Source organism: Bacteroides sp. A1C1 (genome assembly GCF_004328515.1).
Taxonomy (GTDB): Bacteria; Bacteroidota; Bacteroidia; order Bacteroidales; family Bacteroidaceae; genus Bacteroides; species Bacteroides uniformis.
In genome coordinates this window covers 1,903,157-1,960,827 of record NZ_CP036491.1, presented here as the reverse complement: position 1 = coordinate 1,960,827, position 57,671 = coordinate 1,903,157, and the positions used below count along the sequence as shown (strand labels likewise).

General features: G+C 47.7%; 42 protein-coding genes and 1 tRNA gene (2 of these 43 running past the window's edge). 13 read left to right on the top strand and 30 right to left on the bottom strand.

The features are described 5' to 3' along the window. The 4 genes from EYA81_RS08030 to metG all read right to left on the bottom strand — a co-directional run. Window positions 1–796: the 5' portion of a phosphorylcholine transferase LicD gene (locus tag EYA81_RS08030; protein ID WP_005834345.1), read on the bottom strand. It extends 74 nt beyond the left edge of the window; 796 of the gene's 870 nt are visible here — the first part of the coding sequence; the start codon lies at window positions 794–796; its stop codon lies beyond the left edge, outside the window. A gap of 64 nt (window positions 797–860) precedes the next feature. After that, window positions 861–1,772: a beta-1,6-N-acetylglucosaminyltransferase gene (locus EYA81_RS08025; RefSeq protein WP_087333210.1), complete on the bottom strand. Its 912-nt coding sequence runs from the start codon at window positions 1,770–1,772 to the stop codon at window positions 861–863. Beyond that, window positions 1,769–3,214, bottom strand: coding sequence for a lipopolysaccharide biosynthesis protein (locus EYA81_RS08020; RefSeq protein ID WP_117713744.1), 1,446 nt, complete (start codon window positions 3,212–3,214; stop codon window positions 1,769–1,771). Before EYA81_RS08020 ends, EYA81_RS08025 begins: the two co-directional genes overlap by 4 nt. Before the next feature lie 92 nt (window positions 3,215–3,306). Continuing rightward, window positions 3,307–5,349, bottom strand: coding sequence for a methionine--tRNA ligase (metG, locus tag EYA81_RS08015; RefSeq protein ID WP_131225603.1), 2,043 nt, complete (start codon window positions 5,347–5,349; stop codon window positions 3,307–3,309). Between the two features lie 165 nt (window positions 5,350–5,514). Between metG and EYA81_RS08010 the strand changes: the two genes are divergently transcribed. The 3 genes from EYA81_RS08010 (at window position 5,515) to EYA81_RS08000 (ending at window position 8,787) form a co-directional block, all read left to right on the top strand. Then, the gene (locus tag EYA81_RS08010) at window positions 5,515–6,366 is read left to right on the top strand and encodes a PepSY-like domain-containing protein (RefSeq protein ID WP_165491368.1); all 852 of its coding nucleotides are present in this window, start codon (window positions 5,515–5,517) and stop codon (window positions 6,364–6,366) included. Window positions 6,367–6,523: 157 nt separating this feature from the next. Then, window positions 6,524–8,179, top strand: a complete 1,656-nt coding sequence (locus EYA81_RS08005; protein ID WP_118434923.1) for an IS1182 family transposase — start codon at window positions 6,524–6,526, stop codon at window positions 8,177–8,179. A 179-nt stretch (window positions 8,180–8,358) separates the two neighbouring features. Next, on the top strand, window positions 8,359–8,787 hold the full coding sequence (locus tag EYA81_RS08000; protein WP_117713745.1) for a hypothetical protein: 429 nt from the start codon (window positions 8,359–8,361) through the stop codon (window positions 8,785–8,787). Between the two features lie 235 nt (window positions 8,788–9,022). On the opposite strand, the gene EYA81_RS07995 is transcribed toward EYA81_RS08000, so the two are convergent. Continuing rightward, the gene (locus tag EYA81_RS07995; protein WP_117601403.1) at window positions 9,023–9,955 is read right to left on the bottom strand and encodes an acyltransferase; all 933 of its coding nucleotides are present in this window, start codon (window positions 9,953–9,955) and stop codon (window positions 9,023–9,025) included. Between the two features lie 168 nt (window positions 9,956–10,123). On the opposite strand from EYA81_RS07995, the gene EYA81_RS07990 reads away from it, so the two are divergent. Next, window positions 10,124–12,184, top strand: coding sequence for an acetate--CoA ligase family protein (locus EYA81_RS07990; RefSeq protein ID WP_131225602.1), 2,061 nt, complete (start codon window positions 10,124–10,126; stop codon window positions 12,182–12,184). A 73-nt stretch (window positions 12,185–12,257) separates the two neighbouring features. Here EYA81_RS07990 and EYA81_RS07985 read toward each other — a convergent pair whose 3' ends face one another. The 4 genes from EYA81_RS07985 to xerD all read right to left on the bottom strand — a co-directional run bounded on the left by EYA81_RS07985 (window position 12,258) and on the right by xerD (window position 17,802). After that, window positions 12,258–13,796: a YifB family Mg chelatase-like AAA ATPase gene (locus EYA81_RS07985; RefSeq protein ID WP_117713747.1), complete on the bottom strand. Its 1,539-nt coding sequence runs from the start codon at window positions 13,794–13,796 to the stop codon at window positions 12,258–12,260. A gap of 36 nt (window positions 13,797–13,832) precedes the next feature. After that, on the bottom strand, window positions 13,833–14,906 hold the full coding sequence (locus EYA81_RS07980) for a TlpA disulfide reductase family protein (protein ID WP_117713748.1): 1,074 nt from the start codon (window positions 14,904–14,906) through the stop codon (window positions 13,833–13,835). 111 nt (window positions 14,907–15,017) lie between these two features. Further along, on the bottom strand, window positions 15,018–16,712 hold the full coding sequence (locus EYA81_RS07975; protein ID WP_117601399.1) for a tetratricopeptide repeat protein: 1,695 nt from the start codon (window positions 16,710–16,712) through the stop codon (window positions 15,018–15,020). A 136-nt stretch (window positions 16,713–16,848) separates the two neighbouring features. After that, entirely contained in the window at window positions 16,849–17,802 is a 954-nt protein-coding gene (gene xerD, locus EYA81_RS07970; protein ID WP_117601398.1) for a site-specific tyrosine recombinase XerD, read from the bottom strand. Between the two features lie 118 nt (window positions 17,803–17,920). Between xerD and aroQ the strand changes: the two genes are divergently transcribed. From aroQ to EYA81_RS07955, 3 genes are all read left to right on the top strand, one after another. Continuing rightward, on the top strand, window positions 17,921–18,340 hold the full coding sequence (gene aroQ, locus EYA81_RS07965) for a type II 3-dehydroquinate dehydratase (protein WP_005834372.1): 420 nt from the start codon (window positions 17,921–17,923) through the stop codon (window positions 18,338–18,340). Window positions 18,341–18,360: 20 nt separating this feature from the next. Further along, the gene (gene pyk, locus EYA81_RS07960; RefSeq protein WP_005834375.1) at window positions 18,361–19,818 is read left to right on the top strand and encodes a pyruvate kinase; all 1,458 of its coding nucleotides are present in this window, start codon (window positions 18,361–18,363) and stop codon (window positions 19,816–19,818) included. A 118-nt stretch (window positions 19,819–19,936) separates the two neighbouring features. Continuing rightward, complete coding sequence (locus EYA81_RS07955; RefSeq protein ID WP_005834376.1) at window positions 19,937–20,566, top strand: O-methyltransferase; 630 nt, start codon at window positions 19,937–19,939, stop codon at window positions 20,564–20,566. An 8-nt stretch (window positions 20,567–20,574) separates the two neighbouring features. Here the strand turns inward: EYA81_RS07955 and EYA81_RS07950 are convergent, their stop codons facing one another. The 3 genes from EYA81_RS07950 to EYA81_RS07940 all read right to left on the bottom strand — a co-directional run bounded on the left by EYA81_RS07950 (window position 20,575) and on the right by EYA81_RS07940 (window position 25,326). Then, window positions 20,575–21,810 (bottom strand): FtsX-like permease family protein, encoded by a 1,236-nt coding sequence (locus EYA81_RS07950; protein WP_117601397.1) that lies wholly within the window; start codon window positions 21,808–21,810, stop codon window positions 20,575–20,577. Next, on the bottom strand, window positions 21,810–22,142 hold the full coding sequence (rbfA, locus tag EYA81_RS07945) for a 30S ribosome-binding factor RbfA (RefSeq protein WP_005834378.1): 333 nt from the start codon (window positions 22,140–22,142) through the stop codon (window positions 21,810–21,812). Before rbfA ends, EYA81_RS07950 begins: the two co-directional genes overlap by 1 nt. A 673-nt stretch (window positions 22,143–22,815) precedes the next feature. Further along, window positions 22,816–25,326 (bottom strand): YfhO family protein, encoded by a 2,511-nt coding sequence (locus EYA81_RS07940; RefSeq protein ID WP_117964635.1) that lies wholly within the window; start codon window positions 25,324–25,326, stop codon window positions 22,816–22,818. Window positions 25,327–25,570: 244 nt separating this feature from the next. Here EYA81_RS07940 and EYA81_RS07935 point away from each other — a divergent pair, with 244 nt between their 5' ends. Together EYA81_RS07935 and EYA81_RS07930 are read left to right on the top strand one after the other, a co-directional pair. After that, window positions 25,571–26,275 (top strand): 5'-methylthioadenosine/adenosylhomocysteine nucleosidase, encoded by a 705-nt coding sequence (locus tag EYA81_RS07935; protein WP_117964636.1) that lies wholly within the window; start codon window positions 25,571–25,573, stop codon window positions 26,273–26,275. Window positions 26,276–26,299: 24 nt separating this feature from the next. After that, a complete protein-coding gene (locus tag EYA81_RS07930) occupies window positions 26,300–26,791 on the top strand; it encodes an S-ribosylhomocysteine lyase (RefSeq protein ID WP_117964637.1) in 492 nt (163 codons plus the stop codon). Between the two features lie 102 nt (window positions 26,792–26,893). Here EYA81_RS07930 and EYA81_RS07925 read toward each other — a convergent pair whose 3' ends face one another. The 6 genes from EYA81_RS07925 to rpsO all read right to left on the bottom strand — a co-directional run bounded on the left by EYA81_RS07925 (window position 26,894) and on the right by rpsO (window position 33,598). Continuing rightward, entirely contained in the window at window positions 26,894–28,540 is a 1,647-nt protein-coding gene (locus EYA81_RS07925) for an AMP-binding protein (RefSeq protein WP_008662551.1), read from the bottom strand. Window positions 28,541–28,620: 80 nt separating this feature from the next. Further along, window positions 28,621–29,196, bottom strand: a complete 576-nt coding sequence (locus EYA81_RS07920) for a helix-turn-helix domain-containing protein (protein ID WP_005830747.1) — start codon at window positions 29,194–29,196, stop codon at window positions 28,621–28,623. Between the two features lie 176 nt (window positions 29,197–29,372). Beyond that, window positions 29,373–31,697 (bottom strand): outer membrane beta-barrel family protein, encoded by a 2,325-nt coding sequence (locus EYA81_RS07915; protein ID WP_131225601.1) that lies wholly within the window; start codon window positions 31,695–31,697, stop codon window positions 29,373–29,375. Window positions 31,698–31,840: 143 nt separating this feature from the next. Next, window positions 31,841–32,329, bottom strand: coding sequence for a DUF4251 domain-containing protein (locus EYA81_RS07910; protein ID WP_131225600.1), 489 nt, complete (start codon window positions 32,327–32,329; stop codon window positions 31,841–31,843). 13 nt (window positions 32,330–32,342) lie between these two features. Beyond that, the gene (locus EYA81_RS07905; protein ID WP_087332377.1) at window positions 32,343–33,236 is read right to left on the bottom strand and encodes a helix-turn-helix domain-containing protein; all 894 of its coding nucleotides are present in this window, start codon (window positions 33,234–33,236) and stop codon (window positions 32,343–32,345) included. Window positions 33,237–33,328: 92 nt separating this feature from the next. Then, the gene (gene rpsO / locus EYA81_RS07900) at window positions 33,329–33,598 is read right to left on the bottom strand and encodes a 30S ribosomal protein S15 (protein WP_005830737.1); all 270 of its coding nucleotides are present in this window, start codon (window positions 33,596–33,598) and stop codon (window positions 33,329–33,331) included. 158 nt (window positions 33,599–33,756) lie between these two features. On the opposite strand from rpsO, the gene typA reads away from it, so the two are divergent. Continuing rightward, the gene (gene typA / locus EYA81_RS07895; protein ID WP_117964638.1) at window positions 33,757–35,556 is read left to right on the top strand and encodes a translational GTPase TypA; all 1,800 of its coding nucleotides are present in this window, start codon (window positions 33,757–33,759) and stop codon (window positions 35,554–35,556) included. Between the two features lie 91 nt (window positions 35,557–35,647). Here typA and EYA81_RS07890 read toward each other — a convergent pair whose 3' ends face one another. Then, entirely contained in the window at window positions 35,648–36,295 is a 648-nt protein-coding gene (locus EYA81_RS07890; RefSeq protein WP_117964639.1) for a nitroreductase, read from the bottom strand. Between the two features lie 137 nt (window positions 36,296–36,432). Next, complete coding sequence (pckA, locus tag EYA81_RS07885; RefSeq protein WP_008662559.1) at window positions 36,433–38,040, bottom strand: phosphoenolpyruvate carboxykinase (ATP); 1,608 nt, start codon at window positions 38,038–38,040, stop codon at window positions 36,433–36,435. 384 nt (window positions 38,041–38,424) lie between these two features. Between pckA and upp the strand changes: the two genes are divergently transcribed. After that, complete coding sequence (upp, locus tag EYA81_RS07880) at window positions 38,425–39,084, top strand: uracil phosphoribosyltransferase (RefSeq protein ID WP_005830723.1); 660 nt, start codon at window positions 38,425–38,427, stop codon at window positions 39,082–39,084. Here the strand turns inward: upp and EYA81_RS07875 are convergent. The 8 genes from EYA81_RS07875 to EYA81_RS07835 all read right to left on the bottom strand — a co-directional run bounded on the left by EYA81_RS07875 (window position 39,027) and on the right by EYA81_RS07835 (window position 52,272). Then, the gene (locus tag EYA81_RS07875) at window positions 39,027–40,115 is read right to left on the bottom strand and encodes a histidine kinase (RefSeq protein ID WP_117600083.1); all 1,089 of its coding nucleotides are present in this window, start codon (window positions 40,113–40,115) and stop codon (window positions 39,027–39,029) included. The genes upp and EYA81_RS07875 overlap by 58 nt on opposite strands. Window positions 40,116–40,127: 12 nt before the next feature. Continuing rightward, a complete protein-coding gene (locus tag EYA81_RS07870; protein WP_131225599.1) occupies window positions 40,128–41,513 on the bottom strand; it encodes an MBOAT family protein in 1,386 nt (461 codons plus the stop codon). Between the two features lie 3 nt (window positions 41,514–41,516). Further along, complete coding sequence (locus EYA81_RS07865) at window positions 41,517–41,759, bottom strand: acyl carrier protein (RefSeq protein ID WP_005830717.1); 243 nt, start codon at window positions 41,757–41,759, stop codon at window positions 41,517–41,519. An 8-nt stretch (window positions 41,760–41,767) separates the two neighbouring features. Then, window positions 41,768–43,276: an amino acid adenylation domain-containing protein gene (locus EYA81_RS07860; RefSeq protein ID WP_117964643.1), complete on the bottom strand. Its 1,509-nt coding sequence runs from the start codon at window positions 43,274–43,276 to the stop codon at window positions 41,768–41,770. A 300-nt stretch (window positions 43,277–43,576) separates the two neighbouring features. After that, window positions 43,577–45,259 carry a SusD/RagB family nutrient-binding outer membrane lipoprotein gene (locus EYA81_RS07855; protein WP_117964645.1) on the bottom strand — a complete coding sequence of 561 codons (1,683 nt, stop codon included), beginning with the start codon at window positions 45,257–45,259 and terminating at the stop codon, window positions 43,577–43,579. Between the two features lie 31 nt (window positions 45,260–45,290). Beyond that, the gene (locus tag EYA81_RS07850; RefSeq protein WP_370293396.1) at window positions 45,291–48,671 is read right to left on the bottom strand and encodes a SusC/RagA family TonB-linked outer membrane protein; all 3,381 of its coding nucleotides are present in this window, start codon (window positions 48,669–48,671) and stop codon (window positions 45,291–45,293) included. Between the two features lie 649 nt (window positions 48,672–49,320). Then, window positions 49,321–50,325: a 2-oxoacid:ferredoxin oxidoreductase subunit beta gene (locus tag EYA81_RS07840; RefSeq protein ID WP_131225597.1), complete on the bottom strand. Its 1,005-nt coding sequence runs from the start codon at window positions 50,323–50,325 to the stop codon at window positions 49,321–49,323. 99 nt (window positions 50,326–50,424) lie between these two features. Continuing rightward, the gene (locus tag EYA81_RS07835) at window positions 50,425–52,272 is read right to left on the bottom strand and encodes a 2-oxoacid:acceptor oxidoreductase subunit alpha (RefSeq protein ID WP_131225596.1); all 1,848 of its coding nucleotides are present in this window, start codon (window positions 52,270–52,272) and stop codon (window positions 50,425–50,427) included. 165 nt (window positions 52,273–52,437) lie between these two features. Between EYA81_RS07835 and EYA81_RS07825 the strand changes: the two genes are divergently transcribed. Together EYA81_RS07825 and EYA81_RS07820 are read left to right on the top strand one after the other, a co-directional pair. Next, window positions 52,438–52,509, top strand: a tRNA-Arg gene (locus tag EYA81_RS07825). Window positions 52,510–52,632: 123 nt separating this feature from the next. Continuing rightward, complete coding sequence (locus tag EYA81_RS07820; RefSeq protein ID WP_131225595.1) at window positions 52,633–54,294, top strand: IS1182 family transposase; 1,662 nt, start codon at window positions 52,633–52,635, stop codon at window positions 54,292–54,294. 95 nt (window positions 54,295–54,389) lie between these two features. Here the strand turns inward: EYA81_RS07820 and secDF are convergent, their stop codons facing one another. Beyond that, the gene (gene secDF, locus EYA81_RS07815) at window positions 54,390–57,389 is read right to left on the bottom strand and encodes a protein translocase subunit SecDF (RefSeq protein WP_129643589.1); all 3,000 of its coding nucleotides are present in this window, start codon (window positions 57,387–57,389) and stop codon (window positions 54,390–54,392) included. 83 nt (window positions 57,390–57,472) lie between these two features. Beyond that, window positions 57,473–57,671, bottom strand: partial view of a M3 family metallopeptidase gene (locus tag EYA81_RS07810; protein ID WP_131225594.1) — the end only. Its footprint extends 1,886 nt past the window's final position; the window shows 199 of its 2,085 coding nt (coding positions 1,887–2,085); its start codon lies off the right edge, out of view — the gene reads right to left on this strand; the stop codon is at window positions 57,473–57,475.

Genomic DNA, 57,671 nt, shown 5'->3' with positions numbered 1-57,671 from the left:
GCTCTTCTTCTGTATACCGGTGTAAAGTGGGATAGTTGTACCGTAGAAAGTTTTCCAATCCATCAGGTGCTTTCAGATAAAGTGGACCGAATTTGATTGGTTGTAAATGGTTGAGACTCGTCTCCAAAACATGGTCGGTAGTGGTAATCACATTGTTGTAATACAAAGTTTTCCATGAGTTGAAACAACTTTGCATTATCACCATCAAACGGTAGATTGTCTTTTTAGAGAGTGTCATATCAACTATCCGGTTCAGAAGGCAGGCAACAGCTCCACGATTGGTAGGGTTGGATATTTGACATTTTCCGAAGTGTTTCCATAGCCATACCTCTTTTCCCATCAGGCAGCATTTCAGAAAGTTGACGGCTTCATATTGTATCTTCCTTAATAGCTTATTGTTTGGAATACGGTCAAAAGGGAATATATCGACAAAGATTCCCTGATGCATAGGTACATCTTTAAACATCTCTTCGACAAACAAGGTGTTGTTTTTCTTGACTTTGGCAAAGTAATAAGGACTATGAGGGTCGGTATGTATCCATGAAAGAAAGTATGGTTCTCTCAGTTCTTGGGAGGCTATCTGGAGAAACTTATTGTAGTCTTCCCGTTTCATACCTATATCTATGTCGTCATCCCAAGGAAGAATCGCTTTGTCATAGAGTGCCCCTATTGCTGTTCCGCCGATTACAAAATAGGGAATATTGTGTTTGTCGCAGATGCGCACAATCTCTTCCAGTATTTCGTATAGCACCTGATGTAGTTGGGTCAGTTCTTCTGGGGTATATTGCTTCACCATGGATACCATTTTTGATTGATGTCTGCAAAAATAATGATAATAGTTGAAAGGAGCACTTTCCATTTCAATCTTCTTTTGCGAAATCGGACTTGAGTTTTTCTATCAGTGTGTCGGACTCCCCGCTTACCACTTTCCGGCAGAACATCTTTCCAGACTGCTGCAATACCGGCAGGTCCTCGAGTGTCATCACGCGGATGGATGCGCCGTAGTCTATGTAGTGCAAGGGGGTGAGACGGGTAAGTCCGGGGTATTCTCCCTCTAAAAGAAGCCCTTTTGAGGCAAAAGGGGAGTTGAATACGATGGTCTGTATGCACAGTTCGCTGGGTACAAAGCTGGTTCTGAAATACTTCACCAGCTTCTCCTCCGTGCACAACTTTTCATATACATATCGTGCGCAGGGCAACGTGATGGCCCAATAGTCGGAACCGAAATAGACATCTGCCTGCTTGCCTTCCAAGGGTGCAAAAGGGGCTTTCCGGATGGGGAGTATCTGTACCAGCTTGCGCGATGCTACGATGAGTTTGTTCTTCCACCATATACTCTTCCAAGGCAGGTCACGGAAAGGGTGGTAATGGGTTATCTTGTGCAACTGCTGTTTCACGGTGCAGTGTGTCAGGTTGAAACCGCCGATGAATTCAGTGTCTTGATGCTCCTCAAAATAGCGGTGGATGGCGTTGTTGCTCCATAATGGGTAGTCCTGCCCGCTCAGGCATACTACGCGGGTATAGGGGATACCGCTGTGCAATACGGCAGCAAGCAATTCTTTCTGGTATTCCACTTGTTCCCATCCTCCCCAGCTTATCCGGTGGCGGGGCACGAAAGTGACCTTGTCTCCCAAGGCTTCTTCAAAAGGGTGTATATCGGCATTGAGGTCGATGTGCACGTAGAAGTCTGCCCGGTCATCCAGTGCGGCAACCAGGCGTGCCAAGTGTGGGGCATCCTTGTAGGCGGATATGATGTAGGCTATGCGGCTCATGCTCTTTTTTTCTTTAAGAGGAATTCAATGCTTTCCCGGAAGATGGTAGATTGTAGTTTCCACAAAACCAGTGCATAAAGCCCAGCTACCATAATGATTTTGGCTGCCATATTTAAGTATAGGTTTTCTATGGGCTGAGTGGCATAGTGAGTTGATACTACGAGTACAATGGATAGGGAGAGATAAGGAGAGATGTCTTTCAGCATATCGCGCAGTCTTAATCCTATCTCCCTCTTGACAAAACGGAACCATACAAATAGCCAGCCGATATTGATAATGACGAAAATACGCAGCATCCACTCCAATCCGTATGGGTATATGGCACATACAGCTACTATTTGCAGCAGGCTCAAGCTGATGGTGCTCCACATATAGATAGAAGAATGCCCCCGGCTGATGAGCAGGTTGGAGAACAGATTGATGACGGGAATAAATGCTCCCCAAATACATAACAGTTGCAAGATATCGGCACTGGGCAGCCACTTCTCCGTGATAGTGATAACAATCAGTTCCTTCGAAACCAAACTCAATCCCAGCATGGCGGGGAAAGAGATAAAGGCGGTGAAGCGCAACAGCTTTCTGAATACGGCAAGTTGCCGTGCCTTGTCATCGGCAACACGGGTAAAGACGGGTTGTGCAATGCCGTTTATCATGCCCGTAATCGTGGTATGTCCCATGCCGTTCCACTTGTTTGCCTGCGTAAAGTTACCCACTTCCCGTTCCGAGTAGAACTTACCCAACAAGACGGAAAACAAATTGTTATTGATTATGGTGAAGATATTCGTAATGATTATCTTACTGCTGAACCCTATCATCTCCTTAATGGGTGTGAAGTCGAACCGGAAGTGGGGTCTCCAACGCGAGAAGTAGAAGTTAAGAATCGTCATTACGGTGATGAAAGAGATGCTTTGCAATGCAATCCCCCAATAGGCGAATCCGTTGGCAGCCAGTGTGATGCCCACAATGCCGGAGACTATCAGACTCGAAATGGAGATGATGGTAGTGTCCTTGATTCTGAGATTCTTGAACAGATACGCTCTCGGTGCGATGCTCATGCTTGAGATGACGAATCCGAGGAAAGAGAGACGGGACAGCGGTATCAGCTCGGGCGTATCGTAGAAGTCGGCAATCAGCGGTGCGGCAAAGAAGAGTAATATATATATAGTAGTGCTGCACATCAGGCTGAACCAGAACACGGCGTTGTAATCCTTGTGCAAAGTCTCCTTCCGGTTGGTCAGTGCCGAAATGAACCCACCCTCCTGCAAGGCGGCGGCAATGGCGGAGAAAATGGTAAGCATCCCTACCATACCATAATCCGAAGCATCCAGCAGACGGGCAAGGACTATTCCGAATCCCAGATTTAACAACTGCTGTATGCCGTTGCTGAATCCTCCCCAGAAGAGGCCTTTGGCTGTTTTTTCTTTGAGTGATGTATCGGACATAGTTTATTGGTTGATAAGCCAACGAGTTAACAAGGCCACGAGGCTTTTCCTTCCTCCCTGTAGCCTTGTTAACTCGTTACCTTGTTACTGCTTTATTTCACCTCGCTGCCCGGTTTCACCTCTTTCAGCAGTGAAGTCACCGCCAGCGAGCCGTCATAATTCTCGGCAGAGAGAATCATTCCTTCACTTACCAGCCCGTTCTTGAATTGGCGTGGAGCGAGGTTGGCGATGAACAGCACTTGCTTGCCTACCAGTTCTTCCGGTTTGTAGTGCTGGGCAATGCCGCTGACGATGGTGCGGTTTTCCAGCCCGTCGGCAATCTTGAACTTCAGCAGCTTCTTCATCTTGGGCACTGCCTCGCATTCAAGCACTGTACCTACGCGGATATCCAGCTTTTCAAAGTCTTCGAAGGCGATGGTCGGCTTGATGGGGTTTGCCTTGTAGGTGGCGGCTTCGTTTGCCTTCTTGGTGGCAAGCAGCTTGTCCACTTGTGCCTGGATGACGTCGTCCTCTATCTTTTCGAACAGCAGTTCGGGGGTGCCCAGCTGGTGTCCGGCAGGCAACAGGTCGGTGTGTCCCAGCTCTGCCCAGTCAAAGCTGTCCATGTTCAGCATCTTGCGAAGCTTCTCGCTGCTGAAGGGCAGGAACGGTTCGAAAGCAATGGCAAGGTTGGCGACCAACTGCAACGAGATGTGGAGAATGGTGGCTACGCGCTCCATGTCTGTCTTGGCAAGTTTCCACGGTTCGGTGTCGGCAAGGTATTTGTTTCCGATGCGGGCAAGGTTCATCGCTTCCTTTTGTGCGTCGCGGAACTTGAATACGTCCAGTAACTTCTCCACTTCTGCCTTGACGTCGGCAAATTCTTTCAGCGTCTCGCGGTCGTAGTCGTTCAGTTCGCCTGCGGCGGGTACTACGCTGTCGAAGTACTTCTTGGTGAGTTGCAGGGCGCGGTTCACGAAGTTGCCATAAACGGCAACCAGTTCGTTGTTATTGCGTGCCTGAAAGTCCTTCCAGGTGAAGTCGTTGTCTTTTGTCTCCGGTGCGTTGGCTGTCAGCACGTAGCGCAGCACATCCTGCTTACCGGGGAAGTCAACGAGATACTCGTGCAGCCATACTGCCCAGTTGCGTGAAGTGGAAATCTTGTCGCCCTCCAGGTTCAGGAACTCGTTGCTCGGCACGTTGTCCGGCAGGATGTAGCTACCCTCTGCCTTCAGCATGGCGGGGAACACGATGCAGTGGAACACGATATTGTCTTTTCCGATGAAGTGTACCAGACGCGTTTCGGGGTCTTTCCACCATTTCTCCCATGTGTCGGGCAGCAATTCTTTGGTGTTGCTGATGTAGCCGATAGGGGCGTCGAACCATACATAGAGCACTTTGCCCTCGGCACCCTCTACGGGAACGGGAATACCCCAATCCAGGTCGCGGCTCACGGCACGCGGCTGCAAGCCCATGTCGAGCCAGCTCTTGCATTGGCCATAAACATTGGGACGCCACTCCTTATGGTCTTCCAGAATCCATTGGCGAAGCCATTCCTCGTGCTTGTCCAGCGGCAGATACCAGTGCTTTGTCTCGCGCATTACGGGCTGGCTGCCACTGATGGCACTCTTCGGATTAATCAGGTCCATGGGGCTGAGGCTGGTGCCGCACTTCTCGCATTGGTCACCGTAAGCGCCTTCGGCATGGCAGTGGGGGCACTCGCCGGTGATGTAGCGGTCGGCAAGGAAGGTCTTGGCTTCTTCGTCGTAATACTGCATGCTGGTCTTTTCGATGAATTCTCCCTTATCGTACAGCTTGCGGAAGAAGTCGGAAGCCGTGTCGTGATGCGTCTTTGAAGTAGTACGGCTGTACACGTCGAAGGAGACGCCGAACTCTTCGAAAGACTTCTTTATAAGTGTATGATAGCGGTCCACCACGTCTTGCGGGGTGATGCCTTCCTTCTTGGCGCGGATGGTGATGGGCACTCCGTGTTCGTCGGAGCCGCCGATGAAGATTACATCTTCCTTTTTCAGTCTCAGGTAGCGGACGTAGATGTCGGCAGGAACATAAACGCCTGCCAGGTGTCCGATATGAACCGGGCCGTTGGCATACGGCAATGCCGAGGTCACGGTGGTACGTTTGAATTTCTTTTCCATTGTGTTATTATGTATCTCTTTTGTTATGAACGCTTTTAGTGGCACAAAGATAGCTGTTTTCTGCAAAATATGAGTATTCTTCCAGATTCTTTCCAGATTTAGGCCTCATCTTTGTCCTACGAAACGAACAAATTTGATATTGATAATGTAAAAAATGAAATGACTATGAAACTGGAAAAGTACTTCTTATTATTGGCGTTAGGCGTGTTTGCCTTTGCCTTGCAAAGCTGTGATGATGACGACAACGACGGAATCTCCGTGCCCGCGGAACTGAGTAATGCGTTGGCCAAGGAGCATCCCAATGCTCAGCGTATAGAATGGGAAACAAAAGGTGCATATTATGTGGCCGATTTCCATGAGGACAATTTCGAGAAGGAGGCTTGGTTCACCAAAGACGGTGTATGGCAGATGACCGAAACCGACCTCCGTTATGCGGACCTTCCCGCTCCGGTGAGAAGCTCTTACGAGAGTAGTACCTATTATAATGTATGGAAGGTGGAAGATGTAGACAAGCTGGAACGTAAGGAAATGGCTGTTGTCTACATCATCGAAGTGGAGAAAGGTAATCAGGAAATGGACCTCTATTATTCGGAAGACGGCATTCTGGTGAAAGAAGTGGCCGATGCGCACAACGGCGGTTCTCCCGAAGATTATCTCCCTTCTGATATTTCCACCGCCATCAAGGATTTTATAGCAGAGAAATATCCTAATGCCCGCATTGTGGATATTGAAAAAGAAAAGAGCGGTATGACAGAAGTCGAAATCGTGCATGGAAATATCAGCAAGGATGTGATGTTCACCGCTGAGGGTGCATGGGCCTATACTACCTGGGACATCAGCAAGAGGCATCTGGAGGATGTAGTGAAGAACGCTGTTATGGCTGCCCATCCTGGTTATGTCATTGATGATGCCGACTTTATTGAGACTCCCGATGGCAGTTACTTTTTGGTAGAGATGGAGCAAGGGGAAAGGGAAATCTACGTAAAGGTGACAGCGGAAGGTGAAATACTGCCATAGTCTTATACAGTGTATTTATCGATTGCTTACCTTCTAATGTAAGAAGGTGTGTCAAAATGCACACCTTCATTATTTTACGTACAAAGCCCCGACTTTCACAAGCTGGGGCTTTGTTATTACCTAAAGATTCTGTATCTTTAGGCATAAGAATTTCACTATGACAAAGATACATTTTCGTCCTTACATTCCCAACCAAACCGTTCTTTTTCCTCAAAGAATTGATGAGGATATTGCAGAAAACGATCCGGTGCGCATGGTTGACGCCCTGGTTGAGGGCTTGAATCTTGAAAGTTTCAGAAAGCTGTATAAGGAATGCGGCCGCAGCCCTTACCACCCCAAGATGATGCTCAAGGTCATTCTGTATGCCTATATGAACAACATCTACTCCTGCCGGAAAATTGAAAAGCTTCTTCACCGTGACATCCATTATATCTGGCTGGCCGGATATGAGAAACCGGATTTCATTACCATCAACCGTTTCCGCAACCGGGTGAAGAAGGAAATCAACGAGGTGTTTACGCAAACCGTACTTCTTCTCTCTTCCAAAGGCTTCATCAGCCTGAATGTGGAATACATTGACGGGACAAAGATCGAATCCAAAGCCAACAAGTACACTTTCGTCTGGCGAAAAACGGTTGAGCGGAACCGTGAACGCCTGATGAAGAAGATACATGTCCTGTTAGGGCAGATAGACGATGTCATTGCCCGGGAGAAGTCATCAGAGAACAATGAGGAGGTTGAGTTCACTCCGGCCATGCTGACTGAAATGGCAGGAGAATTGCGTCATGCATTGGAACAGGTTTCCGAGCCATCCGCGAAAGAGGAAAAGACTGAACTGAAAAAGAAACGCAAACAGCTGAAGGAACTGGAAGAACACAGGGACAAACTGCAGGAATACGACTGCCATCTGGAAACACTGCAAGAGAGGAATTCCTATTCCAAGACGGACAAGGACGCTACTTTTATGAGAATGAAGGAGGATGCCATGCGCAACGGACAGACGAAGCCCGGTTACAACCTTCAAATCGGCACCGAAAATCAGTTCATCACCGATTTTGCACTCTTCCCGAACCCTACGGATACACTGACCCTGATTCCTTTCCTGCAATCTTTTTCAAACAGGTATGACCGGATGGCCCATACGGTGGTTGCTGATTCCGGCTATGGCTCCGAAGAGAATTACCGCTTCATGTCCGAAAACGGCATGGAAGCCTACGTAAAGTACAACTATTTCCACATGGAGCAGCGGCCGAGATTCAAACCGGACCCGTTCAAGGCCGAAAACTTCTACTACAATGAAGAACATGACTTCTGCATCTGTCCTATGGGGCAAAGGATGCGGAGGATAGGCACCAGGAATGTGAAAACCGCATCCGGATATGTCAGCGAAAATGCACGGTACAGAGCTGTCAGGTGTGAAGGCTGTCCCCTGCGATGCCGCTGTTTTAAAGCAAAAGGAAACAGGACGATAGAACTGAATCATAGGCTTAGACAATACAAGCGGAGAGCCAAAGAACTGCTCTGCTCAGAGAAAGGACTGAAACACAGAGGGCAGAGATGCATAGAACCGGAAGCCGTGTTCGGACAAATTAAAAACAATATGAACTACAAACGTTTCCGACATTTTGGAAAGGACAAGGTCTTCATGGACTTTGCCTTCCTAGCCATTGCCTTCAATATAAAAAAGATGTGTGCAAAACTGACAAAAGAAGGTATGAACTGGCTGATAGGATGGTTTTATGAGCTTACTGTCGCTTTATTTAGATGCTGGAGACACATAAATCAAAGAAATCTTCGAATTATCGCAGCTTGAAGAAAATAAACCGATTTATATCGGTGATAAACAAGAAAGAAGGTGCATCGTGCATTACGACACACCTTCTTTATTCCATGAACGGTCGTTACCTTATAGTGTAAATGGAGTTACTGTTGGGGTAACTGGAGTTATCATATAAACATATTTTGCATTATGTAAAGTGTGTAACGCAAAACGTGGAATCATTAGGTGTGAAACAAGTCGGCTTAGAACTGAGAAATCCTTTTCTGATTTATGGCTATGCCTCTCTCCGATACTTTTGCGACCAAACGGAGGAAACGGAAAAGATGCTTTCTGCATTGGAGAATGGTAGAAACATTGCCTTGATTACTTTCCAGCGTATTGGAAAAACGGGGTTCATAAAGACGTGTTCTATAATATGCAGCAGCGTCAGGCGAAAGATGATGTTGCTTGTTTTTTATATGGACATATTTGCCACGCGGAATTTGCCTGCTTCTGTTTGCTTGCTGGCAAAAACAGTACTTGGACAGTTGGATACGCTTAGTGAAATGGTGTTGCACAAACTGTTTTTTTCCGTTCTTGCCATCCGATGGTTAGTACTGATGAGCTATACCTACCGTATCTTTGAATTTTGTACTGGATAAGTCCGAGCAGACTTTGAAGGAGAATTTCGATTATATGGCTGTATCGGCGTTTCGAAGGCTATGTCTGGTATATGCAGACATTGCTGAACTGGCTAGCAATATGAAACGGTGATCGAGGTAGGGCAGGCGGAGCGGGTATTGGCTGGGGTGCTGGAAGAGAATGCTCCAGTCTATCTATGGGGATTTGGCTGAAAAGTTTGCCTTGAATTACTGTTTATCATCTGATGATTTCGTCTCAGCACAATATACTCCTTTTCCCGAAGAAGAATTTGGAAACGTGCATCTTGTCCATAGCCCATGCCATACTCATGCAGCCGCTAAGAGTGAAGACGGTAGCAGTGACAAGGAACAGTATCCCCGTAGGGTCGAAGGCAAATACGGGTAGAAACGCTTTGGACAGAATGGTGAAAATGGGCGAGAAAAGGAGTATGACCAACGTATTGCGTCCTATAAAGAAGGAAAGCCGCTTGGCTTGTGCCGGCAGATAATTGTAGACTGCCAACAACAGGCTGATGGAAAGCCAGGTGATGGCGACTCCTGCCAGAGTACCCCTATCCAGATTGGCGGGAAAGCAGCATAGTATTACGAATGGAACAATGGCGAAGGTTGTGGCGCGAAAGACTTGTGTAAAACGAAGCCCGCTTTGGCTCACTGTCATGCCGATAAGGAAATAGAGGGCATTGGAGAAGTTCATCAATCCTCCCCAATGGGAAAGGGCAAACAGGCAGACACCGGCCACAACCAGCCGGGAGACAACCGACAGCCGTACATAGCGGAATGTGATATAATAGATGAGGCTGCACAGAATCAGTGTATGCAGATACCAGTAAGGCCCCATCGGATGGAGGAATATCTTGTCGAGTAATATAGCAGGAGTAATGGCATCTACACTTTCGCGTACGGGCAGGAAATGCGACATCACCGTATAGGCCGCCTCCATGCAGGCATACGGAATGAAAATCCATAGAAACTTGCGGAGAAAGCTTCGGGCATCCTTCCGGTTATTGGCCAGATAGCCCGAAATAATCAGGAAAGCGGACATGTGGAACGTATAGACGATTTGTTTCGCATACGGATACTTGTCACCTATATATACAAGGTGGAAGATAATCATCAGGGTGATGAAGATGCATTTCAGATAATCTATCTCTTTGACACGGCTTTCCATATGGGGTAGTTTTCTGCGTATTGTTATTGATGGCACAAATATATATACTTCCGTAAACTTATTTATATTTTGCAAAGGGATTAAGCTTATTTTCTCTTTTACCGATTGCTTTTATGTATGGAAAATGTATATTTGTGCATGAATCACTAACTTAATGTAAAAACAACTATGATAACAAGCCAATTGCTTCACCCGGCCAGTATTGTGGTAGTGGGAGCATCTAACAATGTACACAAACCCGGAGGAGCTATCCTGAAAAATCTGCTTAGCGGCGGATATACCGGTGAGCTTCGTGCCGTGAATCCGAAAGAGACTGAAGTGCAGGGTGTTGCTGCCTTTGCGGATGTGAAGGACATTCCCGATACGGACCTTGCCATCCTTGCCATACCTGCCGCGCTTTGTCCCGATGCGGTGGAGGTGCTTGCCGCGGAGAAGCAGGTGAAGGCGTTCATTATCCTTTCTGCCGGTTTTGGTGAGGAGACCCATGAGGGTGCTGTGCTGGAAGATCGCATACTGGAAACGGTGAACCGGTATGGAGCCTCTCTGATAGGCCCCAACTGTATCGGTTTTATGAACTCGTGGCATCACAGTGTATTCAGCCAGCCCATCCCGCAACTGCATCCGCAAGGGGTAGACTTGATTTCCAGCTCCGGTGCCACAGCGGTGTTCATATTGGAGAGCGCTGTGACCAAGGGCTTGCAGTTCAACTCTGTATGGTCTGTGGGCAATGCCAAGCAAATCGGTGTGGAGGATGTATTGCAATACATGGACGAACACTTCAATCCGGAAGCGGATTCCAGAATAAAACTTCTTTATATTGAGAGTATCGGTGATCCCGACCGTCTGCTGTTTCATGCATCCTCGCTCATCAAGAAGGGCTGCAAGATTGCGGCCATCAAGGCGGGCAGTAGCGAAAGCGGCAGCCGGGCGGCGAGTTCGCATACGGGGGCCATTGCCAGTAGCGATTCGGCGGTAGAGGCCTTGTTCCGTAAGGCGGGTATTGTGCGTTGCTATTCGCGCGAGGAGCTGACAACCGTAGGTTGTATCTTTACACTGCCGGAACTGAAAGGGAAAAACTTCGCCATCATTACCCATGCCGGCGGTCCGGGAGTGATGTTGACCGATGCGTTGAGTAAGGGCGGACTGAATGTCCCGAAACTGGAAGGACCGGTGGCGGAGGAACTTAAGGGCAAGCTTTTCCCCGGTGCGGCTGTGGGGAATCCCATTGATATTCTGGCTACGGGTACGCCGGAACATCTGCGCCTCTGTCTGGAGTATTGTGAGGAGAAGTTGGACAATATTGATGCTGTAATGGCTATTTTCGGTACTCCGGGACTGGTGACCATGTTTGAAATGTATGACGTGCTGCATGAGAAGATGCAGCATTGCAAGAAGCCGATTTTTCCGATTCTTCCTTCCATCAATACGGCAGGAGCCGAGGTTGCTGCTTTTCTGGCAAAAGGCCATGTGAACTTTGCCGATGAAGTGACTTTGGGCACGGCACTTTCTCGGATAATGAATGCCCCGAGGCCTGCCAATAATGAAATCGAGCTCTTTGGAGTGGATGTTCCCCGTATCCGCCGGATTATAGATTCCATTCCTGCGGACGGTTATATCGCACCGCACTATGTGCAGGCATTGCTCAGCTCTGCAGGTATTCCTATTGTGGAGGAGTTTGTTTCGGACAACAAGGAAGAAGTGCTTGCCTTTGCACGCCGCACGGGATTCCCGGTGGTGGCAAAGGTGGTGGGGCCGGTGCATAAGTCGGATGTAGGCGGTGTTGTGCTCAATATCAAAAGTGAACAGCATTTGGCATTGGAATTCGACCGTATGATGCAGATTCCCGAAGCCAGTGCTATTATGGTGCAGCCGATGCTGAAAGGGACGGAATTGTTTATCGGTGCCAAATATGAAGAGAAGTTCGGACATGTGGTACTCTGCGGCCTGGGCGGTATTTTTGTGGAGGTGCTGAAGGATATATCTTCCGGTCTTGCACCGTTGTCCTATGAGGAGGCTTACTCCATGATTCACTCGTTGCGTGCCTATAAGATTATCAAAGGTACGCGCGGGCAGAAGGGTGTGAATGAAGATAAATTTGCCGAAATTATTGTACGGCTTTCCACCTTGCTGCGCTTTGCAACGGAAATCAAGGAGATGGATATCAATCCATTGTTGGCGACTGAAAAGCAGGTGATAGCGGTGGATGCGCGCATTTGGATAGAGAAATAAGGGTTAGAGATTAGGGATTAGAGATTAAAGGGGCTGACTGTTAATCGCTCACCGCTAATCCCTAATCCCTTTTTCATCCTGCCCAGTCCTCCCTATCCAGATTCCTATATCCGATAGCTTCCGCCAAGTGTGCCGGCTGTATTGATTCGCAGTCTTCCAGGTCGGCGATGGTGCGTGATACTTTCAATATGCGGTCGTAGGCGCGGGCCGAAAGGTTCAGCCGGTTCATGGCAGTTTTGAGCATGGCAAGTCCTTTGTCATCCGGACGGGCGTAGCAGGCAAGCAGTTTACTGTTCATCTGGGCATTGCAATATACACCGGGAATGTCTGCATACCTTGTTTCCTGAATTTGTCGGGCATGTATCACACGCTCTCGTATTGTTGCGCTCGACTCACCCGGGCGAGTGTCTGCCATCTTTTCAAAAGGAAGTGGGGTAACTTCGATTTGCAGGTCTATGCGGTCGAGTAAAGGTCCGGATATGCGATTTAGATACTTCTGTACTTGCCCGGGACTGCAAACGCAGCCTTTGGTCGGGTGGTTGTAGTATCCGCATGGGCATGGGTTCATGGAGGCTACCAGCATAAAACTGGCAGGATATTCCACATTGCATCGAATGCGTGATACAGTAATTTTTCTATCTTCCAGCGGTTGGCGGAGAACCTCCAAAACGCTGCGGTTATACTCAGGCAATTCGTCGAGGTATAGGATTCCATTATGAGCCAGACTGATTTCACCGGGTTGGGGGAAACTGCCTCCACCAGTCATGGCTACTGTGGAAATGGAATTGTGCGGATCACGGAATGGCCGTTTTGAGATAAGTCCGCCACCTTTACCGAGTTTTCCGGCAACAGAATGAATCTTGGTCGTTTCCAGGCTTTCTCCCAATGATAAAGGAGGAAGTATGGAGGGAAGACGTTTTGCCAGCATAGACTTTCCGCTACCCGGGGCCCCAATGAGAAGAATATTGTGGCTGCCTGCGGCGGCTACTTCCAGCGCTCGCTTTACATTTTCCTGCCCTTTCACTTCTGCAAAGTCCAGTTCAAAAGAGCTTTGTTGGGAGTAAAACTCTTCGCGGGTATTGACTTGTGTCGGGGATAATTTTTGTTTTCCGTTGAAGAACTCAATGACATCTTTGATATTCTCCACGCCGTAGACTTTTAGGTTGTTCACTACAGCGGCCTCATGTGCGTTCGAGCAAGGAACTATCATACCCTCAAACCCCAGCTCTCTGGCCTTAATGGCAATGGGGAGTGCTCCTTTGATAGGTTGCAGACTACCATCAAGGCTTAGTTCACCCATCAACAGATAGCGTTCCAGCTTATCGGACTGGATAACTTCGCTGGCGGCAAGTATGCCGATGGCTAAAGGTAAATCGTAAGCTGTACCTTCCTTGCGGATATCTGCCGGTGCCATGTTGATGACGATATTACTGGTAGGCATCCGGTAACCGTTGACTTGCAAAGCAGATATGATACGTTGATGGCTTTCTTTGACCGCAGAGTCCGGTAAACCGACTAAATAGAACATACAGCCTCTGGAACTGTTGACTTCAATGGTGATGAGGGTTGCGTCAATACCTTGAACAGCCGCTCCAAAAACTTTTATGAGCACGTTTTTAGTGATTAGGGGTTAGGATGGCAGGATAGGCTACCGTCGGTTTTGTTTTTTGAGTTTTTTTTCACTCTCTTTCTTCTCTTTTTCCTTTTGCTCTATCTCCTCCAGTTTCTTCTTGATGTCTTCCTCACTCATATTCTTCCCTTCAATTTTTCCGGAAGGGCTAAGGAACAGGTTGGCAGGCAATGCTTGTATGGCGAGCTGCTTGATGGGCGCTGTGTTCCATCCGGAGAAATCACAACTCTGTTCCCACCTCAGGGTATCTCTTTTGATTGCTTCTTCCCATTCCTTTCTGTCGATGTCCAAGGAAATACCCCAGAGGGCAAATAGTTTGTTCTTTTCTTCTTTCTTGTAAATCCGGCGCAGGGCAGCGTTGGCTTCCATGCTTTGCGGGTCCCAAGATGCCCAGAAATGTATCAACAGATATTTGTCTTTAAAGCTGGTGCGACTGATTTGTGTACCTTTGGCATTGGGCAGGTTGACGTAAGGGATAGTTTTCCCGATGGATATCTTCTCTTCTTCTTGGATCAGATCAAGCAGTTCGTCCACATACGGACGGTCTTTTAAGCCTCCGGTCATGTTTGCTGTCATTTCTTTGATTAAGGCGAAGTCCGGTTGCGGTTTTTGCACGAAATATTTCTCCAGCAGATAGATACTTACCAGTGAAGAAGGATGGTTGTTGATGAAGGCTTCTGCTTTTTCTTCCAATGCTTTCTCCGAGGGAGTACTCAAGCCTTTCAACTCTTTCTGAAAGGCGGTTAGTTCTTCATTGGGGACATTTCCCGTGATTTCCAGTGAAGTAAGCTCGGCGGCAGAACCTTTTATCTTTATGTTGTCTCCTTTGTCCAGGTAAAGCGGATATTCCGTACCGTCGCTGAATTGCAACCATGTAGAGGCAAGTGTGTCGGTGGTGAGGGTTGCAGAGAACTTGTCATCCTTGACAAGCAGTGTGTCCATACGGTTATAGAACTTGTCCGTACCATATATATAAAGGGTATCATTCCCCAGCCCTTTGATTTCACCGCTTAGGTGGACTGAATTCGTGTTTTTGCTGCCGCAGGCAGACAATATAATAAGCAGAAGGTATGCAAGATAGATTTTCTTCATTCCGGTTCTTTTTCTGATACTTCGTCGCGAAAATACTTCTTTTTGGTGTGAATAAAAAGAAATGCCCGACATATTTCTATGCCGGGCACGTTCTTTTCAGTCTAACCTTTATTATTTGATGATATTCATAAAGTCAGTGTTAGTGAAGTATTTGGCGAATTCTAGGTCAGAAGCAGCTTTCTTTGCCAAAGCCGGTTCTTTTGCAATGGCATTTTTCAGACTGCTGGTTACCATAGATGTATTGTTGGTTCTTGCGCCAAGTACAGCCATCAGGTAGTCAGTGTAAGCGTCCGGCTTTTCGATAGCGGCCAATGTGCTCTTTGCTTTGTTGTAGTCCTTAGCCAGGATTTGTGCCAAAGCTGCACTGTTGGTTTTTGTATCGCCGAATGAGTTGACAGCCTTGTCGTACTGACCTTGAGCAACATACAGATTACCCAATGCCTCGTTCAGCTCCTTAGAACCGGAAGCCTTGCTCAGGTAGCCTTCTGCTGCGGTCTTGTCACCCTTGGTCAAAGCAATCAGACCAAGATTCATGTTGACTTCAGGAGCATCCTTGATAGAGAGAGCTTTCTTGAAGTAGCTTTCAGCCTTGTCAAGATCACCAGCTTGATAAGCCAGTTTACCTAAGTTGTTGTAAGCACGGAAATCGTTCGGGTAGATTTGAGTAGCTTTTGTGAAGATGGCTTCTTGTTTGGTAGCATCTTTAGTCAAGGTAGTGGCATACAGCAATTCTTCGATGTTCAACTGCTTGGCATCGCTGTCGGCGAGGCTTGCGATTTCTTCGTCAGACTTACCGATGATTTCGTAGTTCAAAGTCAGGCGTGAACGACGCAGTTGCGGCAGGATTTCGTCGGCCAAAGTCTTATAAACAGAAGAGATGTTTTTGATTTCTTGTTCTCTTTGTTCAGGATCCTGATACATGGAAAGAACGCGAAGAATCAATTCTTTGTCTTGGATGTTTGATTTGGATACCAGTTCCTGGAAACCTTCCCAGTCTTGAGCTGTATACTTGGTGTCTACTGCTGCATCGATTTTGGCTTTCTTCAAATCTTTGTTGATGATTTTAGCTGTGTTGTCCTGACGGTTTTCAGCCAATGTAGTATTCAAGTCTACACCACCATCAGGAGAAGCGTATGCGGAGATTTCGATGTTGCTGATCTTCTTGTTGGCAGCTTCGTTTATGTTCTTCACTTCTTTGCCGAATTCTTTGGCAGTCTTTAATTCGCTGGCGCGTACGTTGGCTTGTTGGATCAAGAACATGATGTTGGCGTCATGCTTTTCTTTGATGATACGTTGGAAAGCGTCGTCACCGTTGGCGGGGTTAGCGCTACCCAATGTTTGTTCCAGCATCTCAGAAGTGGAAATTACACCGTCAGCTACTTTTACAGCAGGGATGGTGACAGTCTTTTTACCGATTGTAGCCTTGAATTCCAGATACAGTTCGGATTTTGCCATTTCCGGTACATAGTCGAAAGATGTTTTCATCGTGTAGCTGCCGCCCATCTTGTAAGAGATAGTCTGGTCGTTACCTTCCACTTTTTCGCCTTGGAATACGGCAGATTGGCCCTTAGCTTCGCCACCGTTCCATTTCAATACTGGAGTCACTTCTACCACAGCCTTCTTGTTGAAGTACTTTTCGGGGAATTTTCCGTTGATTGTAGCGGGAACTTTACCACCTACAGCCTCCAGAACTTGAGGAGTTACGGTGAAATAATCAGATGACAATTCACCCATTTTTTTGCTGCATGATGTCATTAATGCAACAACCATTGCCATTAAAAACGGCAGATACAATTTCTTAGTCATTTTAGGTATAAATTAATTGTTTGTAATTGAAATTTGTCTATTCCATGTTAGTGTGCTGTTTGGGCATGAACATAACAACGCAAAGATATTAAATCCTATTACAGTTTGTTAACCCTCGCAGTAATTTTATCATAATTTAATGAATTTCCCGTTCTTTGCGATACTTTATATTGCGGGGATGGTGTTCTATGATTTCACTGCGCAATCTGTTCCGGTCGATGTGTGTGTAAATTTCTGTTGTAGCAATGGATTCGTGCCCCAGCATACTTTGTATGGCGCGTAGGTTGGCGCCTCCTTCAAGCAGGTGAGTGGCAAAGGAGTGGCGGAAGGTGTGTGGGCTGATGTTTTTGGTGATGTCGGCCTTCTCTGCCAGTTCTTTGATAAGATGGAATACCATGATGCGCGAGATGTTTTTGCCCCAGCGTGCCAGAAATACATAGTCCTCGAAGTCTTTCTTGATTTTCCAGCCTCCATTACGGTCTACGAACCAGTTCCTTATTTCTTTGATGGCACGGGACGATATAGGTACAAGGCGTTGTTTGCTGCCCTTACCTTCTACCTTGATGAAGCCTTCGTCGAAATACAAGTCGGAGATTTTCAGGTTGCACAGTTCCGATACCCGTAGGCCGCAACTGTATAGAGTCTCGAGGATGGCCCGGTTGCGTTGCCCCTCGTTTGTGCCTAGGTCAATGGCGGAGATGATGCGGTCTATCTCTTCCACCGTCAATACTTCTGGAAGCTTGAATCCGATTTTGGGACCCTCCAACAGTTCGCTGGGGTCTCCTTCCAGGTAGTCGGCTATGACTAGGAAATGGAAAAATGACTTGATGCCCGACAAGATGCGTGCCTGCGAGCGGGGATGGATGCCGATGTCGTGCAGTCCGGAGGCAAAATGCTGCAAGTCATCCAGGGTAGTGTCAAGGATAGCGATACCCTCTCCTTCCAGAAAGTGCAGCAGCTTCTGTAAGTCTGTTTGGTAAGCATCCACTGTATTGGGTGAGAGTGCTTTTTCCAGTTTCAGATACTGGTGGTACTTTCTGATTATCAGCGTTTGTTTCTCCTTATTCGTGGATTTTTCTTCTGATTTCATTTCTTTTTTCTACCTTTGCTTCGCGAAAATAGACTGCATTTCAGCAAATTGCAAATAAATTTGCATCTGCTTTCGGTTTGCACTATCTTTGCACCGCAAAGGTATAAAAAATTGTGTTATGAGGATACAGATTATTAATGGCCCCAATATAAATCTCTTGGGCAAACGTGAACCTTCCATTTACGGTAGCGTTACTTTTGAAGACTACCTTGCCGAACTCCGTAAGAAATATGCGGATGTACAGATTGACTATTTCCAGTCCAACATTGAGGGAGAGCTGATAGACAAGATTCAGCAGGTGGGTTTTGATGTGGACGGCATCATTTTGAATGCGGGTGCTTACACTCACACGTCCATCGCTCTGCAAGATGCTATCCGTTCGGTCACTTCTCCAGTGATTGAGGTGCATATCTCTAATGTACATGCCCGCGAGGCTTTTCGTCATGTGTCCATGATTTCCTGCGCTTGCAAGGGTGTCATTCTCGGTTTCGGGCTGAACTCCTACCGTCTGGCCATGGAGGCATTAAAAGATTATTAAATAAAATAGGTATATAGATTATGTTATTGAAGCAAACGAAGATTGTCGCAACGATTTCTGACCAGCGCTGTGATGTTGATTTTATAAAGCAGTTGTTCGATGCAGGTATGAATGTTGTACGTATGAATACTGCACATCTTGGCCGTGAAGGTGCCGAGAAGTTGATTAATAATGTGCGTTCGGTTTCCAACCGCATCGCTATCCTGATGGATACGAAAGGACCGGAGGTCCGTACGACGGTTCTGGCTGAGCCCATTCCTTTCAAGGCGGGCGACCGCGTGAAGGTGGTAGGCAACCCGGAGCAGGAGACTACCCGTGAATGTATCTCGGTATCCTATCCCCATTTCGTCAAAGACTTGAATGTGGACGGCCATATCCTTATTGATGACGGTGACTTAGAGTTGGTCGTTGTAGAGAAGACCCCCGACTATCTGCTCTGCGAAGTACAGAATGAGGCTACTCTGGGCAGCCGCAAGAGCGTCAACGTTCCCGGCGTCCGCATCAATCTGCCTTCTCTGACGGAGAAGGACCGCACCAATATCCTTTATGCCATTGAGAAGAACATAGACTTCATTGCCCACTCCTTTGTGCGCAATAAGCAGGATATACTCGACATCAAGGCAATTCTTGACGCTCATAACAGCGATATCCGTATTGTTGCTAAGATTGAGAACCAGGAAGGCGTTGATAATATCGATGAAATCCTGGAAGTAGCCGACGGTGTGATGATAGCTCGCGGTGACCTCGGTATTGAAGTTCCGCAGGAACGTATTCCGGGCATCCAGCGTGTGCTCATCCGCAAGTGTATTCTTGCCAAGAAGCCGGTGATTGTTGCCACACAGATGCTTCATACCATGATTTCCAATCCGCGTCCCACCCGTGCGGAGGTAACGGACATTGCCAATGCCATCTATTATCGTACGGATGCCTTGATGTTGAGCGGTGAAACCGCCTATGGAAAGTATCCGGTAGAAGCAGTGAAGACGATGACCAAGATTGCCGCCCAAGCGGAGAAAGACAAGTTGTCTGACAACGATATCCGTATTCCGCTGGACGAGAACAGCAACGACGTGACTGCGTTCCTGGCCAAACAAGCGGTAAAGGCTACCACCAAACTGAAAATCCGTGCAATCATCACCGACAGTTACAGCGGCCGCACTGCCCGTAACCTTGCCGCTTTCCGTGGCAAATATCCGGTGTTGGCCATCTGCTACAAGGAAAAGACTATGCGGCACCTTGCCCTTTCCTACGGTGTGGAAGCTATCTATATGCCCGAACTTGCCAACGGGCAGGAATATTACTTTGCAGCTTTGCGCCGCTTGTTGAAGGAAGGCCGTTTATGTCCTACGGACATGGTGGGCTACCTGAGTAGCGGTAAGGAAGGCACACAGACCTCTTTCCTTGAAATCAATGTCGTAGAAGATGCCTTGAAGCATGCTGAAGATAGTGTGTTGCCCAACAGTAACAGATACTTGTAGGATAAGGGATTAAGGATAAGGGATTAGCGGTTAATGATTAATTAATAATTGTGCGCAGAACTAACCCCTAATCCCTAACCCCTAATCCCTTATCCCTAACCTATAATCCATTAACAAAGTGACGATTGACGAATACATTTTGCAGCACATTGATGATGAGGGCGATTACCTGAAAGCGCTCTATCGCGACACGCATGTCAAGTTGCTATATCCCCGCATGGCTTCCGGACATTTGCAGGGGCGTATGCTCAAGATGTTTGTCCGGATGATTCGTCCCCGGCAGGTGCTGGAGATAGGGACTTATAGCGGATATTCCGCACTTTGCATAGCAGAAGGACTGCCGGAGGGCGGGATGCTGCATACGTTTGAAATCAACGACGAGCAGGAGGACTTCACCCGTCCGTGGCTGGAGAATTCCGATTACGCGGATAAAATCAGGTTCTACATCGGTGATGCTTTGGAACTGGTACCGCAACTGGACCTCACTTTCGACCTTGCCTTTATTGACGGAGATAAGCGTAAATACATAGAGTATTATGAAATGGTGCTCGCCCGTCTTTCCGGCGGTGGATATATCATTGCCGACAATACCTTGTGGGATGGCCATGTGCTGGAAGAACAACCCCATCGCACAGACCTGCAGACAATCAGTATCAAAGCCTTCAATGATTTGGTGGCGCGGGATGCGCGTGTGGAGAAAGTCATTCTTCCCCTGCGTGACGGATTGACGATTATCCGTAAGAAGTAACTGTTTTTCTATCTTTTTCTCAGCAGCCGCTTGCTGAGGTATCTCACCGGATACCATACGGACAAGAAGCCTACAGTGATGACCGTTACGAATACCAGAATAATATCCGTGGCATGTACACTTACCGGATAAGCGTCTACTACAAAACTTCCGTTTCCTCCCCCCAATGAAATCAACCCGAAACGTTGCTGCAGAAAGCACAGCAACAATCCTAAAACGATGCCGGAGAGGGCGCCGAACACAGAAATCATCCTGCCTTCGAACAAGAAGATGCGCGCTATGAGCCGGTCATCGGCACCCAGGTTGCGCAGTGTCTCCACGTCCTCCCGTTTGTCCAGTATCAGCATGGACAGCGAACCGATGACATTGAAGCATGCGATACCCAGAATGAAGGTGAGGAAGAGATAAGAGATGAGTTTCTCTATTTCCATGATGCGGAAAACATCGGCCTGCTGCTCGTAGCGGTTCTGTACAATGAACCGGTCGCCGAGAATGCCTGCTATTTTCTTTTGTACGGAGCCGATGTTGGAACCGGGTTTCAGTTTCATCTCAATGGCAGAAACTTCCGTGTCATAATTGAACAGACGGCGGGCAAAGTCGAGTGACGTCAGTATGTAGCGTGAATCGTATTTTTGCTGGTTGACGGCAAAGATGGCGCCGGGCGAGAAGAGATACTCCCGGTTGAAAGCCGCAGTGGGGTTGGCTATGTTTACCCGTACGTTCCGTTTGGGGGCATAGACCTGCAACGGGTCCACGAACTGAATGCCGGTGCCCAACTCGGATATAAGTTCCACACCCAGAAAACCATAGTCCACCACCGAGTCGCTCAGTAGGAACTTTCCCGTCCCATAGAGCAAGCTGTCGATGGATGTAAGCTGTTCGAAATTGTCCTCCACTCCCTTGATGACGGCCATTGCCTGGCGGTCCTTGTACTGCACCATGGCATTCTCTTCCAGTGTTTCCGTCCACACGTCAATCTCGGACAGGGCGTGTACTTGCCGGATGCACGCTTCGTGCGGGTCGAAAACCTTACCTTCGCGGACGGTGATTTTCAGTTCCGGGTCGAAGGCTGTGAAAAAGCCTGCCACCATGTCCTGAAAACCGTTGAACACGGACAAGGTGCATACCAACGCCAACGTAGCCAATGCCACCCCACACACCGAAATACCGGAGATGATATTAATGGCATTGTGTTTCTTCTTGGAGAAGAGGTAGCGGCGGGCTATAAAGAAGGGAAGGGACATTATTTCAGCAGTTCATCAATTCGTTCCAGATAGTCCAGTGAGTCGTCTACGAAGAACTTCAGTTCGGGGATAATGCGTAGTTGGTGGCGTACGCGGGTACCCAGTTCAAAGCGTATGGACTTCATGTTTCCGTTGATGTTCTTGACGATTTCTTCGCTTTTCTCCGAGGGGAATATACTGAGATAAGCGCGTGCCACGCTCATGTCGGGGCTGATGCGTACGGCACTGACGGAAATCAGTATGCCGGGCATGGACTTGGTTTGCAACAAGAAGATATCACTCAGTTCCTTCTGCAGGAGACGGGCTATTTTATTTTGTCTGGTAGTTTCCATACTGTTCATTTTTTTATGCTGGGGTGCAGCCTGTTTTCACGTTAGCAAAGTTACTGAAATATATCGTTCTGCCGACTGTTTATAGCTTTTTTTTCATTCTTTTCCCTATTGTAGGGTTCATTCTTTTCCGTTCTGTCGATGAGATATGCCTTTTCGTAGATTCTATTTGTTGTTCTTGTTATGCTTCCCTAACTTTGATGTCAGTTCGGAGAACTGCTGATGATGAGTGAAGAAGGAAGAGAACCATTCCGTTATAGAAGAGACTCTCTCTAAATAGCGTTTTTTCATGTATTATTGACTTGAGCCGTTTTTACCCGGGAGGGTAGAAACGGTTTTTTTTGCGCATCTGACCGGGCTTTCTTGTCTCTTGCATAGGCTTCTGTTGTGTTTTGCACGGTGGTTTGTCTTGAGAAGCCTTTGGGTTTATCATGTGCGCACGGCTGTGGTACGCCTTTTCCACAGTCGTGAAGAAGACGTGCCACAGCTGTGAAGAATATGCTTCACAGCCGTGGTTTTTCATCAATATATAGGGGTTGACAGAACAGACATAAGGGAATGACAGAACAAACATGAGGGGATAACGGAACGGACATAAGCACTCGACGCATTCCGTATCAGGGTATGAATAGCGGAATGCGTCGAGTGCTTATGGGGGAATGATATGATATTTTTTTTATGCCTTTACATACTTCCTTTTAGCTATCAGCACTGCCACGATGATACCTATCACCAGCAGTGCCAGTGCTCCGTAGGCGATGCCTTCCGTCACGTGCAGGCTGGTGGGGTCAAAGCGCATTTCGATGGTGTGCTGTCCGGCAGGAACATACATTGTGCGCAGGATATAGTCGGCGCGTGCCAGTTCGGCAGGCTGTCCGTCGATGGTTACGTGCCAGCCGTCCGGATAATAGATTTCGGAGAATACGGCAATACCGTCTTGGGCATTGTTTGTTTCGTACGTCAGGCGGTTAGGTGCGTAACTTGTCAGGCGGATGCTGGAGAGGCTGTCTTTATAACTTTCCGTGGTACCTTTCAGTACATCCTTGAAGCGGGCATCCACTACGGCTGTCTCTGTGGGTATGATGCTGTCCAGGGCGTCAATCTCTTCGTTGGCGTTGTTCACATACTGCACCTTGTTTACAAACCATGCATTGCCGTAGGCGTGCGGGTTGAGGATGGGAACGGTTTGTCTTTGCTGTCCTGCAGGGAAGATGAAGTATTTGGTGTTTAGCATGTTCAGTACGCGGAACTTATTGGCATCCACGCTGTCCATCTCACCTCCGGCGGTGGCAATGGCCTTGTAGGCCGCCTGCATTTCGGGAGAGATGTGATGCTCTATCATTTCCTGGTAGCGGCGCAGCTTGGCCGGGTGATAACCGCCGACGCTTTTGTGCCAGTAGGAGGTGTTGTTGTCATCGAAGGTGCTGGTGGCAAAGTTCAATACACGATAGTCCAAGCTGGTATCTTGTAGTATCAGCTCGTCTGTATTTGTCTTGGTGAAGGTTTCCGTACGGATGGAGTGGGGCACGAACTGGGCATCATTCAGATAGCGCTTGTTGACCCCCCACATATCTGCCAGGCAGAGTATGGTGATACCTGCAATGGTCAGCGAGCTGCGCAGCTTGCCGCTTGCATAGAGCCAGAGCAGGCTGCAGCCGATGCCTATGATGATGAAGCTACGCAGGGCGTCGCTGCTGACGAGTTCGGCACGCATCTCTCCCAAGTTGGCAAGGATGCCGGAGAGCTCGTTGGCGGGTATCATCTGCTGGTTGACGGCATTCTGCAGCATCTGTGCCTCTTGGGCGGGCACGTAGCCGGAGCCGATGCTGCCCGGGGCAACGGCAAGCAGCAGGGCGATGCCTGCAGTGAGCAGCAGGCTGATGCCGAGGGGCTTCTTTTCCTGTTTTAAGATTTCCGGCTCTTCGAGCAGGCGTTTCAGGGCAAAGATAGCCAGCAAAGGTATCGTGAACTCTGCTATGACAAGGATGGAGGACACGGCGCGGAACTTGTTGTACAACGGGACGTAATCGATGAAGAAATCCGTCAGCGGCATGAAGTTCTTGCCCCAGGACAAGACGATGGAGAAGAAGGTGGCTCCTGTCAATGCCCACTTCAACGGTCCTTTCACGATGAAGCATCCCAGTACGAACAGAAACAAGACGAATGCTCCGACGTAGACGGGACCCGACGTCATGGGCTGGGTACCGAAATATTGTGTCAGTGAGCCGTACAGACTGCTGTACATCGGGTTTGCCTTGCTCATGGCGGTTTCACTCTGGCTGAGGGCGGCGGATGCTCCGCCTTTGAAGTTGGGCACCAGCAGAGTCAGTGTTTCGTCGATGCCGTAGCTCCACTGGGTGATGTAGTCGCGGTCCAGCCCGCTACTGGTCTGCTTGGCAGCGTCGCCGGTCTGCACCAGTTCGCTCTTGCCGCGCATGGTTTCTTTGCTGTAAGCATAGGTGTGATAGAGGTTGGATACGTTGGCGGCTATGCCGACGAGGGCTGCTACAATCAGTACGGCACTTGCCTTGAAGAACTGGGGCAATGTCTTGGTACGCCATGCTTTCTCGAAGTAGGCTCCCACAAAGAAGAGGATGACGAAGAAGAAGTAATAGGACATCTGCACGTGGTTCGAGGTGATTTGCAGGGCCACGAACAAGGCGGTGAGGATGCCTCCCCACAGCAGTTTCCCACGATAGGCGAGCACAATGCCTGCTATGGTGGGCGGCACGTAGGCAAGGGTGATGAACTTCCAGATGTGTCCGGCAGATATCAGTATGAAGAAATAGGACGAGAATGCCCACATGATACCGCCCAGTCCGGCCAGCCAGACCGGTATGCCGAAGACGCGCAGCAGGATGTAGAAGCCGAGCATCAGCATGAATGTGAGGCACACATAGTCGGGCAGGAAGAGTTGGTAGGCTTTCTGTACCCACTGCAGTGACTTGGTGGAGTCATACGAAGGGGCTATCTGATACATGGGCATACCGCCGAACAGCGAGTTTGTCCAACGGCTGCGTTCGCCCGTCTGTTCGTAATACTCCTTGACTTCTTGTCCTGCCCCTGCTCCTGCAGCCGTGTCGTGCTGAAAGAGAATACGGTTTTCTATATCCGCCGGGAAGAAGTAGGCGAAGGAAAGGAGGACGAATGCCAAGATGGCAATAAGGTCGGGAAGAAGCTTCTTCATGAGTTATAAGTTATGAGTTATCAATTAATCAATTGTGGGGCAAAGATAGTGCAAACCGAATACAGAACTTTCATGCTTGCATGAAAAAGTTTTGTTGAGGTGCAGCCTATCTTCGCTTTTGTGGCAAAGATACATAAATGCAGATTGTTATTGTCACGTTATCGGCAGAATGTTGTACCTTTGCCTTTCCAAAAAAAGATTAAAGTGCTTTAATGGTAATATGCAAGCTTAAATTATTATAGATATGACAATAGGGATAATCAGTGCAATGGACAGCGAACACCGCCGGTTGGTGGAGCGCTTGCAGGATAAGAATACGTCGGGCGATGGTAGTTTCCGCTATGTGGAAGGTACATTGGGCGGTAACCATGTAATCTTGACGCAATGTGGCATCGGTAAGGTGAGTGCAGCGGTAGGAGCTTCGGAACTGATACGGCGCTTTTCTCCGGACTGCATCGTCAGCACCGGTGTGGCGGGTGGTATTGATGCTTGCCTGAAGGTGACGGATGTAGTGGCAAGCCAACGTCTGGTGTATCACGACGTCTGGTGCGGCGACGGTAACGAGTACGGACAGGTACAAGGTTTCCCCGCCTCTTACGAGGGCTGTCCCTCTCTGTTGAGACATGCCTTGTCGCTGAACGAAGCCGGAATGGAAAGCCGCATCCACAGCGGACTAGTCTGTACCGGCGACCGGTTCATCACCAACCGTATGGAGCTGGATACCATCAAGCAACGTTTCCCTGGCGGTCTTGCCGTTGATATGGAGTCTGCCGCCATTGCGCAGACTTGCCATCTGTACAATGTTCCTTTTCTCAGCTTCCGCATCATCAGCGACACACCCGGAGTAGAGGACCATGCTTCGCAGTATGCCGATTTCTGGGGAACCATGGCAGAGCGTTCATTCCTCACGATATGGACCTTCCTCTCCACCCTTCCCAGCAATTTATAACTCATAACTTATAACTTATAACTCATGAAGAAGATTCCCAGTTTTACAATCGACCACATCCGCTTGTTGCGCGGCATTTACGTATCCCGCCAGGATGAAGTGAACGGAGAAACAGTCACTACTTTCGACATCCGTATGAAAGAGCCCAATCGTGAGCCTGCTTTGGGACAAGGTGCTCTGCACACCATCGAACACCTTGCCGCCACCTACCTGCGCAACGACCCGCAGTGGCAGGACAAGATTATCTATTGGGGCCCCATGGGCTGCCTCACCGGTAATTATCTGCTGATGAAAGGTGACTTGAAGCCGCAGGACATACTGACACTGATGCAGGACACCTTCCGCTTTGTTGCCGAATATGAAGGTGAAGTCCCCGGTGCCGCTCCGCAAGATTGCGGCAACTACCTGCTCCACGACCTTCCGATGGCTAAATGGGAGTCTGCCAAATACCTGCATGAGGTATTGGAACAGATGAAAGAGGAGAATATGAAATATCCGGAAAAAGAAGAAAAATAAGGGGTTAGGGATTAAGGATAAAGGATTAGGGATAAGGGATTATTGGGGTCGCATAGACTTTAATATAGGCATAACCCCATCCTTGATCCTTATCCTTTATTATTACACAATCTCAATCCCTTGCTCCTTGCAAAGTTGCAATCCCAAGTCTTTCAGCTTGAATTTCTGTATCTTGCCGCTTCCTGTCATGGGGAATTCCTTGATGAAGAAGATATACTTGGGTATCTTGTAGCGTGATATTTTGCCGATGCAGAAGTCTCGTACATCCGATTCGTGCATATCCACTCCTTCGTGCAGGATGATGAAAGCGCCTACGGCTTCACCGTACTTTTTAGAGGGAATGCCGGCTACCTGCACGTCTTTTACGCCTTCCAGTTGATAGAGGAACTCTTCTATCTCGCGGGGATAGATATTTTCACCACCGCGGATAATCATGTCCTTGATGCGTCCTGTGATGCGGTAATTGCCGTCTTCGTCCTTTATTCCAAGGTCTCCCGAGTGCAGAAAGCCGTTCTCATCAATGACTTCGGCTGTGGCTTCCGGGTTTTTGTAGTAACCCTTCATGGTGTTGTATCCGCGGTTGCACATTTCGCCTTGTACGCCTACGGGACACTCTTCTCCGGTTTCGGGGTCGATAACCTTTACTTCCGTATGTTCAAAGTCGTGTCCTACGGTATTGCAACGTACATCGAACGGGTCGTCTATCCGGGTGGCGGTCATTCCGGGAGCAGCTTCGGTCAGCCCGTAAACGCTGGTCACTTTCATGTACATTTTCTCTTCCACCTGCTTCATCAGCTCTACCGGGCAGAGGGAACCTGCCATGATACCCGTACGTAGGCTGGACATATCGAACATGTCGAACATCGGATGGTTCAGTTCGGCAATGAACATGGTGGGTACACCGTAAAGTGCCGTGCAGCGCTCCTTGTGGATGGAGGCGAGCACTACCAACGGGTTGAAGCGTTCCACCATTACTTCCGTACAGCCGTGTGTCAGGCAGTTCATGGTGGCAAGTACCACGCCAAAGCAGTGGAACAATGGTACGCAGACGCAGAGCTTGTCGTCGGCGGTAAACTTCATGTGCTCACCGGTAAGGAAACCGTTGTTGGCAATGTTGTAGTGGGTAAGCATGACGCCTTTCGGGAATCCCGTAGTGCCTGAGGTGTATTGCATGTTCACTACATCGTGGCAAGTGACCTGACTTTTGAGCTCATTCAGGCGGCTGTCTTCTATATTGTTGCCCAAGAGAAGTATTTCGGCCGTGTTGTACATGCCCCGGTGCTTCTCCTGCCCCACGTAGATGACATTTTTCATATAGGGGAAACGTTCGCTTTTCAGGTGTCCGCGTTGGCAGGTCTTCAGTTCCGGAAGCATGGTATAGGTCATCTGCACAAAGTCACTGTCCTTTTCGCCATTGACGATGCAGAGGGTATGCATGTCGGAGTTCTGGCAGAGATATTCCAGCTCGGACTGTTTGTAGTTGGTGTTTACCGTTACGTAGACGGCACCTATCTTGGCGCAAGCGTATAATAGGGTCAGCCAGTCGGGTACGTTGGCTGCCCAGATACCTACGTGTGTTCCCCGCTCCACGCCGATGGCGATAAGTCCTTTGGCCATGTCGTCCACCCGGCGGTTGAACTGGCTCCAGGTGAAACGTAGGTTGCGGTCGGAGTAAACGATATATTCTTTGTCTGGTGTTGTTTCGGCCCAATGTTCCAACCATTGGCCGAGGGTGCGTTCGTATAACATGATGTGGAAGTTGAAAGTGGAAAGGTGAAAATAGAAAGTATTTATCATTTTCCATTTTCACCTTTCAATTTTCCATTAATTTAAATTGGTGTGTAAACTACTGCAAGTATCTTGGCTGCCTGCCCTTCATAGGCGTGTACGTGGTGCGGAACGATGGAATCGTAATAGATGCTGTCACCTTCTTCGAGCAGGTAGGTGTTTTTGCCGTAACTGATTTCCATGGTCCCTTCCATCACCATGATGAATTCTTCGCCTTCGTGTGAGGAGAGTACAAAGTCACTGTCGTCCGTAGCGGCCACATCAATGATAAACGGCTCCATGTGGCGGTCGGCTTTGGATTTGGAGAGTGAATGATACTCCATATGCTTGCGGCTGTGGATGGCATTGTTGGAGAAACTGATGCTGTTCTGCGATTCGTCCTTACGGCAGACCACGGGACCGTTCTCATCCTGGTCGTCAAGAAAAGTTCCCAAACGTACACCCAGTACACGAGCTATCTTGATGAGGGGAGCCAGTGACGGGAGGTCGATGTTGTTTTCTATACGTTCAATCTGTTCGATAGCAAGTCCCGAACGCTGTGCCAGTTCTTCCATACTGATGGATTGGCTTTCACGGAGTGATTTTATTTTTTCTCCTACAATTTTGCTGGTATCCATAATGATAGTATTTTCTGTCTAAAGGTTATAATTTATAGCTATTAAACCGCAAAAATAAGAGAAACTTTTACTTGATGCAACATTCTGAGGGAAAATATTGCTGAAATATATCCGGTGGTCGGCTTATTTGTATAATATTCTTCTGTTCTGTTTCTCTTTCTTCCCCAAAGTTCTGTTTATAGCCGCTTTAAGTCTTGTTCCAATACGTGCTTTCCTTTGTACGCTTTGCCTGCCGCATTGAAGCGATAGCTTAGGTTCAGGGAGAAGCTGCGCGAGTCCGGGTTTGCCTTTTTCGTATAGGTCAGCCGGGGACCGAACAGCATGAAGGAGCCATACCGGGAATTCCACAGGTCATTGACTTGCAGTCCGAGCGTCAGCCTTTTGTTGAAGAATGTTTTGCGGATGCCGGCGTCTATGCCCCAATAGGAACGTTGCAGCATGGCGCCGAAGTTGCCTTCGCTCTGGTAGTCGGCATCAAGGGAGAGAGTCCACTCGTCCGGAAGCTGGAGACTGTTTTGCAGAAAGAGGTAAATGCTGCCGCGGTTCATATTCTTGCTACTGCCTTGATTGGTGACTTTGAAGAACGGTTGGGCGAAGTAGATGCCGAGCTCCGGTTTCCAGATGCCGACGGTGGGTGACAGATGGGCAGAGGCGGTGAGATACTGCATCCGTTTGAAATTTCCGGTAGTGAAGATGACAACATCCGGATTGTCCTCGTATTCTTTGGTCATGAAGGCAATGGCATTGCGGCGGTATTGGTAGTTAAGTCCGAATTGTACCCACTTGTAAAGGGCCGTGAACTGCAGGTCGTGGTTGGTTTCGGGGGTGAGCAGCGGGTTTCCGCCTTCGTAGATGAAACGGTTGTTATAACTCAGTGTGCTACGTAGCTGGAAGAAGCTGGGGCGGTTGCTTTTGGCTGTATAGCTGAGATTGGCTTGGGCTTTGCCGAGAGGAAAGTCTACCGATAGGTTGGGGCACCAGTCATTGTAAGTACGACTTTGACCGGGCACGTACTCTTCCTGCTCCCAATAGTCGGAGACGGCATGCTCGAAGCGCAGTCCTGCAAGAAGGCTGATTTTTCCTAATGTCAGTGAGTATTCGGCAAAGACGGCGGACTTGCTTTCGTCGATTCGACTGTCTGTATCGGGAAGTATGTGCTGCCGGTTCAGGAAATTGTCATTTCGCCGGATGAAGGTGTAATCGGCGCCGGTCTTCAGTTCACCTTTCCAAAGGGGATGGGTCAGAATCAACTTGGCGGCATAAAGGCGGTTGTCGGCGTGGTTGAAAGAGCTGATGTCGCGATTGCCTTCGGTCTGGCTTTCTTCTTGAGCCTCCTGGTGATTATAACTTTTGCCGTATACCAGGTCGGTGTTGAAGTTTATGTAGAGTTGCTTTATGCTGCCCTGATAGTAGGCATTCAGCTGGTGCCGGCTGGTTTGCTGCAAGTTTTGAGAGGAATGTATGGTGTGATCGGCCAACTCTTCATTCGCCCGGACGGTATATGTCGAATGATCACTGCTGTGATAATCGGGGGTACGATGAAACTCATAGGAGGCACCGAGGCTGTGTTGGGGGGTGAAGTCGTAACTGGCGCTTGCTTTTCCTCCGGCAAGCAGTCCCTTATTATATAAGTGACCCCGGTTATTTACATCCCATTGTATTTCGGACGGTATCTGGTAGCGAACCTCCTGGTGGCGTTTTCTGTTTTCATAATTGGTGTACAGCATGCCCAGTAGGGCCAGTCCTTTCTTCTGATAATTCAGATTGACTTGTCCGTAATGGCTGCTGCGTCTCCGTTGGGTGATTCCTGCACGGAAATTACCGCCAAAACTGTCTCTTTTGTTACGTACGGTGCGTATGCGTACAACGGCTTTAACGGTAGCATCGTACTCTGCACCCGGGTTGGTGATGAGCTCCACTTTTTCAATATCGGCGGCAGAGAGGCGTTGCAGCTCGGAGTTGTCTTGCAGAAGGCGGTTGTCTATATAGATGACCGGTGTCCCTTTGCCAAAAACGGTATACCCCTCATCAGAGGAGCGCAGTCCGGGGATATGTTTCAATACGTCGTTGGCATCATTCAAGGATGCAAGCAGGGTTTGCCGTACGCTTGTCTCCAACTTTCCGCCCTTTAGTCGGAAAACGGGACGGGCGGCGGTGATGACGGTTTCCGCAAGTAGCACGGCATCGGTTTGCAATATCCAGTTGTGGGTACTCCCGGTGGGGCAAGGCTGGCAAAGGGTTTTGTAACCGATGGAAGAAATTTGTAGTAGATAGTTTCCGGGAGCGGGAGGGAGAAGTTCAAAACTACCGTCGCTTCGGCTACACGTTCCTTGTATGAAGGTGGAATCTTCGGAAAGGAGGGCGATGTTAGCAAACTCTATCGGTTGCTTTTCCTCTGTGAGAATTTTACCTCGGATGGAGGGAGTTGTCGGGCTGGTTTGTGCTTTTGTTGTCGTGACGCTCATTAGGAGCAGGGCAAGAATACATATTATCTGTTTCATGTTCCGGTTGTTGTTTGATTTCGGGACACGAAGGTATCCGCTTTCTGCCGGGATGGAAGAAACAAAAAGCGGATAGTTGTCTGACATTTGCCTGACAATAGACTGACAATACTTTCTTTTGTCCTTTTAAAGGGGGAAGATGATTACTTTTCTGTATCCATCTCTCCGGTGAACGAGATGGACTGTTTGTTCATGGGTTGCACATGGATACTGGTAGAACCATCGGGAAAGATGGTGAGGCGGTACTCATAATTGTCTTCATCACTACGGGTCTTGAAGTCTATTTGGATTTTGCCTTTTTTGAGTGCTCTAGTTGTGTATGCGGTGATGGATGCATTGAAATTCAGGTTCTTGCCTCCTCCATACGGAGCATTGTAGGCCACTCCAAAGTAAGGCAGGTAAGAGAAAACGGAGTCGTTTCTGATTTCCAGTGTGTAGTTGGTGGTCAGGTTACGACTACCGCCTCTCATCGGTTGCATCCGATCTACGTTGATTTTGTATTGTTTAGCAGCAATAGCTTCTTTTACAGCACGTTCAGTGCGCGCTTTCTTTTCGTTACGGTTTTGGGCGGTTGTCGGCATTGCGACAGTCAGGCAGATTAGCCCTAATAGGATAAGTTTGTTAGTCTTCATGATTCTATAATGTTTAGGTTCTTATTTCCAGTCCGTAGGCGCGGCCACGGTCTGTTGTTATTCTGAGGTTGCTGTTGTCCTCGACAATGGGCTTCAGACGCCGTATCAATGTGTAAAGCGTTTCGTCTGCATTGTCTTTTCCCGGCCATAGCGATTGGCAGATGTCAGACTTGAAAAGTAGGTGTGAGGAAGAAAGATAGAACATCTCCATCAGTGTATATTGCATGGGTGTGAGCTTCAGTTTCTCTTGCCGCTCATTATAGAAGCAGGCTTCCTGGAGGGAAAGCGAAAGGTTGCCGAAAGTGATGGTGTTTTCCTGCTGTTGCCCGTTACAAGTATCAGCATCAGTCCTTGTGCGCCGACGGAAATAGAAAAAGGTGAATCCTCCCCAGAGGAGGGCGGCCAATAGCAATGTTGCCGGAATTGTCTGCTTGGATAAACTGAACAGCATGGCAGCTGAGCAGCGGGCATATCCTCGGAAAGAAAGCGTCAGTCCAGATGCATCGGCTGTGGTGGAGAGCCATACTAATGTGTCGCTGGCAAGACATCCGGCAGGAATTTCATTGAATACGGTGGCGGGAGCATTCTTTTTCAGTATATGCAGCGAAAGTGTGGAGACATCTTTCAATCCGGTGACGGACAATGCTTCGGTAAAGGCTCTGTGGGAACCGCTTACGGAAACGGGAGTACCCATCACTTCTTGCAACTTGGCATAGGTTTGGATGGTGTCCGCATTCAACCATAATCCCTTGTTCTGCAATACTGTGCGTTGCAGTGCCTGGTTCAGGTCAGAGACCACACGTTGTTCTGCCTGCGAATAGCTGCGATAACCAAAGCCGAATGATAGCAGTATCAATAGAAAAGTGATTGCTATCGAAAGATTTGCTGCTGATACTTTTCTTTTCATGGATACAAAATTAGGTATAAATCGGATTATAAACAAAAAAGGAAGTTTCCTTTTGGAAAACTTCCTTTTTTGATGGTTTTGCCGCAAGTAGATTACTTACGCAAGCCGAGTTCTTTGACGATAGCACGATATCTGGTGATGTCGCGGTCCTTCAGATAAGTCAGCAACGCACGGCGTTTACCTACCAACATAGTCAAAGCTCTTTCTGTACTATAATCCTTTCTGTTGAGCTTAAGGTGCTCAGTCAGACGAGCAATACGGTAGGAAAACAAAGCTATCTGAGCCTCAGCTGAGCCAGTATCAGTGTTAGACTTTCCGTATTTGCCGAAGATTTCTTGCTTTTTAGCAGCGTCTAAATACATAATGTTTAATTAAAAGTTATTATAAATATTCCCTTTCGGGGCTGCAAAGATAGGGATAAACTTTTATATCACAATGATATTCAGCAAAAAAATCATATCTATACTGCATATCTAATCCAAAATCACTAACTTTGTCGCCTGAAAATAATAGGTATTATATGCAAAAGATTAGAAACATTGCAATTATTGCCCATGTGGACCATGGGAAAACGACGCTCGTTGACAAGATGCTTTTGGCCGGAAACCTTTTCCGCAGCAACCAGAGCACAGGTGAATTAATGTTGGATAACAATGACCTGGAGCGTGAACGAGGTATAACGATTCTCTCAAAGAACGTTTCTATCAACTACAAGGACACCAAGATTAACATTATTGATACTCCGGGACACAGTGACTTCGGAGGTGAAGTGGAACGTGTATTGAATATGGCGGATGGATGCATTCTGCTTGTGGATGCTTTCGAAGGTCCTATGCCGCAGACACGGTTTGTATTGCAGAAAGCTCTGCAGATTGGTCTGAAACCTATCGTTGTTGTAAATAAGGTGGATAAGCCAAACTGCCGTCCCGAAGAAGTGTACGAGATGGTGTTCGACTTGATGTTCAGCTTGAATGCAACCGAGGACCAGCTGGATTTCCCCGTTATCTACGGTTCTGCCAAGAATAATTGGATGAGTACCGACTGGCAGCAGCCGACTGATAACATTTATCCGCTTCTGGACTGTATCTTGGAGAATATTCCTGCCCCCGAACAGTTGGAAGGTACACCGCAAATGCTGGTTACTTCGCTGGATTATTCTTCGTATACCGGGCGTATTGCTGTGGGCCGCGTGCACCGTGGCACATTGAAAGAAGGCATGAACGTGTCTTTGGCAAAGCGTGACGGGAGTATCGTGAAATCAAAAATCAAGGAACTGCATACATTCGAAGGTATGAGCCGTGTAAAGGTGCAGGAAGTGTCTTCCGGTGACATCTGTGCATTGGTAGGTATCGAAGGATTTGAAATCGGAGATACGGTCTGCGATTACGAAAATCCGGAGGCGTTGCCGCCCATTGCCATTGACGAGCCTACGATGAGTATGCTCTTCACCATCAACGACTCTCCGTTCTTCGGTAAGGAAGGTAAGTTTGTTACTTCCCGCCACATCCACGACCGTTTGATGAAGGAGTTGGATAAGAATCTTGCTCTTCGTGTGCGCAAGAGCGAGGAAGACGGCAAGTGGATTGTTTCCGGCCGTGGCGTGCTTCATCTTTCCGTACTGATTGAGACCATGCGTCGTGAAGGGTATGAGTTGCAGGTAGGGCAACCGCAGGTAATCTTCAAGGAGATTGACGGCGTGAAATGCGAACCTATCGAAGAGCTGACCATCAATGTTCCCGAAGAATATGCCAGCAAGATGATTGATATGGTGACCCGTCGTAAAGGTGAAATGGTAAAGATGGAAAGTGCCGGCGAACGTGTAAATCTTGAGTTCGACATGCCGTCGCGCGGTATCATCGGTCTGCGTACCAACGTGCTGACCGCTTCTGCCGGCGAGGCTATCATGGCACACCGTTTTAAGGAATACCAGCCGTATAAGGGTGAAATTGAACGGCGTACCAACGGTTCTATGATTGCCATGGAGTCCGGTACGGCTTTTGCCTATGCCATTGACAAGTTGCAAGACCGCGGTAAATTCTTCATTTTCCCGCAGGAAGAGGTTTATGCAGGCCAGGTAGTGGGCGAGCATTCCCATGACAACGACTTGGTGATTAATGTAACGAAGTCCAAGAAGCTTACCAATATGCGTGCCAGTGGTTCGGATGATAAGGCACGTCTGATTCCTCCCGTACAGTTCTCTCTTGAGGAGGCACTGGAGTACATCAAGGAAGACGAATACGTGGAAGTTACTCCTAAATCAATGCGTATGCGTAAGGTTATCCTCGATGAGCTTGAGCGTAAACGCGCAAACAAGAACTGATAAACAGAAGAGTTTTAGTTGTTATATATGAAAGGAGTGCCCCGCCGAAAGGTGAGGCACTCCTTGTTTATTGTCGTCATTCAAACGAAAGTCAATCGATGAATTTTACCTTTGCCGCATTACGGGGTTTGGCAGCGGGCGTTTCATCCGGATAGCCGAAAGCGATACAGTAAAGTAGCTGATAGCCTTCCGGAATATCCAGTTTCTTCAGGTATCCGGCAGCAGCCGGAGTAGAGGTCATGAAGCGCGTGGGACCGCCCAAGCAGCAAGAACCGATTCCCATGGACCAGGCTGATAGAATCATATTCTCACCCAGCAGTCCGCAGTCAATCTGCGAAAGGTCATAAGACGGGTCATTGGCAATAAATACTACTGTAGAAGCGTTGCGAAACATGTTCTTGAATTTCGGGTCTTCGGCGGCTTTGGGATTTTCCTTCTTGTAGATTTCCGTAATGCCGTTGATGAAATCCGGGTTATCCACTACACGCACTTCCCACGATTGCTTGTTCTGTCCGTTGGGTGCATTGATACCGCAATCCAGGATAATCTGCATGGTGTCGCGATTCACGGCTTGCGGTTTGTACTGGCGGATGCTGCGGCGTGACATGATGGTTTCAATCACCGCATTCTCTTTGCTTTCATTTGCATTGGCAGCTTGGGCCTCTTTCTGGACCTGGGCACCGCAACTGCAGAGCAGTAACAAACTTGCGCCTGCCAACATCAATCTGATACTTTTCATATTGCTTTATTTGAATAATGGTTTCTGCAAAACTACTAAAACTTTCGGATTATCAATGAGATAGAGATATTAAAAAAGAAAAAAGGCATCTCCCGGAGGAGATACCTTTTTCATATGTTTCTAACTTTATTGTCAGATTAGAGCTTCGGACCAGCAGCAACCAGAGCCTTACCAGCTTCGTTGCCAGTGAACTTAGCGAAGTTCTTGATGAAGCGGCCAGCCAGGTCTTTTGCTTTTTCTTCCCATTGGCAAGCGCATTCGTAAGTATCGCGAGGATCAAGAATCTTCGGATCTACATTAGGCAATTCAGTAGGAACCACGAAGTCGAAGAAAGGAATAACCTTCGTCGGAGCCTTGTCGATAGAACCGTCGAGGATAGCGTCGATGATACCACGAGTATCTTTGATAGAGATACGTTTGCCGCTACCGTTCCAACCAGTGTTAACCAAGTATGCCTTAGCACCAACCTTGTTCATCTTCTTAACCAATTCTTCTGCATATTTAGTAGGATGCAAGCTCAAGAAAGCAGCACCGAAGCAAGCAGAGAATGTCGGAGTCGGTTCAGTGATACCACGTTCTGTACCAGCCAACTTAGCAGTAAAGCCAGACAAGAAGTAGTACTGAGCTTGTTCAGGGTTCAGGATAGATACCGGAGGCAATACACCGAATGCGTCAGCAGACAAGAAAATTACCTGGTGAGCGTGAGGACCCTTAGAAACCGGTTTAACAATGTTATTGATGTGGTAGATAGGATAAGAAACACGAGTGTTTTCTGTTACGCTCTTGTCAGCGAAGTCAATCTTGCCGTCAGCAGCAACTGTAACGTTCTCCAACAGAGCGTCACGCTTGATGGCAGCGTAGATATCGGGTTCGCTTTCTTTATCCAAGTTGATAACCTTAGCGTAGCAACCACCTTCGTAGTTAAATACACCTTCGTCATCCCATCCGTGTTCGTCGTCACCGATCAACAGACGTTTCGGGTCAGTTGACAAGGTAGTCTTACCAGTACCGGACAGACCGAAGAAGATAGCAGAGTCAGTGCCTTCCATATTAGTGTTGGCAGAGCAGTGCATAGAAGCGATACCACGCAACGGGTTCTTGTAGTTCATGATAGAGAACATACCCTTCTTCATTTCACCGCCGTACCAAGTGTTCAAGATAACCTGTTCGTTGGTCTTCAAGTTGAATACAGTAGCTGTTTCAGAGTTCAGACCCAGTTCCTTGTAGTTGTCAACTTTTGCCTTAGAAGCGTTGAATGATACGAAATCGGGTTCTCCGTAGTTAGCCAGTTCTTCAGCAGTCGGGCGGATGAACATGTTAGTTACGAAGTGAGCCTGCCATGCCACTTCCATGATGAAACGTACTTTCATACGAGTAGCGGGGTTGGCACCACAGAAGGTATCAACAACAAACAGACGCTTGCCGCTCAGCTGCTTAACAGCTTTAGCTTTCAAGTCAGCCCAAGCTTCTTCAGAGCAAGGTTTGTTGTCGTTTTTGTATTCTTCAGAAGTCCACCATACAGAATCTTTGCTGGCTTCATTCATTACGAAGAATTTATCTTTAGGAGAACGACCGGTATAGATACCTGTCATTACATTTACAGCACCCAGTTCAGTTACCTGACCTTTTTCAAAACCTTCCAAACCTGGTTTGGTTTCTTCTGCGAACAGTACATCGTAAGACGGGTTGTGGATAATTTCCTTCACGTCTTGGATACCGTACTTGCTTAAATCTAAATTTGCCATTTCTTTTAATGATTTAAAATGTTGGTATTTGGTTTATAATCTCTTTCTTTAATCTCTTTTTACCTTTGATTTACAAGGGAAAACGGGTGTAGAAAAGCTCTTTTTTTCCTGCTTTTCAGCAGGTCCCTTGTTTTTCGCCTACAAAAGTAATACTTTCTTTTTAAAGAAAAGCTCTATTAGAGAAATTTTTCTCTAATAGGAAATCTTTTATAAAACCATAACAATATCTGCTAACTGAATGTTGCAAATTGAGTGAAATTCGTTTACTTTGCAGCAGATTTTAATGTGCTAATGTGCTGATATGCCAATGTGCTAATTGCCATGCGGCATTACGTACACCACATTTGCACATTAGCATATTTGCACATTAGCACATTTATAGTTATGAAGGTTATCAACTTTGCCGAGACAAATTCTGTCTTGAACCAATACGTGGCGGAAATTCGTGATGTAGCAGTCCAGGGCGACCGTATGCGTTTCCGCCGTAATATTGAACGCATTGGAGAGATAATGGCGTATGAAATGAGTAAGGAACTGACGTATTCTGTCAAGCAGGTACAGACTCCCTTGGGGGTGGCGTCGGTCAGCACACCCGATGACGAGGTGGTGATTGCCACTGTTTTCCGTGCCGGATTGCCTTTGCATACTGGATTCTTGAATATGTTCGACCATGCCGGGAACGCTTTTGTTTCCGCTTACCGTTATTATAAGGATAAGGAATGCCGTACGGTGGATGTACACATCGAATACATCGCTACTCCGGATTTGTCCAAGAAGACATTATTGATTGTAGACCCGATGCTTGCCACGGGAGAAAGTATGGAATTGGCCTGGAAGGCCTTCGTCACCAAGGGGATGCCGGCCAAGTTGCAGATAGCTTGTGTCATAGCCAGCCAGCAGGGCGTAGAGCATCTGGAAAAGCTGTTCCCTGGAGATGAAGTGACCTTGTGGTGTGCAGCAATCGACCCGGAGATGAACGAGCATTCCTATATCGTTCCCGGGCTGGGAGATGCCGGAGATTTGGCGTTCGGTGACAAGATATAAGGTTCATATATCTTTTCCATCAGCCTTTTCCCAAGTGCGGGCCTATAATGACCCGGTTCATAATAATTGTGGATGTCTTCCGTGTATTCGTTGATACCGGTGAAATCAAACACATTCCGTTTTCCGAAGAAGCGCTTTAGCGTCTTTACGTCGGCAGGGTTTATGTTGACCTGCAGGTAGTCGGGACTGATAATGATTTTCACATCGGTATCATGCTTCCGGCAAATCCACTTTATTTCCTGCAACAAGCTGATTTGCTTTTCCCTGAGCACTTGGGGGGCTTCCCGGTATTTCCCGTCTCTATAATTCTTCATTTTCTCTTTGGTGAATTCTCCTTTCCGGTTTTCCCAGTACTTATCTCCCTCTTCCTTTATCATTTTCTCTCTGGGATTCAGCACATCATTGGTTACCGGGTTTCGGGTGGAGCCATAGGGGTTTATAATCCCTTTCATGTAAGGGCGATAGGTATGGAACAGCTTGTAGTCCAGATAGGGGAAGAGAAAGTTCGGGTAGAAGAAGGCTTGGCAGAATTCCTTCTGAAACTTGAAGTTGCTTATTCCCGATATGGCGGGCGGCAGAATGTTGGAATGTCCGGTCAGGCAGCGGTCGTTGTGCAATGATTCCTTGTCGATAATCAGCAGCAGGTTCTTGATTGTTGCACCTGCCTTGTCCAGTGCCCTCAGCTTCAGGCAGACGGCGGCGAGGCTTTCGGCATTTCCGAATAGCCGTACGGCCCTTCCGCCGTGGAGGTATTTCTCCCATTCATGGCATTGATAAGCCATAGTGCAGGAGTTTCCCATGATATAGGAGTCGATGGGGATGGTATCCCGGTTGTTCAGATACATCTGCCACCCCACGTACCCTTCGTTTAGTACAACCGGGGTTTGGTCGTATCGTTCATAGTTCTTCAGGACCATGAAAGGGTCGTCCAGGAAATAGACTGCCAGTAGGGCTATAAAAGGGATAAAAAGGATAAAGAGCTTTTTCATGAAACGTATGGCTGCGTTCCGTTCGCTGTTTTTCTTCATCATGTGTCTTTATTGTCAAAATTGTAAATATATGAAGCTGTCCGAGTTGAACTGTCCCAGTGTGAAAAGTATTATGGCGAGCAGATAATAGATACTCCATCTTACGGCTGTCGGCTGTCGTCCGAGGGCTTCCAGCAAATCATGCTTGGACATGAAATATTCGTAAACCAATATCAGTACGAGTGCGCTTCCTGCCACAATGCTGTTGTGGTCCGGCATTCCGATGTTCATTTCCTTCCAACTGTAATGTACGCCGAAGGAGAGGTGGCTGATGTAGTGGAACGCTTCGGCCATGGAACTTGCCCGGAAGAATATCAGAGATACAGCAAAAAGTAGGTAGGTCCTTACGACGGATAATGTGGCATATAAGCGGCTTCCCAATTGGGCTTTCAGTCTGCGGTGAAATGCTGTGGTCTTCATCTCGTAGAAAATGATGACACCTTGAATTAGTCCGTAGACAGCGAAGTTCCATCCGGCACCATGCCAGATACCCAGTCCCGTAAAGGTCAGCGCCAGACTTAGAAATACGCCCCATTGTCCCCATCCACGCAGGCTCGAGGACAACGGGAGGTACAGATAGTCGCGTACCCAGAATGAAAGCGACATGTGCCATCGGCGCCAGAAGTCGGCAGTGGTCTGTGCAATGAACGGCCGGTTGAAGTTTGGGCTGAGCTTGAATCCCAGCATGCGCGCTCCTCCCAATGCGATGTCGGTATATCCGGAGAAGTCGGCATACAGCTCTATCGGATATAGGAGGCATGCCATCAGCAATTGCACGCCCGAGGCTGTGTATACCGACCCGAAGACACCGTCTATGTATGGGGCGATGGAGTCAGCCAGTATCAGTTTCTTTATTAGTCCCACGACAATCAATCTCATTCCGTAGACCATGGATGTATAGTCCGTAGCTTTGCAGGACTTCAGTTGGGGGAGCATGTCACTTGCTCTTTCTATGGGACCGGAAAGGAACTTCATGAAGAAGAGCATGTATATCATGAAGTCGGGCAGGCTCTTTTCCGGTTCTTCTTGCCAGTAGATTTCTGTCAGGTACGAAATGGCCTGGAAAGTATAGAAAGAGATTCCCAGTGGAAAGAGAATGTGGCAGTCTGTAAGCCGGTCGGCATACCGGAATGCCAACCAGCTTACAACCAGAAAACACACACCTGAAAAATAAATTCCCTTCATGCCGCTTTCCCGCTTGGCCTGTCCTATCCATTTGCCAAGGTAGAAGGTGGTAAGCGTGAGGATGAGGGCCGTTATCAGAAAAGCGAGGTGGTAGAAGCCTATGAAGAGGCAGCTGGCTGTCAGTAAGGTCGCTTTTCTGAATCGTGAAGGAAGCGTATGGTATAGAATGAAAGTACACGCAAACAGTACGACGAAGTTCAGGGATATGAATGACATTTCTTAGTTGGTTTTGGTTAAAATGGCATGGCAGATGTCTCCCACGTTTTTGAGTTTTACAATATCTCTGAAGGTGAAGCGTACATTGAATTTCTTCTCTATCTTGTTTATCAGTTGCATGTTGGTCAGTGAATCCCATCCTTCTACATCCTGGGCGGTGGTTTCATTGTCAAGTACGATGTTCTCTCTTTTCAGTACCTCCCGAAAGATGAGGCTCATTTCATTCAAAATAGTCTGTGTATCCATTGTCAAGTTTAAATTAGTTCTTGTATTTTCTTTCTGTCTGTTTTGCTACTGGTGTTCAGCGGAAACTGTTCCAGACAATGCATATGCTTGGGAATCATGTAGTAGGGAAGCCTGCTACACAGATATTCCTCTATCTGCTGTTTGTCGAGCTGTTTCTTCTCTACGACGAGATGCAGTTCGCACTGGTTGTCGTTGTCGTATTTGGGAATGACGACTATACGGCATTCACCGTTGAAAAAGTTTTTTGCCACATGTTCAATCTCGCTCAGCTCAATGCGAAACCCTTGTATCTTTATCTGTGAGTCTTTTCGTCCGTAATAAATGATGTCGCCGTCGGCGTCCATTTGGCAGAGGTCTCCTGTTTTGTAGTATACTTTTCCATTGGCGGTCTCTACGAGGCATTCTCCGTTTTTTTCGGGAGCATTCCAGTAGCCGCCCATCACTTGATTGCCGCTAATCCATAGTTCACCGGTTTCTCCGGTAGGCAGCGGGCGGCCGTCTGCATCCATAATCAGGGCATCGATGCCTTCGAAAGGCTTTCCGATGGCGACCATGCCGTTGTGATGCTTGCAGGAGGTGACGGGTATCCGATAGGCAGTGCAGTAGATGGTTCCCTCTGTCGGTCCGTATAGGTTTATGAAAGAGGCATTGGGGACGCATTTTCTGAAAGCACCCAACAGCTCCGCGTCAGATGCCTCGGCAGTAACCACCAGATATCTCAGTGCGGGAAGGTGTATCTCCGGAAAATAGGGACGTAGCAGCTGGAGCAGTGAAGGGGCTACGGCAGCGAAGGTCAGGTCGTATTTTTCCAGAGTTTCAATTACGTTGATGTATTTCACGCCTTCCGGAGAAACGGTGTATATGCAAGCACCCAGCGTCAGCGGATACAGAAAGGATACGATGGAAACGTCGAAAGTGAGTTCGAACATCTGCAGCATCCGGTCGTTCCCGTCCAGTTGCCAGCCGAGGCGGTGATAGGCGGTATAGAAAGCATTCAGGTTGCGGCGGGAGATGGGCACTCCTTTGGGTTCGCCCGTGCTTCCGGAAGTGAAGATAATGTAGGCATTTTCCTCTTCTGCCGTATGGAGGATGTCTTCTGCGGCATGGAACGTGGTGGAGTTCTCTGCCTGCTCTATTTCGGAGGTGCATATCAGTTCCAGATTCCGGGTGTCGAGGTTCAAGACATGGATATTCTCGGTATGCAGCACGAGGCGGATGCCTGCTAAGCCGGCAATTCTGTCATTCCTATGTTTGGGGTAGGAAGGATGGAGGATGACGTATGCCTTTCCGCAAATCAGTGCAGATAGTATGGATGCGTATGTTTCCAGTCTGTTTTCTGCGACGATGCCGATAATTTTGTCTTCTCTGTCCTTGAATAGGGAGGATATTTTCTGTACGCAAGTTGCCAGCTCTCCATAAGTGCAGGCAGTGTCTTCGATGACGAATGCCGGCCGGTCGGCATATTTGCCGAAGGCTTTCACGATGTCGCCAATCAAGTCATTTGAATGTTTTTTCATTTACTCCGTTATGTTATAGTTCAGTTTTTGCGGAAGCGATGTTTATCCGTCGTTCATTAAAGACAGTGGTTTCCTGCAATCTCCCTATCGGGCAATCCTTAAGATTTCTAAAAAGGAAGGATATAGTTCGGAATAAAAGAAACTGAGAGGCAAATACATACTCACCACGGAATTACACGGATTAACATAACTAAAAGTTCTTTATTATCAGAACTCCAAAGATAATCTGTGTTAATCCGTGTAATTCCGTGGTGAGTTATAGTACACTCTCCGGGCAGAATGGGTTTGCAAACAAAGTCCTTATTTTGCCCAGAACAGTTTGTGGTAGTAAGTGTCTTCGGCTGACACCTCTTTATAGTAGGGATTGTAGTTGACTTCCGTATTCGGGTATCTCCAGCGGTTCGGCACATTTGTGATGGTACCGGCCACTTCGGGGAAGACCAGGCCGGACGGATAACCGGTACGTCGGATGTCACTCCATGCCTCGCGACTGGCCAGGAAACCGAAATGCAGCCACTTTTGGGTAATGATAGCATCCAGCTTGTCTGCATATTCCGTGCTGTTCCATTTGGCAGCAGCGAAAGAGGCTGTTTCTTCGGCAGTGGGGGCATCATACCGGCGTGCGTTTTCACCCGTACTTACCGAATCGTAATAGTAGTAAAGCGTGATGGACTGGCCGACAGCCTTTTTGAACTCTTCTTCCGCTTTCGCTTCATTCTTTGCCACTCCATACCCCATTTCATAGGCTTCCGCTTTCAGGAAATGGATTTCGGGTGAGGCCATTATCAGCATGTCGAATTTATCGTTTTCCCAAAAGAAACCTTTCTGCGTGATTTGTGAGAAACCGGTGTTGCTGGTATTGACTTCGTCTTGTGCCTGCGAGTTGTAATATTCCGTCAGCTCATCCGCCACGGTGAGGTCTGTGCCCAGATAACGGTGCTCGTCCAATTGACCGGTGTTTTGGTTGGTAATCTTCACGGGATTGAAGTTGAGCAGGATGCGCGGGTCGTCTTCTCCTTTCACATAAACGCCGCTCAGTGGGTCATTGCTGGTCATATCATAGTTGCCATGGCCCAGCATGCGGTCGATGATGGCGCCCGAAGCGAGTCGGTTGGTTACCCAGTCACCCAGTCCGTGGCCTGCGGTGAAGTTCAGTTGCCCAGACTTCTGGTTGACAATGAGAATGTTGTTTTCTTGTTCCTCTATCAACGGATAGGCCGACGGATTTTCCAGGATTTCCTTGATGGCGGTACGGCCTTCCGCCTGCAAGTCTCCCTGCGCGGCTACGCGCAGGGCAAGGCGTAGGCGCAAGGAGTTTGCATAACGTTCCCATTTGTCCATGTCCCCGTTGTTGATAAAGTCTTGTGTATTGAAGTTCCTCGGTGTGGGGATGGAGCGGAACCGCGGAGCAATTTCTTTGAGCTCGTCAAGAATGGTTTTATATATATTCTCGGCCTTGTCATAGTGAGCATACGATTTACCTACATCGTTGGTAAGCGGCAGCGTGCAAGCTTCCGAGAAAGGCATATCCCCGAAAACGTCCACTGTGGCGGCAAAGAAATCGTACAACTGTACTTTGGCGGCAAGATAGAATGCCTCGTCCTGGGCTTGTTCTGCCGCGCTTTCTTCCTCGTAGAGAGATTCCAGCTTACGGAACTGGGCCAGTGCCGAATACACATTGTCCCACTGTCCGTCAATAGCGGGTATATAGCCGGGGGTATACATATCCGTAGTGTTGGAGTAGCCGAAGGTTTGTGCATACTTGCCCGTAAACTGTGAATCGAATCCGAAGAACCGGTTGTATTCGTAAACATCATAGTCCTTTACTTTTTGGAAGACTCCTACCATCAGATTACTGATGGTGACTTGGGTTACTTTGGAGGGGTCTTCGTATTTGCTGTCGAAGTCATAATCCGTACAGCCTGATGTTGTCAAGAGGAATGCTCCCAATGAAACAAGAGATAATATCTTTGTCTTTTTCATACTCTTTGTTGTTTTTTGGATGGTTGTTTTGTCAGAAACTTGCACGAAGTGAAACACCGAAACTGCGGGTAGCTGTGGTAGAACTTCCCACGGTAGCCTGGTTGGCCCAGGATGTTCCGACGGACGACTCCGCATCGTAGTTTTTCAGTGCTTTGTAGAAGTAGAAGAGATTACGTCCGAAGACCGACACACTCAGCCGGCCCAGTCCCAGTTTGGAGATCATCTTTTCGGGAAATTGGTAGCCGATGGTCAATTCACGCAGTTTGACATAAGAATTGTCGAATACCGAATGGCGGTATGTCAGCTGTTCGGCCTCCGTTCCCCAATTATAGGTGGTGTTGTAGTAATAGCCTGCCGGAATGATACGTGTGTTTCTTTCGCCAGTGGAGGCCACTACACCCGGAAGAATGATGCCGTCGTGGTAGATTATCTCTCCGTTGGGGCCGGCACCCGTGGAAGGGTCTACTTGTACCGGAATTCCGCTGGAATTGTTGTCGCCCGGATAGTAATAGGATAGTCCGCCGTGTTCCGTATCACGGTACTTTAGGGATTCGGGTGTCAGACCCACTGCGGTGGCATATTGGTTCATTTCGTTGATGACATCTCCTCCGATGCGGAAGTCGATACTGAAATCGAGGAATACATTCTTGTAGGAGAAAGAGTTGAATAGACCTCCTACGCCTGCTGGATTGATGTTGCCGACTTTCTGCAATTCGGTTTGGTTGAGGTAAAGACCTTTATCGGAAACGAGGTACTCACCGTTTTCGTTCACCTGGGGAACCTGCGCATAGATGTCACCCATTGGCTGGCCTTCCACAGCTTGTATTTTTATTCCACTGCCTCCGGAGTTGAGTATTTCCAGATAGGGCACTCCATCGGCCAGTTTCACCACTTTGTTCTTATATACACCATAGTTGGCTGTCAGGTCCCAGCGGAAATCTCTGGTCAGTATGGGAGTGGCACTGATTGATATATCCCAGCCGTGGTTGGCTACCTCGCCCACATTCATCAACACATTCTTTACGCCTGATGTGGAAGGTTGCGGCGTGGAGAGTATCTGGTCCTTTACACGGTTGTTGTAGTAGGATATATCTATACCCAACCGGTTGTTTAAAAACTTGCTTTCCAGACCTATCTCGTATTCGTACTTCTTTTCCGGACGGATATCTGCATTCCCCCATGAAGAGGGAATGGTGTTCCAGGTGAATCCGTTGTCTGAACCTTGCTCGTAGACGATATTGGCGGTATAGGTTTCAGGAGCATTTCCTACGATACCGTATGAGAGGCGCAGTTTTCCATAGTTCCACCATGACGGCATGTGGAAGGCTTGGGTGAAGAGGAAACTCAGATTAGCGGAAGGATAGAAAAAGCTCTGGTCTTTTAGGGTAGACGAGCGTTCCTGGCGTCCGGTCAGTTCAAGGAATAGATAGTTGTCCCATCCCAGGCTCAGTGTACCCATATAGCCGGTTTTCAGTAGTTCCATACGTTGCAGGGTACTGCTTGGCGTGTAGCGGCTGGCATTGAGGTCGAACCAGTTTTCCGTGACAAGCCCGCCATTGGTGGAGACCCTCATATTGTTCATATTTTCGTAGCGTCCGGTCCAGCCTACGGTGGCGGCAATGTCGAAGCGGTTGATATTATAGTTGAAGTTCAACATAACATCTCCATAGACAATGTCGTAACGGCGGTTGATGGACTGGAAGCTACCGTTGGGGTCGTATAGGGAATTGGGTTGTTCGCTTTCATATTTCAGTGTTTGCTTCACATCTGTGATATCAGTTGAAACCTGGGCGCGCAGACTCAGCCAGTTGGTTATCTGCCAGGTGGGGCGAATTATACCGATGAGCCGATTCTCTGTCTCGTCGCTATGGTGATGGTACATATTCCACAGCATGTTGTTCACTCCGGTGGCGTAACTGGGGTCGTAGGCCCATGATTCCTCAGGAGTCAGCGTGGCGTTTCCTCCGACAAAGGTATTACGGTATCCCAGACTGGTGACGTAGCTTTGTTTCAGATAGGGAATGTCCAGGAAGGTGGAGAACATGTTGCCGAAACCGCTGTATAGGTTGAGCGAGGTTTGCGGACGGTCTTCTACATTCTGTACGATGTAGTTAAGGGAGTATTCCAGTTTCAGCGGTTTCGCCAGTTGATACGAACCGGTCAGCTTGAAGTTGTGTTTGGTGAAGCTTCCGGTCAAGGCATTGGGAATCTCGTCCATGAATGTGTAGGAGAAGCGGTTGCTGGTGGTTTCCGTCCCTTGTGAGATGGCGAGATTGTAAGTCTGGGTCCAGCCGGTGCGAAACAACTCTTTCCACGGGTTGTCGGTCAGTGCCTGGTAGGGGCGCATCTTCCCGTCCCAGTAAAGTACCTCGCTACCGTCGTATTTCGGGCCGAAGGACAAGGTGGTGGAACGGAGGCTTTTGTAGCTTTGTCCGTTTAGGGTTCTCTGATAGAAGCCTCCCGTCTGTTTCTCATAATCGCTGTATGCGGTGTTGTAGGTTCCCGGCCCGTATACGGTCTGTACTTTTGGCAGATAAGCCGGTAAGTTTGCCATGACTTGGGCATTGAAGTCCACCGTCAGCTTGCCACTTTTGGCGCGTTTGCTGGTGATGACTACCGCACCGTTTGCAGCCTCCGAGCCGTAGAGAGCTGTGGCGGAAGCTCCTTTCAGAATACTGAGGCTCTCGATGTCCTCTGGGTTGATGTCTACCAGACCATTGGAACGGATTTGTCCGTCGTTGCCAAATTCAGCGAAGTCCGTGCTTTTGCCCGTGCCGCCGTTGCGGATGGGTACCCCGTCCAGAATGATGAGTGGCTGGTTATTTCCAGTGATAGAGGTCAGGCCGCGTACGTTGATGGAGACAGCTCCGGCAGAACCGCCCTGTGTTTGTGTAATGCGGACTCCCGGTGCTTTACCGTACATGGCAGAGGCAAAATTGGGTGCTCCTGCCTTTACCAATTCGTCTGCACTGATGGTACTGATGGCATAACCGACACGTTTCGTATCTTTTTTGATACCCATTGCCGTTACTACGACTTCTTTCAGTTGCTGGGTATCTTCGCTGAGTGTAATCTTCAGGTCGCCTTGCTTTTTTCGTTTTGCCAGGTTTATCTCCCGGGTGGCATAGCCCATGTAAGCGATAGAGAGTGTTGCATCTGCAGGAACGGTCAGTGTGAAGTTGCCGTCCACATCGGTAATGACGCCGTTGTTGGTACCTTTCTGTATGACGCTGGCACCGATAAGCAGTTCTCCTGTTACATCTCTCACAATGCCTTTAATGGTTCGGTTTTCTTGTGCGAAGGCTGTTCCGGTGAAAAGAAATGCTAATAACCAACTTGCAATAATCAAACTTTTTTGGAAGTGCGACACTGAATGTGGAATGTCACACCGTTTTCTCATCCTGATTTTCATACTACTGAAAAATAATTGATTTATCTTATTATAAATATTACGTCCTTTCGGCGGATATTTTAGCAAGAGATATGCCAAACGAAAGGCAAGCTATCCTTTCAAGGATGAATAATGTTGATAATCAATCGTTTATTTTTAATTGGGAAAAGGGAAGTTCGGGTGTTTGTGGTGTGGAGATGTGGAAAAAATCCACAGTAGGTATTCCACAATTTCCTTCTCTTCCCTTGAAGTCTTGTTGTCGGCCCTTATTGGTAGCCTTGTTCGTCGGAGGTATGTTCTATCGCTGTAATAAAATCTGGTGCAGTTGCAGTGGTTGCATTTTCTTTTCAGGGTGGGAGTGCTTTTGACCTTTATCTGGGAAGGATTACTCGAACGAAGGAACCATCAGCCTGCGGTTTGTGAGAGAAAGGATAGGTAGGTACTCTTACTTTTGGGAAATTAATATCATGTTTGCACCTTATTTGTTTCGTGCAAACATAATATTAATAAGAAATGATACAAGCTATTAATATTGCAACTCAAAAGTGTGGAAGCAAAATGCGCTTCCATACTTTTGAGTTGCTTCCACAGCATCTGAAATGCCGTTGGATAAGAAATTTCGGCAGATGAGTGGAAGTGTGGAAGCAACTTATGCAAAAATCTTAGTGGTTTATTTTACTTCCCACGTATCGTTCGTCATCAATAACTCCTCGAAGTTGTGATACTTCTTCTTGGCAGACACCTCTTCGATTTGTTCATGAACGGCATCGTCGTAAGTAGGAGCTTCCACATCGCGGATAACACCGAGTGCAATCGGGAAGTCGGGACCTTCCATTAGGGCAAGCTTTAGTTGCAGGGTGTTGTCCATGCAGTGGGCATCGTGGATGAGGATATCCTTCTCTGTAATGCCGTTCTCACCGAGTTTCACGACTTTCAGACCAAAGCCTTCCTGCATCAGGCCGTATTCGTTGTTCTCGCCGAAGAACATCGGTTCGCCATGTTTCAGGTAGATGGCATTCTTGGAGCGGTCTTCCTTTTTGGCTACGGAGTCATGCGTACCGTTATTGAAGATAACGCAGTTTTGCAGAATCTCGCAAACGGAAGCCCCTTTGTGAGCCATGGCTGCCTTCAATATTTCCACTGTCCCCGGAGCATCGGTAGCTACCGCGCGGGCAAAGAAACGGCCACGGGCACCGAAACAAAGCTCTGCCGGGTGGAATGGATCTTCTACCGTACCGTAGGGAGACGACTTGCTGACGAAACCACGCGGAGAGGTCGGGGAATATTGACCTTTGGTCAGACCGTAGATGCGGTTGTTCAGCAGAATCATGTTCAGGTCGATATTACGGCGTACGGCGTGGATGAAGTGATTACCGCCGATGGCCAGACCGTCACCGTCGCCGGAGATTTGCCATACCGTCAGGTTGGGATTGGCAACCTTGGCACCTGTAGAGATGGCAGCAGCACGTCCGTGGATGGTCTGCATCGCATACGTATTCATATAATAGGGCAGACGGCTGGAGCAGCCGATACCTGAGATGACGGCATTCTCCCAAGGAGCTTTGCCGATTTCTGCCATTGCTTTGTGCAGTGAGGCCAGAAAGAAGTGGTCACCACAACCCGGACACCAACGAGGTTGTCCTTTTTTATAGTCTTTTGCTGTATATTCGCACATAATCTTTTTAAATTGATAGTTGATAATTGATAGTTGATAATTGGTGGTTGGTCATTGATAATCCGCATATTACGCATGGTTATTATCAATAGTTAACAGTCAATTGTCAATTAATTTATTGAACGCTGCCACCAGCTCGGCAACGACGAACGGCTGTCCTTTGACTTCGTTGAACTGGTACGGGGTGAAGTTGTCTATCTTCATACGTAGATAACCGGCAAATTGTCCGAGGTTTTGTTCGGCAACTACCACCTTCTTGTACTTCTTCAGAACAGCCTCCGTGTTCTTGGGGAGTGGGTTTAGATAAGTGAAGTGGGCGAGGGCAACCTTCTTGCCTGCCTTCTTCATCTCTTCCATGGCCGAATACAAGTGGCCGTATGTACCGCCGAAACCGACAATCAGCAAATCGGCATCGTCTGCACAGCCTTGCACTTCTACATCAGGTACGGGGATTTTGGCCACCTTCTCGGCACGTAGGTGGCACATCAAGTTATGGTTTTCGGGATCGGTGGAGATGGCACCGGTATTGCTGTCTTTCTCCAGACCTCCGAGGATGTGCATATAGCCTTCTTGTCCAGGGATGGCCCAGTAGCGGACACCCGTTTCAGGATTGCGTTTGTACGGAGTATAGTTGTCCTTCATTTCGGGAGTCACATAGGGAGGAGTGATGGCGGGATAGTCTGCCAGTTTGGGCAGCTTCCAGGCGCCGGAACCATTGGCAACAAAGCCGTCGGTCAGCAATACGACCGGAGTCATGTGTTCCAATGCAATCTTGCTTGCCATGTAGGCTGCATCGAAACAGTTTGTGGGTGAAGAGGCAGCGATGACGGGCATTGGGCTTTCACCGTTGCGGCCGAACAGTGCTTGTAACAAGTCTGTCTGCTCTGACTTGGTGGGCAGACCGGTAGAAGGGCCGCCACGTTGCACGTCGAGCACAACCAGCGGAAGTTCTGTAATGACTGCCAGGTTCATGGCTTCCGATTTCAGACAGACACCGGGACCTGAAGTGGAGGTCACAGCCAGCGCGCCTGCAAAAGCGGCGCCGATAGAAGTGGCGCAACCGGAAATTTCGTCTTCACACTGCACGGTCATCACGCCCAGAGACTTGTGCTTAGAGAGTTCGTGCAGTACATCGGTTGCCGGAGTAATGGGATAGGAGCCGAGGAACAGCTTCAGGCCAGCCTTTTCAGCTGCGGCGATGAAGCCGTAAGCAGTAGCTTTGTTACCCGTGATATCCATGTATCTGCCGGGAACGGTGGTTTTACTTTCAATCTTATATGTGTGGGCTACGGAAGCATGGGTGTTGTGTCCGTAATCATATCCTGCATGTATAACCTTGATGTTTGCCTCGGCAATTTCGGGCTTTTTGGCGAATTTCTCGCGGATGAAATCTTCGGCTATCTTTAGGTCGCGGTTGAACAGCCAACATACCAGACCTACTGCAAACATGTTGCGGCATTTCAGCATGGATTTGTTGTCCATTCCGGTGTCGGCAAGGCAGTCTTTCACCATCTTTGAGATGGGGGCGGCGATGACATCCTGCTTAATACCCATTTCCTCTATCGGATTATCGGTCTTGAAAGCCGCCTTTTCCAGGTCTGATTTCTGAAAAGCGTCTGTATCGATAATGATACAAGCAGTGGATTTAGCAAACTTATATTGGGTTTTCAGTGCGGCGGCGTTCATCGCTACCAATACGTCGCATTTGTCACCCGGGGTATAGACTTTCTCAGCACCGATATGTACTTGGAAACCGGAAACACCGGTAAGTGAACCTTGCGGGGCGCGGATATCTGCCGGATAGTCGGGGAATGTACTGATATCATTGCCCACGGTAGCCGAAACTGTTGAAAAGATGTTGCCGGCGAGCTGCATACCATCGCCGGAGTCTCCGGAGAAGCGGACTACCACTTGCTCCAGTTCTTTGACCATCATGTCGTTTGCCATAACTTACGAATTACTATAGATTAATTTTTGGGGGTTACTGTATTCTATCACTGACCGACAAATTTCGTAAAGTTAATCGGATTAACAAAACTTTTTTCGGAAAATCGACAGAATACATTATCTTTGCATTCGCAATCTACTGCAATATGCAGAATCTATGCAAAAGGTCTTGTAGTTCAACGGATAGAATAGAAGTTTCCTAAACTTTAGATCCGGGTTCGATTCCCGGCGAGACTACAAAAAGAGGTTGTGTCAAAATGCTGACACAGCCTTTTTTTATGCGCAAAGCCCAGACTTTCTCAAGCCCGGGCTTTGTTATTACCCAAAGTTTTCGTATCTTTAGGCATAAAGTTTTTCGTTATGGCAAAGTTACATTTTCGTCCTTACATTCCCAACCAAACCGTTCTTTTTCCACAAAGAATTGATGAAAACATAGCTGCGAACGACCCGGTCCGCATCGTGAATGCTGTTATTGACAACCTCAATCTTGAGAGTTTCAAGAAGCTTTATAAGGAAACGGGCCGTTGTCCTTATCATCCTAAAATGATGCTTAAGGTGATAATCTACGCCTACATGAATAATATCTATTCTTGCCGTAAAATAGAGAAGCACCTCCTTCGTGACATTCATTATATTTGGCTTGCCGGTAATGAGCATCCGGATTTTATCACGATCAACCGTTTTCGTAACCGTGTAAAGGAGGAAATAAATAATGTATTTACCCAGTTGATTTTTGTCCTTGCCGATAAAGGTTTCATCAGCCTTGATGTGGAGTATATTGACGGCACCAAGATTGAATCCAAAGCCAACAAATATACTTTTGTCTGGCGCAAGACAGTCGAACGGAACCGTACGAGACTAATGGATAAAATCCGTATTCTCTTGGAGCAGGTGGATGAAACCATTGCACAGGAGAACTCTATAAAAGACACATCCGTGGAGTTTACTTCCTGCAGGCTCTCTGACATAGTGGATGAACTTAAAGAAGCCCTGGAACGCCAGCCTGCAACAAAGGATAAGGAAGAAAAGAAAGCCCTGCGCAAAAAGAAGAAGCAGGTCAGGGAACTTGAAGGGTATCGTGACAAGCTGATAGAATATGACAATCACCTTGATACCCTTGGAGAACGTAACTCCTATTCCAAGACCGATCCTGGTGCCACATTCATGCGCATGAAAGAAGATGCCATGAAGAACGGGCAGACCAAACCCGGATATAATCTGCAAATAGGTACTGAAAACCAATTTATCACAGACTTCCGTCTGTTTCCCAACCCTACCGATACACTGACCCTCATACCTTTTTTCCACTCTTTCCAGTACCGCTATAACCGTTTACCGAATATCTGCGTGGCAGACTCCGGTTACGGTTCGGAAGAAAATTACCGGTTCATGCAGGAGAATGGGATAGAAACCTTCATCAAGTACAATTACTTCCATAAAGAACAGCGTCCCCGTTATACTCCCAACCCGTTCCATGCCGAAAGTCTCCATTACAATGCCCAAGAGGATTATTACGTTTGTCCTATGGGACAGCACATGAACCGTATAGGAACCAAACGTGACAAGACAGCGAGCGGATACATCACCGAAAGTGCCCGGTATAAAGCAAAAAGATGCGAAGGTTGCCCTTTGCGTGGCAGTTGTTTTAAAGCTCGGGGGAACCGTATTATAGAAGTCAACCACCGATTAAATCAATACAAACGGCAGGCACGGGAAAGGTTGCTCTCAGAAGAAGGTATCAAGCATAGAGGCAGGAGGTGTATAGAACCAGAAGCTGTGTTTGGACAAATGAAATACAACATGGCATACAGAAGATTCCGGCATGTGGGAGAAGACAAGGTTACAATGGACTTTGCTTTCTTTGCTATAGCCTTTAATATCAAAAAAATGTGTGCTAAACAGATAAAAGAAGGAAAGGGGCTCATTACAGTTGCCAAATATTTGTTTATGGGACTATTTATAACCCGATATAATTGGAATATAGCAACTTGCTGCCAAATGCATGAGGAAAAAGTAGCATAGCCAAAAGAAAATATAGCAGAACTTAAAATATAAAAGAGGTTGTGCCAACGTTTTGACACAACCTCTTTTTAGTTTATAGTTTTTTGTCTAAATTTTTATTTGGCTACTTCTACAGCTGCTTCAGTACCTTTCTTGTTTTTCATCAACAGATATGCGATAGGAGATGCAACGAACAGAGAAGACAGTGTACCGAATACAACACCCAGAATCATGGCGAATGCGAAGCTGCGGATGGAATCACCACCGAGGATGAAGATGCACAGCAACACAATCAAGGTGCTCAGTGAAGTATTGATGGTACGTGCCAAAGTTGTATTCAATGAGTCATTGAACAACTGGAACTTGTCACGCTTCGGATAGAGACCGAAGAATTCACGTACACGGTCAAAGATTACCACCTTGTCGTTGATAGAGTAACCGATAGCTGTCAGGATGGCACCGATAAAGGTCTGGTCGATTTCCAGAGAGAACGGCATCCAGCCCCAACAGATGGAGTAGGCACCCAGGATGATGATAGTATCACAAGCCAATGCGGATACTGAACCGATACTGTATGCAATATTGCGGAAACGGATCAGGATATAGATACCGATGGCAATCAATGCAAGTACAACAGACCAGATGGCTGAAACCTTAATGTCGTCTGCGATACTCGGACCTACCTTCTGGGAACTGATAATACTTCCGCCCGTATGGTTTTCGCGGTCGATGAAGGTTTCCAAAGTGATGTTCTGAGTCAGCAACGGTTTCAATGTTTCGTATAAGTATGCTTCGATCTCAGAGTCGATGTTGTTACCTTCTTCTTCGATACGGTAGTTGGTACTGATACGTACTGTCTTGCCGTCCGTGCCGATGGCGATAACGCTGACATTGGCATCACCGAACTTACTGGAAATAAGCTCTCGAACTTGTTCCGGCTCTACCTTATTCTCAAACTGTACTTTGAAGTTACGTCCACCAGTGAAGTCGATACTCTGGCTCAATCCGCGGGTAGCGAGGAAAGCGATACATATAACTATGATAACTCCAGTAGTGGTCAGCCACAATTTGTTTCTACCCATGAAGTCGAAGTGTACATTCGCCATCAAGTTCTTTGAAATCTTGGAAGAGAATGTCAGATTCAGGAGTTTGTCCTTGCTCATGAAATGGTCATAGAACAGACGCGTCATGAATACGGCAGTAAAGAACGAAATCAAAATACCGATAATCAATGTAGTAGCAAAACCACGGATAGGACCTGTACCGAAGTTGAACAAGATAATACCGGTGATGATAGACGTCAAGTTGGAGTCGAAGATTGCAGAGAAGGCGTTGGAGTAACCGTCAGCCAATGCTTTCTTTACACCCTTGCCTGCACGGAGTTCTTCTTTGGTACGTTCGTAAATCAATACGTTGGCATCTACAGCCATACCCAGTGCCAGCACCATACCGGCAATACCGGACATCGTCAATGCTGCTTGGAAAGAAGAAAGGATACCCAATGTGAAGAACAAGTTCAGTACCAGAGCACCGTTGGCAACCATACCCGGAATGAATCCGTACATAGAGCACATGTAAACCATCAGCAGAATCAATGCTACGATGAATGACATGATACCGGCATTGATAGAAGCTTGTCCCAGTGAAGGACCTACGATATCTTCTTGTACGATGTGTGCAGGAGCCGGCATCTTACCTGATCTTAACACGTTTGCCAAGTCTTTTGCTTGTTCCGGAGTAAAGTGACCGGTAATCTGTGAGTTACCGCCCGTGATTTCATTGTTTACGTTCGGTGCTGAGTAAACATAACCGTCCAGCACGATAGCAATGCTTTTGCCGATATTCTGTTTGGTGAGCTGAGCCCAACGGCGGGCACCGTCAGTGTTCATAGACATACTTACGGCAGGTTTACCGTAATGGTCGTATTCGTCTTTGGCGCTAACCACTACATCACCTTCCAGAGGCGCCTTGCCGTTACGTTCTGTAGAACGGATGGCATAAAGTTCGAAAGTCTGGGCTTTCGGATCGTATTCATAAGGAGATACGCCCCACTTCAGACGCAAGTCTTTCGGCATTTCGGCCTGAACTTCCGGCATGGAAAGGTATCTGTTGATTTCAGCAGTATCCTTGTAGTTGGCATAAGCAACAACAGGACCTTGCCCGCTGGGGTTGACCTGCAGGATGGCGAACAGCGGGTGTTCTTTCTTTATCTGCGCAAGGTCAACAGCTTGTGTTTTGTTTTCGCCTTTTAAAGCAGCGGCAAGACTGTCGGCTGTGCTGGTAGCTTGTGCTACGGCAGGAGTTTCGGTAGCTGCGCTGTCTGCCTCTTCTGTCGGAGTTTCGCTTGCAACGATGGCACGCAACTTGGTGTCGGCAGCTTGCAGATAAGGAGTAACATCTTTTGCTGTGTATGTTTCCCAGAATTCCAGATTGGCGGAACCTTGTAACAATTTTCTTACACGTTCAGGCTCTTTGATACCCGGAAGTTCCACCATGATGCGCCCCATCTTGTCTTCCAGACTTTGGATGTTAGGCTGAACTACACCGAAACGGTCAATACGGGTACGGAGTACATTATAGGAATTCTCAACAGCCGCCTTTACCTCTTCGCGCAATACTTTTTCAACTTCTGCGTCGGTAGATTTCTGAGTTACCTTGTCTTTTAATTGTTGGGTTGCGAACAGCTGTGACAGCGGAGCACCCGGAGCAAGCTTGTGATACTCTCTGACGAACAAGGTGATCACGTCATCCTGGCTTGTGGTAGCTTGTTTGGCGGCAGTGGCCAATGCTTGGTTGAATGCTTCGTCAGTCTTGTTGTCAGCCAATACTTTGATGACATCGGGTACGGATACTTCAAGGATGACGTTCATACCGCCCTTCAAGTCCAAACCTAAACTGATCTCCATCTCACGACATTGTTTCAGCGTCCAATTGCCAAAATACACTTTCTCATTAGCCAGAGAATCGAGGTAGTCCTGCTCTACTTTCACATCGCCTTTTGCAAACTCTTTGGCCTTACTTGTGTAATGGCGAGTTACAAAAGAGAAGGAGAGATAGAACACACACACCAGTGTGAGCAATATCGCAAAAACCCTTACAAATCCTTTGTTTTGCATGTTACTTTTAGTTTATTATGATTACTTTTTAATTAAATTCTGTTGCATACAAGGCTGCAAATATAGCTTTTTTTTCACAAATCTTACTTCATACCGCGATTTTTTAACATCGGGTCTAATTGAGGCTCAGTTCCTCTGAAGTTCTTATAGAGAGTCATCGGGTCTTCGCTGTCTCCTTTTTCCAGAACATTTTGGCGGAAAAGGTCGGCTGTTTGCTTGTCGAAGATACCGTGTTCTTTGAAGGCTTCGAAGGCATCATTGTCTAGAACATTGGCCCAGAGA

Coding starts and splice junctions, on each gene's coding strand:
- EYA81_RS07865 (WP_005830717.1), bottom strand. CDS start 41,759: ATGGATACACAGACTATTTTGAATGAAATGAGCCTCATCTTTCGGGAG.
- EYA81_RS07875 (WP_117600083.1), bottom strand. CDS start 40,115: ATGATGAAGAAAAACAGCGAACGGAACGCAGCCATACGTTTCATGAAA.
- pyk (WP_005834375.1), top strand. CDS start 18,361: ATGTTATTGAAGCAAACGAAGATTGTCGCAACGATTTCTGACCAGCGC.
- pckA (WP_008662559.1), bottom strand. CDS start 38,040: ATGGCAAATTTAGATTTAAGCAAGTACGGTATCCAAGACGTGAAGGAA.
- metG (WP_131225603.1), bottom strand. CDS start 5,349: ATGGAAAAGAAATTCAAACGTACCACCGTGACCTCGGCATTGCCGTAT.
- EYA81_RS08025 (WP_087333210.1), bottom strand. CDS start 1,772: ATGAGCCGCATAGCCTACATCATATCCGCCTACAAGGATGCCCCACAC.
- EYA81_RS07920 (WP_005830747.1), bottom strand. CDS start 29,196: ATGGATACCAGCAAAATTGTAGGAGAAAAAATAAAATCACTCCGTGAA.
- typA (WP_117964638.1), top strand. CDS start 33,757: ATGCAAAAGATTAGAAACATTGCAATTATTGCCCATGTGGACCATGGG.
- xerD (WP_117601398.1), bottom strand. CDS start 17,802: ATGAAATCAGAAGAAAAATCCACGAATAAGGAGAAACAAACGCTGATA.
- EYA81_RS07940 (WP_117964635.1), bottom strand. CDS start 25,326: ATGAAGAAGCTTCTTCCCGACCTTATTGCCATCTTGGCATTCGTCCTC.
- EYA81_RS07995 (WP_117601403.1), bottom strand. CDS start 9,955: ATGGAAAGCCGTGTCAAAGAGATAGATTATCTGAAATGCATCTTCATC.
- EYA81_RS07925 (WP_008662551.1), bottom strand. CDS start 28,540: ATGTTATACGAACGCACCCTCGGCCAATGGTTGGAACATTGGGCCGAA.
- EYA81_RS07950 (WP_117601397.1), bottom strand. CDS start 21,810: ATGTCCCTTCCCTTCTTTATAGCCCGCCGCTACCTCTTCTCCAAGAAG.
- EYA81_RS08005 (WP_118434923.1), top strand. CDS start 6,524: ATGACAAAGATACATTTTCGTCCTTACATTCCCAACCAAACCGTTCTT.
- EYA81_RS07820 (WP_131225595.1), top strand. CDS start 52,633: ATGGCAAAGTTACATTTTCGTCCTTACATTCCCAACCAAACCGTTCTT.
- rbfA (WP_005834378.1), bottom strand. CDS start 22,142: ATGGAAACTACCAGACAAAATAAAATAGCCCGTCTCCTGCAGAAGGAA.
- EYA81_RS07840 (WP_131225597.1), bottom strand. CDS start 50,325: ATGTGCGAATATACAGCAAAAGACTATAAAAAAGGACAACCTCGTTGG.
- secDF (WP_129643589.1), bottom strand. CDS start 57,389: ATGCAAAACAAAGGATTTGTAAGGGTTTTTGCGATATTGCTCACACTG.
- EYA81_RS07975 (WP_117601399.1), bottom strand. CDS start 16,712: ATGACTAAGAAATTGTATCTGCCGTTTTTAATGGCAATGGTTGTTGCA.
- EYA81_RS07850 (WP_370293396.1), bottom strand. CDS start 48,671: ATGAAAATCAGGATGAGAAAACGGTGTGACATTCCACATTCAGTGTCG.
- EYA81_RS07930 (WP_117964637.1), top strand. CDS start 26,300: ATGAAGAAGATTCCCAGTTTTACAATCGACCACATCCGCTTGTTGCGC.
- upp (WP_005830723.1), top strand. CDS start 38,425: ATGAAGGTTATCAACTTTGCCGAGACAAATTCTGTCTTGAACCAATAC.
- rpsO (WP_005830737.1), bottom strand. CDS start 33,598: ATGTATTTAGACGCTGCTAAAAAGCAAGAAATCTTCGGCAAATACGGA.
- EYA81_RS07890 (WP_117964639.1), bottom strand. CDS start 36,295: ATGAAAAGTATCAGATTGATGTTGGCAGGCGCAAGTTTGTTACTGCTC.
- EYA81_RS07835 (WP_131225596.1), bottom strand. CDS start 52,272: ATGGCAAACGACATGATGGTCAAAGAACTGGAGCAAGTGGTAGTCCGC.
- EYA81_RS07990 (WP_131225602.1), top strand. CDS start 10,124: ATGATAACAAGCCAATTGCTTCACCCGGCCAGTATTGTGGTAGTGGGA.
- EYA81_RS08010 (WP_165491368.1), top strand. CDS start 5,515: ATGAAACTGGAAAAGTACTTCTTATTATTGGCGTTAGGCGTGTTTGCC.
- EYA81_RS07935 (WP_117964636.1), top strand. CDS start 25,571: ATGACAATAGGGATAATCAGTGCAATGGACAGCGAACACCGCCGGTTG.
- EYA81_RS07915 (WP_131225601.1), bottom strand. CDS start 31,697: ATGAAACAGATAATATGTATTCTTGCCCTGCTCCTAATGAGCGTCACG.
- EYA81_RS07905 (WP_087332377.1), bottom strand. CDS start 33,236: ATGAAAAGAAAAGTATCAGCAGCAAATCTTTCGATAGCAATCACTTTT.
- EYA81_RS07910 (WP_131225600.1), bottom strand. CDS start 32,329: ATGAAGACTAACAAACTTATCCTATTAGGGCTAATCTGCCTGACTGTC.
- EYA81_RS07870 (WP_131225599.1), bottom strand. CDS start 41,513: ATGTCATTCATATCCCTGAACTTCGTCGTACTGTTTGCGTGTACTTTC.
- EYA81_RS07980 (WP_117713748.1), bottom strand. CDS start 14,906: ATGAAGAAAATCTATCTTGCATACCTTCTGCTTATTATATTGTCTGCC.
- aroQ (WP_005834372.1), top strand. CDS start 17,921: ATGAGGATACAGATTATTAATGGCCCCAATATAAATCTCTTGGGCAAA.
- EYA81_RS07860 (WP_117964643.1), bottom strand. CDS start 43,276: ATGAAAAAACATTCAAATGACTTGATTGGCGACATCGTGAAAGCCTTC.
- EYA81_RS08020 (WP_117713744.1), bottom strand. CDS start 3,214: ATGTCCGATACATCACTCAAAGAAAAAACAGCCAAAGGCCTCTTCTGG.
- EYA81_RS07855 (WP_117964645.1), bottom strand. CDS start 45,259: ATGAAAAAGACAAAGATATTATCTCTTGTTTCATTGGGAGCATTCCTC.